The 44,703-nt window shown below is 40.3% G+C and carries 45 protein-coding genes and 3 pseudogenes; 37 read left to right on the top strand and 11 right to left on the bottom strand.

All coding sequences use genetic code 11. The features are described 5' to 3' along the window. Positions 1-292: 292 nt before the first annotated feature. From AAC855_RS18730 to AAC855_RS18770, 9 genes and pseudogenes are all read left to right on the top strand, one after another. A complete protein-coding gene (locus tag AAC855_RS18730) occupies positions 293-979 on the top strand; it encodes a DJ-1/PfpI family protein (protein WP_340611580.1) in 687 nt (228 codons plus the stop codon). A gap of 771 nt (positions 980-1,750) precedes the next feature. Beyond that, positions 1,751-2,086, top strand: a complete 336-nt coding sequence (locus tag AAC855_RS18735) for an NIPSNAP family protein (protein WP_340611581.1) — start codon at positions 1,751-1,753, stop codon at positions 2,084-2,086. A 480-nt stretch (positions 2,087-2,566) separates the two neighbouring features. Then, a pseudogene (locus AAC855_RS18740) lies at positions 2,567-2,813 on the top strand (tyrosine-type recombinase/integrase); the annotation flags it as partial. 10 nt (positions 2,814-2,823) lie between these two features. Then, positions 2,824-3,045 carry an antiterminator Q family protein gene (locus AAC855_RS18745; RefSeq protein WP_340611582.1) on the top strand — a complete coding sequence of 74 codons (222 nt, stop codon included), beginning with the start codon at positions 2,824-2,826 and terminating at the stop codon, positions 3,043-3,045. Between the two features lie 240 nt (positions 3,046-3,285). Next, positions 3,286-3,981, top strand: coding sequence for an aspartate/glutamate racemase family protein (locus tag AAC855_RS18750; RefSeq protein ID WP_340611583.1), 696 nt, complete (start codon positions 3,286-3,288; stop codon positions 3,979-3,981). A gap of 248 nt (positions 3,982-4,229) precedes the next feature. Then, positions 4,230-4,988 carry a Thoeris anti-defense Tad2 family protein gene (locus tag AAC855_RS18755; protein ID WP_340611584.1) on the top strand — a complete coding sequence of 253 codons (759 nt, stop codon included), beginning with the start codon at positions 4,230-4,232 and terminating at the stop codon, positions 4,986-4,988. Between the two features lie 220 nt (positions 4,989-5,208). Then, on the top strand, positions 5,209-5,517 hold the full coding sequence (locus AAC855_RS18760) for a phage holin family protein (RefSeq protein ID WP_340611585.1): 309 nt from the start codon (positions 5,209-5,211) through the stop codon (positions 5,515-5,517). Positions 5,518-5,741: 224 nt separating this feature from the next. Next, entirely contained in the window at positions 5,742-6,176 is a 435-nt protein-coding gene (locus tag AAC855_RS18765) for a lysozyme (protein WP_340611633.1), read from the top strand. 291 nt (positions 6,177-6,467) lie between these two features. Next, entirely contained in the window at positions 6,468-6,917 is a 450-nt protein-coding gene (locus tag AAC855_RS18770; protein WP_340611587.1) for a lysis protein, read from the top strand. A 377-nt stretch (positions 6,918-7,294) separates the two neighbouring features. On the opposite strand, the gene AAC855_RS18775 is transcribed toward AAC855_RS18770, so the two are convergent. From AAC855_RS18775 to AAC855_RS18780, 3 genes and pseudogenes are all read right to left on the bottom strand, one after another. After that, positions 7,295-7,939, bottom strand: coding sequence for an IS110 family RNA-guided transposase (locus AAC855_RS18775; protein WP_422824407.1), 645 nt, complete (start codon positions 7,937-7,939; stop codon positions 7,295-7,297). Positions 7,940-8,023: 84 nt separating this feature from the next. Then, positions 8,024-8,209 (bottom strand): hypothetical protein, encoded by a 186-nt coding sequence (locus tag AAC855_RS21695; protein WP_422824408.1) that lies wholly within the window; start codon positions 8,207-8,209, stop codon positions 8,024-8,026. Between the two features lie 82 nt (positions 8,210-8,291). Further along, positions 8,292-8,758 (bottom strand): annotated as a pseudogene (locus AAC855_RS18780) (hypothetical protein). 237 nt (positions 8,759-8,995) lie between these two features. Here AAC855_RS18780 and AAC855_RS18785 point away from each other — a divergent pair. Both AAC855_RS18785 and AAC855_RS18790 read left to right on the top strand, forming a co-directional pair. Continuing rightward, positions 8,996-9,460, top strand: coding sequence for a helix-turn-helix domain-containing protein (locus tag AAC855_RS18785; protein ID WP_340611588.1), 465 nt, complete (start codon positions 8,996-8,998; stop codon positions 9,458-9,460). A 165-nt stretch (positions 9,461-9,625) separates the two neighbouring features. Continuing rightward, complete coding sequence (locus AAC855_RS18790) at positions 9,626-10,387, top strand: hypothetical protein (RefSeq protein WP_340611590.1); 762 nt, start codon at positions 9,626-9,628, stop codon at positions 10,385-10,387. A gap of 857 nt (positions 10,388-11,244) precedes the next feature. Here the strand turns inward: AAC855_RS18790 and AAC855_RS18795 are convergent. Next, on the bottom strand, positions 11,245-11,616 hold the full coding sequence (locus AAC855_RS18795; RefSeq protein ID WP_340611592.1) for a hypothetical protein: 372 nt from the start codon (positions 11,614-11,616) through the stop codon (positions 11,245-11,247). A 706-nt stretch (positions 11,617-12,322) separates the two neighbouring features. On the opposite strand from AAC855_RS18795, the gene AAC855_RS18800 reads away from it, so the two are divergent. Further along, entirely contained in the window at positions 12,323-12,772 is a 450-nt protein-coding gene (locus tag AAC855_RS18800) for a GNAT family N-acetyltransferase (RefSeq protein ID WP_340611593.1), read from the top strand. Between the two features lie 10 nt (positions 12,773-12,782). On the opposite strand, the gene AAC855_RS18805 is transcribed toward AAC855_RS18800, so the two are convergent. Next, the gene (locus tag AAC855_RS18805) at positions 12,783-13,850 is read right to left on the bottom strand and encodes a PfkB family carbohydrate kinase (protein ID WP_340611595.1); all 1,068 of its coding nucleotides are present in this window, start codon (positions 13,848-13,850) and stop codon (positions 12,783-12,785) included. Between the two features lie 678 nt (positions 13,851-14,528). Here AAC855_RS18805 and AAC855_RS18810 point away from each other — a divergent pair. Both AAC855_RS18810 and AAC855_RS18815 read left to right on the top strand, forming a co-directional pair. Next, entirely contained in the window at positions 14,529-16,199 is a 1,671-nt protein-coding gene (locus AAC855_RS18810) for a ShlB/FhaC/HecB family hemolysin secretion/activation protein (protein ID WP_340611596.1), read from the top strand. Between the two features lie 74 nt (positions 16,200-16,273). Next, positions 16,274-20,653, top strand: a complete 4,380-nt coding sequence (locus tag AAC855_RS18815) for a hemagglutinin repeat-containing protein (RefSeq protein WP_340611598.1) — start codon at positions 16,274-16,276, stop codon at positions 20,651-20,653. Between the two features lie 65 nt (positions 20,654-20,718). Here the strand turns inward: AAC855_RS18815 and AAC855_RS18820 are convergent. Together AAC855_RS18820 and AAC855_RS18825 are read right to left on the bottom strand one after the other, a co-directional pair. Then, a pseudogene (locus AAC855_RS18820) lies at positions 20,719-21,119 on the bottom strand (VOC family protein). A 17-nt stretch (positions 21,120-21,136) separates the two neighbouring features. Then, positions 21,137-21,490 (bottom strand): tRNA-binding protein, encoded by a 354-nt coding sequence (locus AAC855_RS18825; RefSeq protein WP_340611600.1) that lies wholly within the window; start codon positions 21,488-21,490, stop codon positions 21,137-21,139. Positions 21,491-21,677: 187 nt separating this feature from the next. Between AAC855_RS18825 and AAC855_RS18830 the strand changes: the two genes are divergently transcribed. The 4 genes from AAC855_RS18830 (at position 21,678) to cobT (ending at position 25,736) form a co-directional block, all read left to right on the top strand. Continuing rightward, positions 21,678-23,237 (top strand): cobyric acid synthase, encoded by a 1,560-nt coding sequence (locus AAC855_RS18830; RefSeq protein ID WP_340611602.1) that lies wholly within the window; start codon positions 21,678-21,680, stop codon positions 23,235-23,237. After that, positions 23,234-23,779, top strand: coding sequence for a bifunctional adenosylcobinamide kinase/adenosylcobinamide-phosphate guanylyltransferase (cobU, locus tag AAC855_RS18835; RefSeq protein WP_340611604.1), 546 nt, complete (start codon positions 23,234-23,236; stop codon positions 23,777-23,779). Before AAC855_RS18830 ends, cobU begins: the two co-directional genes overlap by 4 nt. Then, entirely contained in the window at positions 23,776-24,540 is a 765-nt protein-coding gene (cobS, locus tag AAC855_RS18840; protein ID WP_340611606.1) for an adenosylcobinamide-GDP ribazoletransferase, read from the top strand. Before cobU ends, cobS begins: the two co-directional genes overlap by 4 nt. 122 nt (positions 24,541-24,662) lie before the next feature. Further along, on the top strand, positions 24,663-25,736 hold the full coding sequence (gene cobT / locus AAC855_RS18845) for a nicotinate-nucleotide--dimethylbenzimidazole phosphoribosyltransferase (protein ID WP_340611607.1): 1,074 nt from the start codon (positions 24,663-24,665) through the stop codon (positions 25,734-25,736). Here cobT and AAC855_RS18850 read toward each other — a convergent pair. Together AAC855_RS18850 and AAC855_RS18855 are read right to left on the bottom strand one after the other, a co-directional pair. Continuing rightward, entirely contained in the window at positions 25,702-26,148 is a 447-nt protein-coding gene (locus AAC855_RS18850) for a hypothetical protein (RefSeq protein ID WP_340611608.1), read from the bottom strand. The two genes, cobT and AAC855_RS18850, sit on opposite strands and share 35 nt — an antisense overlap. Positions 26,149-26,176: 28 nt before the next feature. Further along, positions 26,177-27,781, bottom strand: a complete 1,605-nt coding sequence (locus AAC855_RS18855; RefSeq protein ID WP_340611610.1) for an AMP-binding protein — start codon at positions 27,779-27,781, stop codon at positions 26,177-26,179. 307 nt (positions 27,782-28,088) lie between these two features. Here AAC855_RS18855 and AAC855_RS18860 point away from each other — a divergent pair, with 307 nt between their 5' ends. From AAC855_RS18860 to AAC855_RS18870, 3 genes are all read left to right on the top strand, one after another. After that, complete coding sequence (locus AAC855_RS18860) at positions 28,089-28,838, top strand: SDR family NAD(P)-dependent oxidoreductase (protein WP_340611612.1); 750 nt, start codon at positions 28,089-28,091, stop codon at positions 28,836-28,838. Between the two features lie 140 nt (positions 28,839-28,978). Further along, entirely contained in the window at positions 28,979-29,656 is a 678-nt protein-coding gene (locus AAC855_RS18865) for an epoxyqueuosine reductase QueH (RefSeq protein ID WP_340611614.1), read from the top strand. A 184-nt stretch (positions 29,657-29,840) separates the two neighbouring features. Beyond that, the gene (locus AAC855_RS18870; RefSeq protein WP_340611616.1) at positions 29,841-30,833 is read left to right on the top strand and encodes an alpha/beta hydrolase family protein; all 993 of its coding nucleotides are present in this window, start codon (positions 29,841-29,843) and stop codon (positions 30,831-30,833) included. 158 nt (positions 30,834-30,991) lie between these two features. Here the strand turns inward: AAC855_RS18870 and AAC855_RS18875 are convergent, their stop codons facing one another. Beyond that, entirely contained in the window at positions 30,992-31,807 is an 816-nt protein-coding gene (locus AAC855_RS18875; protein WP_340611617.1) for a helix-turn-helix transcriptional regulator, read from the bottom strand. A 968-nt stretch (positions 31,808-32,775) separates the two neighbouring features. Here AAC855_RS18875 and AAC855_RS18880 point away from each other — a divergent pair. The 3 genes from AAC855_RS18880 to AAC855_RS18890 all read left to right on the top strand — a co-directional run bounded on the left by AAC855_RS18880 (position 32,776) and on the right by AAC855_RS18890 (position 35,037). Then, entirely contained in the window at positions 32,776-33,276 is a 501-nt protein-coding gene (locus tag AAC855_RS18880) for a bactofilin family protein (RefSeq protein ID WP_340611618.1), read from the top strand. Between the two features lie 244 nt (positions 33,277-33,520). After that, complete coding sequence (locus AAC855_RS18885; RefSeq protein WP_340611620.1) at positions 33,521-34,090, top strand: GNAT family N-acetyltransferase; 570 nt, start codon at positions 33,521-33,523, stop codon at positions 34,088-34,090. Between the two features lie 587 nt (positions 34,091-34,677). Further along, the gene (locus AAC855_RS18890) at positions 34,678-35,037 is read left to right on the top strand and encodes a hypothetical protein (RefSeq protein WP_340611621.1); all 360 of its coding nucleotides are present in this window, start codon (positions 34,678-34,680) and stop codon (positions 35,035-35,037) included. Between the two features lie 640 nt (positions 35,038-35,677). Here AAC855_RS18890 and AAC855_RS18895 read toward each other — a convergent pair. After that, on the bottom strand, positions 35,678-36,298 hold the full coding sequence (locus AAC855_RS18895) for a phage repressor protein CI (RefSeq protein ID WP_099123504.1): 621 nt from the start codon (positions 36,296-36,298) through the stop codon (positions 35,678-35,680). A gap of 202 nt (positions 36,299-36,500) precedes the next feature. On the opposite strand from AAC855_RS18895, the gene AAC855_RS18900 reads away from it, so the two are divergent. The 13 genes from AAC855_RS18900 to AAC855_RS18960 all read left to right on the top strand — a co-directional run. Beyond that, positions 36,501-36,839, top strand: coding sequence for a DUF5347 family protein (locus AAC855_RS18900; RefSeq protein ID WP_340611622.1), 339 nt, complete (start codon positions 36,501-36,503; stop codon positions 36,837-36,839). Between the two features lie 86 nt (positions 36,840-36,925). After that, positions 36,926-38,911, top strand: a complete 1,986-nt coding sequence (locus AAC855_RS18905; RefSeq protein WP_340611624.1) for a replication endonuclease — start codon at positions 36,926-36,928, stop codon at positions 38,909-38,911. Positions 38,912-39,078: 167 nt separating this feature from the next. Continuing rightward, positions 39,079-39,261, top strand: a complete 183-nt coding sequence (locus tag AAC855_RS18910) for a hypothetical protein (protein ID WP_340611626.1) — start codon at positions 39,079-39,081, stop codon at positions 39,259-39,261. 47 nt (positions 39,262-39,308) lie between these two features. Next, a complete protein-coding gene (locus AAC855_RS18915; RefSeq protein ID WP_340611627.1) occupies positions 39,309-39,548 on the top strand; it encodes a DinI-like family protein in 240 nt (79 codons plus the stop codon). 236 nt (positions 39,549-39,784) lie between these two features. Further along, positions 39,785-39,988 (top strand): tail protein X, encoded by a 204-nt coding sequence (locus tag AAC855_RS18920; RefSeq protein ID WP_099111664.1) that lies wholly within the window; start codon positions 39,785-39,787, stop codon positions 39,986-39,988. A gap of 9 nt (positions 39,989-39,997) precedes the next feature. Further along, complete coding sequence (locus AAC855_RS18925) at positions 39,998-40,261, top strand: hypothetical protein (protein WP_099111665.1); 264 nt, start codon at positions 39,998-40,000, stop codon at positions 40,259-40,261. Position 40,262: 1 nt separating this feature from the next. Then, on the top strand, positions 40,263-40,802 hold the full coding sequence (locus AAC855_RS18930) for a lysozyme (RefSeq protein WP_340611628.1): 540 nt from the start codon (positions 40,263-40,265) through the stop codon (positions 40,800-40,802). After that, positions 40,799-41,299 carry a lysis system i-spanin subunit Rz gene (locus AAC855_RS18935; RefSeq protein WP_241538021.1) on the top strand — a complete coding sequence of 167 codons (501 nt, stop codon included), beginning with the start codon at positions 40,799-40,801 and terminating at the stop codon, positions 41,297-41,299. The genes AAC855_RS18930 and AAC855_RS18935 overlap by 4 nt, the downstream gene beginning before the upstream one ends. 173 nt (positions 41,300-41,472) lie before the next feature. Further along, the gene (locus tag AAC855_RS18940; RefSeq protein WP_340611630.1) at positions 41,473-42,108 is read left to right on the top strand and encodes a phage baseplate assembly protein V; all 636 of its coding nucleotides are present in this window, start codon (positions 41,473-41,475) and stop codon (positions 42,106-42,108) included. Continuing rightward, positions 42,105-42,446, top strand: a complete 342-nt coding sequence (locus tag AAC855_RS18945) for a GPW/gp25 family protein (RefSeq protein ID WP_099123496.1) — start codon at positions 42,105-42,107, stop codon at positions 42,444-42,446. Before AAC855_RS18940 ends, AAC855_RS18945 begins: the two co-directional genes overlap by 4 nt. A gap of 3 nt (positions 42,447-42,449) precedes the next feature. Beyond that, entirely contained in the window at positions 42,450-43,358 is a 909-nt protein-coding gene (locus AAC855_RS18950; protein WP_099111670.1) for a baseplate assembly protein, read from the top strand. Continuing rightward, positions 43,351-44,046, top strand: coding sequence for a phage tail protein I (locus AAC855_RS18955; protein WP_340611631.1), 696 nt, complete (start codon positions 43,351-43,353; stop codon positions 44,044-44,046). Before AAC855_RS18950 ends, AAC855_RS18955 begins: the two co-directional genes overlap by 8 nt. Then, positions 44,043-44,703 (top strand): phage tail protein (locus AAC855_RS18960; protein WP_340611632.1); only part of this gene is annotated, 661 nt, incomplete at its 3' end. The genes AAC855_RS18955 and AAC855_RS18960, both read left to right, overlap by 4 nt.

Genomic DNA, 44,703 nt, shown 5'->3' on the forward strand with positions numbered 1-44,703 from the left:
CAAATGATCACTTCAGGCTGGATAATTGACGCATCGTTTAGCCGATGCGTATCCGGACTTTCAGTCCGTTAATCACTAACCCACCGACTTTAGTCGGTGGTTGTTGAGTTTATTTGGATTATCAACATCTACTTTTTTAAAAATACGTTTTATCTAATATGGAACGGAACAAAAAAGACCGCTTTGTCTAATATGCTGGATCTCTTTGATATGGCGTAAAATAGAACCAAAGTAATATTTATGCCAAGATAATTTTACATTAAACCTTTTCATAGCCTATTTGGAAAATGATATGAAAATTGCCTTTTTGTTATATCCTGCCGTGACTTTACTTGATTTTGCTGGCCCTGCACAAATTTTAGCTCGTCTAAAAGGCGCTTCTTTGCATTTTGTTGCCAAAACAAAAGCGCCTGTTGCTACTGATGCTGGATTTTCAGTCTTGCCAACAGATTGCTTTAATGACATTCAATCCGCTGATATCCTGTGTGTTCCCGGTGGTTTGGGCAGTGCTGAGGCAATGGAAGACGAGGAAATAGTAAGCTGGGTTGCTAAAATTGGCACAGAATGCCAATGGGTCACAAGTGTTTGCTCAGGCTCTATGGTTTTGGCTGTCGCCGGTCTTTTAAAAGGATATCGTGCAACATCACACTGGATGTTGCGGGATGATCTAGCGCTATTCGGCGCAATTCCAACCAAAGAACGTGTTGTTTTTGATCGTAACCGTGTAACAGGTGGTGGAGTTACTGCTGGTATTGATTTTGGTTTTGCGCTTTCTGCTGCTATTCAGGGGGATGATCATGCCAAGCTAGTACAGCTTGAATATGAATATGACCCGGGAATGCCTTTAAGTGGCGGTACTCCTGAAACTGCCGAGGTGCATATTCTAGCTCAAGCCAAAAGCAATTTAGAATATATTTTCCCGAATCACCACGAGCGAAGTATTAAAGTCGCGAAACACCTTGCTTTTGGTGCTAGGTGATAACTTATTGAATTTATAATTAAGGTGTTAATTCACACCTTGCTCACAATTTAACTGACCCGCTAATGGGAGGTCAGTTGCCTCGTTGCATGTTTACTAACTACACCTCTTTAAGAGGTTCAGTTTAAGCACCGAAAATATCGGTATGCAAAATCCAATGTCCGATAATCGGACTTTGAGCGTAACTGATAGTTACTCACAAATGACTCTGTGCATAAATAATATTTACTCACAATTTGAGCGTCAGTCTGGCTGACTCACAGAATTTGTACACCTCTTTAAGAGGTGCGCAAAAGGTGAGATAGGGGAAATGTATTGAATATCCCTACGGGGTCAAACTGACCACCTCGAAAAAATCAATGGGTTATCCAACTATGGTGAAGATCACCACGGTTGCTACTTTTCCTCAAAGTGAGGATGAATGAGAATATCAATGAGTTATAAATAACTCAGGTGGGCTTGAGTTTAAGCCGTCTAGCACAAGGTTACTTATTGTAACTCAGTGACTCCGCACGTATTACGTTCTCATTGATTTAACTTGTTGATTTTTATCATGGTTGAAAAACCAGTTCATCTATAGGCGGTGGAACATGGCTCGGAGACAGAAGAATGCACCCTCGATAGTCGCCATGGTCACAGGGAAAGGTTTCTTACTGGCAGGGATATCAGTTGCTTGCTTCCTCAATCGCTTAATGGCTATACGGCTGCCATATTTTCGGTATTATTCGTTATGCTCACATCATTCAGAATAACAATACGTAAGGCGAATACATGGACAACAAGATCATCGAAATACTCCAGTACGAATTAAAGAAAGGAACCGGCAGTCAGTTTCATGAAATTATGGTAAACGTCAGCGTTCCGTTACATCGCTCACAGGGAATTGATGTGGTGAGTTTCGGTAACTCTCAGCATGATCCAGATTGTTATTATCTTATCCGGGCATTTGAAAATATGGACGAACTGTCGGCTGTACAGGCCAGATTTTATAAAAGTGATGCATGGATAAACGGCCCCAGAACGGGAATTATTGAGAGAATTGATAAGAGTGTTAAAACGGTTATCGAAATGCCTACATCGGCTATCAATGCCTTACGAATTGAGTAGCACCAGAATAAAGCTGATGCTTTACCCTTTTAAAAAGCAGAGTTCAGCCAACCCAAAATTATTGGGTAGCCTCTCCACATAGATAGACTGAACCATATCTCCATAGCTTCCGACGAAATTCGGCGGAACCTCTTCACAAGGTTGGTACGTTTAACGTACTGACCTCTCACTACCGACGATATTCGTCGTTAGTTATTAGCTCAGGGTGCTCGGTTTATTGACTTTTTTTGACTGTAAAAGCATCAGAATACTACATAGAGTAACAAAATAATTTGGGGGTATAATTGGGGGTATTATGTAAGTTTAGTTATAATTAATTTTTATATATTAATAAATTAAACTATTTGTTCTATGCCCTTCACTCCCCCAGTCAATCAAAGTCTACTAAGTCCAGTAAAATCAAAGAATAGTTAAAAATAATACTCTATTATCGTCTACTGTTATCTATTGAAATGTACCCCAGCTAGGGGGGGGATATATAGGGGAGCGACTGAGAAACTAAAAAAGGTACATCAGTGTTGTGGTGAAGTTTGGCGATACGCAATAGTCACAGGGAGAGCTGAATATAGCCCAGCACCTGATTTAGTCTCAGCTTTTGTTCCACATATAAAAGAACATTATCCATTTTTACTTGTTGATGAATTGCCACTTCTACAAAGTATTAAATACTTATACAGGTAGTTTCATTGTAAAGATGGGAATGCGATTACAAATTATCACAGGTGTTTGTTCTGCGATTGAAGAAGCATAACCCGTATTCCTACCAGCTCATCGTATTGCACTACATCAAGGCGCTGCCACTCAGACAGATGGGAATTAAGTTAGGTATTTCTCATAACGAAGTCGCCCAACGATTACAGGCCGCCGAGGGATTTATTGAGGGTGTACTGGCTGTTTCAGATGTGGTTTTGGAGCTGGATAAATGTGCACAAAAAGAAATCATTGATAAGGTTGCGTAATTACAAAAGTCAGTATATTGTGATAAGAGTGATAGCAATGTCACACAGCTTGTTAATTTCAGACCTCGCACTCGCGGGGTTTTTTGTTTTCTGATATCCGCTAATAGCTGAATTAAGGGCTATATAATAAATATTGTTTGTATTAAAAACCCTCAATGATAATGTCATTATCTAATTTCTCTTTTATTAAGATTAATTACAAATTGCGGCAAGATCATTTAAAAACATTGAGGATAATGAATGAAAACAATCGGTATGCTAGGGGGAATGAGCTGGGAATCGACGGTTAGCTATTACCAAGCAATTAATCGGGGGATCAAGGAGGAATTAAAAGGCCTTCATTCTGCCAAAATATGTTTGTTTAGTGTGGATTTCGATGAAATTGAAAAATTACAACGTTCTTCCCGCTGGAATGAAGCAGCTACGTTATTGAGTGCTGCGGCTAAATCTGTTGAAGCTGGTGGCGCTGATTTTTTGGTGATATGCACCAATACAATGCATAAGATTGCTGATGATATAGAAAAATCCATTTCTATTCCCGTACTTCATATCGCGGATGCAACCGCAGAAGTATTGATTGGTGATGGTATCAAGAAAGTGGGTTTATTAGGAACGCGATTTACAATGGAAGAAGACTTCTATAAAACAAGATTAACTAATAAATTTGATATTGAAGTCATTGTGCCAGACGACGAGCAGAGGGATTTAGTTCATCGTGTAATTTATGATGAATTATGTGTTGGTGAAATTCGATCAAATTCACGGCAGAGTTATTTGAATATCATCCAAGATCTCTATTCCAAAGGTGCTGAAGCCATTATTTTAGGATGTACTGAAATTGGCTTGCTTGTGAATCAACTTGATACAAATATTCCATTGTATGACACGGCAGCTATACATGCTGAGAAAGCAGTGAAGATGGCATTGGAAAACTAAGTATTATCGATATCTTTAAAGGCCACAATTATGGCCTTTTAACAATCAGCACCAAACTTCAAATATACACCTCACTGAATCACGCACTCGACTAACAGATAAACTTTATCATGCGCCACCTTATTTTAAGGCGTATTGATTCTGTTACAGGCTATTCAATTGAGATAACAACTTGACCTCAGTAATATTAACTGGCTAGTTAGCAGTAGGATGAAATGACCTTTAACGAATAATAAAGTGAGGGATTTATGTCTGATGTTAATAAGCTGGATAAGACACAATGTCCGTTTGATCCTGAGCAATATAATGTTGGCGACAACAACATAACTGTGCCGGCCGGCACTTCTGCGTGGGCGCTAAGTTTAGTGTACCTAGGAAAACAGGTATATCGTAGTGGTTGGAATGCCCCTATAGAGCACATGCGCCTAGCTCATAAGTCAGAGGTTGGTAATACAGATGACGGAGTTGCTTATATTGAGAAGAGTGATAAAAACGGTTATTGGTCTCACTGGATGCCGACACAAGAAGATTTGATGGCTTGCGATTGGGTATTAGTGAAGCCAGAAATAAAACCAGAGACAGATGATTGCATATTATCTTTTGATCTTAATATAGGGACTAGTCAATATTTTAGTAGCTTTGGTCAAGAATGGGGATATTTGCCCGATGATCGTGATTTAAATGTAGGTGAATCGACTTTTGGTACTTTGACTAATTTTAAGTCCACTTTAGGAGCCATAAGTATTTCTTCGTTCACCTTAAAGGAAGCCCCCATAGGTACTTTTCAAGATGTAGAATTGCTACTTGATAACGCAATTAAACCGGAATTAAGGTTAAATAGTAAGAATTTTGAAGTAACGATTAATGGCTCAACTTATAATCTTGGCTCTAGCTTTGGTACTGCTTACAATGAGTTTATCTATGCTTCCGATGGCGCAAAACAACTAGGCGACTTCCTGAAACAAAACGTAGGCAAAACTCTGTCTTTCTGCTTCAACTGGAAATAAATCTACATATTTAATCCAAGGCTGCTTAATGCGGCCTGTTCTATTTATGCCACCGCAATCACTCCTATACCTCAGTATCTCCTATTGCGGCTGGCAACCTAACTAATTGAAAGATATCCGATACCGGAATTCCGGTAACGGCCTCCCATTAACTATTCACTCACAGGGGCGACCATAAGACTCACCCCACGGACGCCCATTGTTCTGATGGGGTGGAAATATGCGTATGCCAAATAAAGACCCAAGCAGCTTTGAGTTATCTCAATGGCTGATACTTTTGCTGCTTTCTGCGTGGGGAGGAATAGTCCGCTACGTCATTGATATAAAAACCAGCAACGCCCGCTGGAGTTGGTTTGGGGCATTTGCTCAAGTCATAGTTTCAGGATTTACCGGACTGATAGGGGGATTTATCAGTTTGGAAGCGGGGTTGAGTTTATACATGACATTCGCCAGTGCAGGCATGTATGGGGCAATAGGCAGTATCGCCCTCACGTATTTCTGGAACCGACTGACAGGTGCTCACAGATGATTAAGGAAATATACGGTGTGAAGATATTTCCGCTGGTTGTAATGTTTTATCAGGTTCGCCGTTGGTGGGCGCTGCGTAAATTGCGGAACAGGTGGCGAGCTGATATGCGTTTTCTGAAAGTTCTGCGTCAACATAAAAGGATTTGTGATCACCTTAATTTCTACAAACGTTATCGGCTTATCAGGCTACTGGCAGAAGGCGAACAACAGCGGGGTAAACTTCTGATGGAAATCAGCGAGAACGGATTGAGCTTCATCAAACAATATGAAGGCTTGAAACTGAAAGCCTATCCCGATCCGGCGACGGGTGGTATGCCGTGGACAATCGGCTACGGTCACACAAGAGACGTTAAGCCGGGACAAGTAATAACAGAGCAGCAGGCCGAAGCATTCCTGCATGATGATCTCAAGCCTATTTACATCACCCTTGAATCCGCTGTGAGGGTATCACTGACTCAGGGGCAGTTTAATGCCCTGTGCTCGTTCATCTTCAATTGTGGTGCGGGTAACTTCGCTCGTTCTACCTTACTGAAGAAACTCAATGCCGGTGACTATCAAGGTGCAGCCGATGAATTCCAGAGATGGAATAAGGCAGCAGGTAAAGTGATGAACGGTCTGACTAAGCGTAGGGCATCTGAGCAACAGATGTTTTTATCATGAGATTCACTCTCACCTACGGCGTATTCACACAGGCATTTGAGATGCTATGAGGTATTGAGCGATGATCATCATTCTGGTGTCAATGATTTACGTTATCGGTTTTATTGCAACATTCGTTAGCGTTACATTGAGTGCGAAGAAAGAAAGTAGACGCGCTCATAAAGAGGGATTTCCTGTGGTTTTATTGATGTCGTGGCTTTGGCCGATACTGGTTATTTTGATGCCGATTGTTTTTGGATTCTGTTTTTTAAACGAGAAATATAACCAATTCGTCGGAAGGCAGTGACTGAGATGAGACTCAACAGCCAGTACTTCACCCTGATTGTTCTGGTGATTGTCTCTGGCTTGTTCTGGTTCTACTACAGTGAGTATCAGAACAAGGCCGAAGCATACACCAGCTTAAAGTTCCAGTATGACGCACAGGTCATTGCCATAAATAAGCAGCAAGAGCGTATCCAACATCTTTCCGAACTAGACAAGATTCACACTCAGGAACTCACCAATGCCAAGACTGAAATTGACACTCTTCGGGCTGATGTTGCCGCTGGTCGTCGCAAGCTGCGTATCAAGGCCACCTGTCCTGTGCGTGAAGCCACTTCCTCCGGCAGTGTGGGCGATGCAACCACCGTCGAACTCAGTAGAGAAACTGGACAAGCTGTTCTCGATATCCGAGAAGGCATCATCAACGACCGGGCAAAACTGAGATATTTGCAGGATTACGTTAGGGAGCAGTGTGGGTGAGAGGACGGTGTGAGTACCGTCCTACTTAGCTTTATTCTTATGTCCAATTTGATTATTTTGATGGCGGAACAACAGGTATCATTGGCACTATACAGTATGCTGCTTCAGATGGGGGAGTACATTCTTGGTGAGGGTTCGATAATGCTCTTGTAGTACTAGTAGCATTAGCATAAGTTAGCACTGAAGCAAAAATAGTCGAACCTGCCACCAGACAAAGAAGAAGGTACTTTTTCATTTTATTCTCCATTTATTAAGCAATTATAAAAAAATTGATGAGACAAAAAATTTATCGCCACTGAATGATAAATGAACAACGCTTAATGGTCGGTTAATGCACAAAACTAAAACCCAAATTTCTTTACCCATTCCCTGAGTGGTTAAAGGAATACAGATAACCCATGCTGCCACTTCGTTCTCACCGCGTACCCTACGCATACGGACTGGTGGCATTTTTCCCGCAGAACACGCCAAATAATCCGGGTCAGTTTGTTGGCTAAAGCCACCGTGGCTTTCATGAACCCGCACCGGTCAATCAGTTTTCTCAGCCACTCTTCCAGATAATCATCCCGTTTTTGAACACAAAGCATCACGGCACGGGCACCGTGAATGATTAACGTTCGGAGATGACGATTGCCATTTTTGCTCAGGGAAGATGGGCGGCTTTTTCCTCCTGAACGGTGTTGCCGGGGAACCCGTCCACACCAGGCAGACAGTTGTCGGCCATTGGCAAATTGGGATGCACGGACGTCACTCACGAAGGCGGCTGCAATAAGAGGACCAACGCCGGGAATAGTGAGCAGATGCTCATAACCCGTTTGCTGACGGGAAAGTACCGCTATTTCGTTATCCATATCATGAATGCCGGTGTTCAAATTCTGCATCTCTTCCCATAAGGTATGCAATAAACGACGCAGTACACAAGACAGGTTATTGCTGTCATCTTCCAGAATATCAGGGAGATGCTGTTGAAGTTTTTGAATGCCGGCAGGCAGTTTCACAAATAGCCAGCGCATCATTGGCATCGTTTTTTTGATGATGGCTGAAGGCCTTGACGTGCTGAGTCGGGACTAACCTGACGGTATATCCCATCGCTTGTAGCGTTCGCCTCAGTAGTGAGACGTTACACAAGCTTCCATCGCAATGACAGTGCTGGGTGGAAAAGAGCGCACAGTATCAAGCAATTTTTGCCGTGAGATTTTTCGGTTCGAGGCGACAGAACCGTCCGCCATCCAGATATAGATTTGAAAAACGTTTTTGGCGAGGTCAATGCCAACGACTTTGATCGTATTCATGATAGGTTCTCTCCCGAAAAATTCAGTGCATCGGAAAGAAAGATGGCACTATTTGCTGCTGAAAAAGGGGCCGTCCATCACATTACAACACGTTGAATACACAAAAATATTGGAGCGGTGTTTGCATCCCAAGGTTATTAATCGCCTTAGCTTGTTGTCCGAACATTTGAATAGTTTGTTTGTTCTCGTCGTGCCAGAGGTGGGTGCTGAAAACCGGTTGCGCTTCGCTATCCATCCATACATGGCGAAACGTTGCTTTCTCATCCATTACCAGCTTGCACTTTTTAACGGGTTATGATGCGTTTTTGCATAACATTCTGGGTTGCTCATTGAGCACAAGGCATTTTGTTTTGTTGCCGGGTGTTCTGCGCTAACAGCGGAAAATACACTCACTCCCAGTACTAATGATAGTGTTCCCAGAATTCCCCATGAGATTGCTCGCAGGCTGCTGATCTCTCGTTTTGATGTAACGTGAGCGACTATGCTGTAATTGGCCCAGCTAAGAACGGCCCCCGCTGCCATAGGTAATAAAAAGTCTGATCCCGCCATGATTCCCTCATTTGCCAAACAACATCACGTCTTGTAGTGAGTGCTGGAGACACACAGCCAGTGATGACTATCATACGGTTTTGATTTAATTTATCGCTATTGGTGTTCATTTTAAATCTCATTGGTTGTAGTTATACAGGCTTCTTGTGAGGGGGGTGTGCTCAAATAGGGTTGTTAGATTAAAAATGTCTCATTTGGAGCGTGGCCTTACAGTGGTCAAAATTGCACATTCAGTGTATGAAAAAGACCTTGAGAATACAGTTTGGCGAGCGGGTAAAAGAACTGCGCATTGCCACCGGAATGAGCCAAGAAGCTTTTGCTGATCGGTGTGGGTTTGCACGTAGCTATATGAGCCGCATTGAACGTGGTGGTTCTAACGCGTCTCTGGATGCGATTGAGGTGCTGGCTAACGCTCTCTGCGTTGAACCGGGGCAGTTGTTAATATCTGACTCATCCGAAGATAATGACCCGGAACTGCTGGTTCCCTATGCGGCAGATGGCACGTGTTTTCATCCTGGTTTGGCTAGTTCACGAGACGGTTCATTTGCAGTGGGAGAAAAAGCCGCTCAGAAGCGTTTTGGCACGTTTATCGAAGCTCTTGAGTTTCTTCGCAAAATGGAGACCGCAAAGTGGCGTAGGCCCAATGCCAGTGGAAATTGGGGCATTGTGTCAGCGGTGCGTTGGGATAAACTGAGAAAGTAGCACAAGTGTAAGTTTATAAATTCTGGCGGCTGTATGAATGAACAGTTTATATAGACGATTTACTATCCCCAGTTGAACATATTTCATGCTTATAGAGGGCAAAAAACATCGAAATACAGGTGCGTTACATAGGCGTTTCGTATCATTTTAAGCTAAAGAGTGCCAATGACACAGCCAACTTTTAGAAGAGTCCAAAAAAGGAATCCTTATCAATTAGTCGTTGATCAACATATCCATGCGGCACATTGCATAAAAAAGTTTGCCAACGAAAAAAACACGATTTCTGTTTTTGATAAATCAGATTCTCAATGGGTGCAGCGTAAGCCAGATGCTGCGATTTTTTGTGCAAAGAGAGTTTGGGATCAACGTGCTGAAAAAGGTTATATGAATAGTATCGAAACCGCTTTTTTTCAGGTTATCGATAGTATTAATACCCCCATCATAAATAGAAATCACGATGCGATAACTCGTTATTTCCATTTATGGCGGCTTAGAGGAGAGGCGAGAGATAACAAAAGGAAAAATGTTTACTCCAACGGCGTTTCAGGAAGTTCGTTAACTCTCGATGAGCAAGAAATTTTAGAAAGTAAGCATGCGATTTTCATAACTGAAGAGGATGGTATGCCATCTCACTTAGCTAAAGGCATGGAGATACAGGTGATGTTGGATAAAATTTGCCATTTTATGGGGCCTATAACTTGGGGGCTAGTAACAGCTAGTAGGGGAGAGTTCTTGGTGGCTGACTACTACCCTATAGATAATGATGGTTTACAGCCTTTTATCCCTGTGTCTCCTCAGCATGCATTTTTCGCTAACGTCACTGACATGCATATTAGTGTCCAACAAGTGCGTGCTTTTAATCGTGCTTCTGTTGCATCTTCAAAGAACTATTACTTTTGCCGGAGCCTCGAAAACTGTCCACTTTAAGAGGAGCAGGCATTCTAAGGTAGTTGTAGTTCCTCCTACAAAACCCTCCTACAATGCGTCAAGTTTTTGTTAATAAATCTATGGGATTACGAGATCTTTGGAGTGGGGGTGGATTTCCCTTCACCGCACCATAACCTTTCTTAAAGTCTACTAACTTACTGAGTCCTAATGGATATGGTTTAAAGCCTTCCGATAGTTTTAATCACTGTAACCAACATGATGACTAACTTTGTAGAAAAGACAGGGCTATGCCGTGGATACTTATTTGCTGAGCAATGGAGTTTAATGAAACCTTAGAGCAAATCATGCTGGGGTTGCAGGAGTAGTTAGGACGTAATGTGGATGAGAGGACGGTGGGCGTGCTACCGTCCTGTTTGATGTCATTATCATACACAAGCTACATCACCGTTAGGCCCTCGCTTACAATCAATGACCCAGAGCGACCGTGCAATCTACCCATTGCGGGCTATTGGTAGGGAATCTCTGACACTCGGGAGGGGACACGATGGCACAAACCTGCATTGAAGCGAAAAGAGTTGCGCCAGCTACTAGGCAAAGAAGATATTTTTTCATACTTATTTTCCACCTCGTTATTATCACAAAAACTGGTAAATCTAATAAACCTATTATACAGTAACAACAAGCAAATAATTCTTAACAATTGGTTAACGCTTAAAACTAAACCCAATATTTTTTTACCATTCTCTGAGTGGTTAAGGGAATCCCTAAGCCATTACATCTGTAGTGGATACTTATTTGCTGAATAATGGAATGTAATGAAACTTTAAAAACAAATAATTCTGGGGTTGCAGGAGTATGTTAGAACGCAATATGGGGAAGAACGTAGTGTTCAATGATTACCGATAGAGAGCTATATAAGCATTTATCTCTTCATGAACATTTTGCCTACTTCGTTCTATATCTTGCACTGCATCAGTAAAGGTATTATATCTGCCTAAGGATAAGGGTGTTAGTATCCTTTGTATATAGAATAATCTGGTTATAGGTATGGTGTGTGGCTCCAAGGATAAAGTATCAGGAGTATATAAGTGAAAACCTAATTCATTAATCACCTGCCCAATATCTTCAATATGAAGGCGAGTAGAGATCTCCCTTATATTTATTCTTGAGAAATTTGGTATTTTTAATGAAGTAACCATATTAGTTTGCTGGTACTGAATGATTGCATTATTTAAGAAATTAAAGCAATCGCGATGATACTGAGCCATAATAAAAATCCTATACAGTCTATTTACATAGGATTTATAATCATATTTATCCAAAAAACAAGCGAATAATCCTTAACTATTAGTGGTTATCTCTTAGCATCTGACAGCAATATGCACGTAAAGTAGACTAAAATTTCAATAGGATTAATGAATAAAGGGTGCTTTGTGTATTCATGAAGTGCAGGTATTTGTATTATTGTTGCTGTTTATGGTGATCTACCTGATTACTCCTGTTATTTCAGGCTCGATTTACATAAGACATAAACGGTATGCTGGTATCTTTATGTCCTCGATAGACACTTCGTCTTTCCAGTTGCCTCTTTGTTGATTTGTTGGCTGCGCTGGCTCATTCCAGTCACTGTCTTTATAAAGATACGGTTATCTATGCTCCCGGGGGATGAACTCCCTTGCCGCCGCGATGTTCTTGAAATCCATTGTGTATAGTTGGTTTAATATTATTTTTTCTTATATCCTGTTGGTTATGCTCTATGTTACGCATAATATAAATTTGAATACTGCAGTGAAAGGATGGCGGGAGTGCTATCGTCCTACTTGATGATATTATTTATCACAACATAGTTCACCATGCTGCTCTCGCTAACAATGACCCGAAGTTATCATGCAAGCCTGCCATTCTGGGCTATTGTAGTCATAATTCAATTTGATATTGTAAAGCAAACATTCAAAGAAATAATAGAGCAAAAATATGAAACAAAATCTATTTTGGAAAAAAGAAAATTATCAAGTGTCAACAGATAAATCTCTGTTAGATGTTACAGCAATCCACCAGTTTCTTACCCGATCCCATTGGGCGAAAGGAATCGATATTGAAACGGTTCAGTGCTCAATTGAAAATAGTCTGACATTCGGATTGTATGACGAGGAAAATCAAATAGGGTTTGCTAGATTCGTGACAGATTTTTCAACTTTTGGGTATTTATGTGATGTTTATATCTTGGAAGAATATCAAAAACGGCATCTGGGAAGCTGGTTAATGGAATGTTGCCAATCTCACCCTGTTATTCAAAAACTTCGACGAATTATGTTGGTAACTTCATCTGCACATTGGTTATATGAAAAGTTGGGTTATTCACCTGTTAATCGTGAGAATTTTGTCTGGCAGATATTTCGTTCGGATATTTATCTAAAGGATTAGTACCATTTTTTTAGCGAAGATTGAATTTATTGGGGAATATATCAATGTTTTCTGATGATAAAGTAAAAGCAGAACATTGCTGAGAAAAGTGAATGCTGTCTTCAAGAGTCATTCCTGCCAGCCAGCAATGAGCAAGCCCTGCCATCATAACATCCCCAGCACCATTGGCATTAACAACGTTATTTGTTAATGCAGGAGAATAACCTGATTTATTATCTAGTTCGCTGTAATAGACACCTTCTGAATCCATACTCAAAATGACCCGCTGAACACCTTGCTGGTGAAACCAAGAAGCAGCGAGGGCTGCATCTTCCAGTGTTTCAATTTTGATACCGCTTAACATCTTAGCTTCAGAACGATTAGGCTTCAGTGTGTGAATATAAGGTAGCCAATGACGGATATTAGATGCTTTGAATGTAGAAACTGTATCAACAAAAATCGGGACATTATTGGAATGAAGAAATATCCACTCTAATGACTCTTGAGATAAGTTACAATCAATAACCAGTACACTGGCACTTTGAATCAATTTTTTAGATTGAGAGAGTAATGCTGGACTAAGTTTATCCAGAATGCTCATATCATTTATCGAAATAATGCATTTTCCGTTTTCATCAATAAATGAATTACAAACTGATGTTTTTCCATCATCCAGTTTATGTAGGTATTTGGTATTAACACCAGATAATTTTGTTTTTTCTGATAGTATTTTACCCTGTTGGTCATTACCAACAACAGAAATTAAATAGCTTTCGTTCTTTAATGCAGCAATGTTTTGTGCGATATTTCTACTGACCCCGCCGGGGGTGGAAATGATTTTCCCTGGGTTGGAATCATTATATACTACTTTATCAAAAACATAACTGGTTATATCTATATTGGCTGCTCCAATTGTCACAGCATAAACATCATTGGCAAGAATATAACCTTTCCCTTTTATATAGCCTTTTTTACTTAGGTTCATAATATGCCCTGCAACACAGGAACGACTGATACCAAGAATATCTGCAATTTCTTGTTGTTGTATAAAAGGATCCCTCTTTAATATTTGCAGTATCTGATTTTCCCTGTTTGACATATTGTGGCCTTAGCTATTTTTTGTGTCTATATTTCTATTGTATATCTGTCAAACAGTAAAGGATGATCTTATGATTTATTCTATTTTTGAGAAAGTGATCGTAAGTTTAATAAATCTTCTTTATGACTAATAATGTGATCTATATCTAAAATATTATTCTGATAAAGCTTTAGTGTTTAGAATAATGAAAAGGTTTATACTGTAAACTATATTTTATCTTGTATTAATCATATTAATATCAATTAGTTATGCGATCGTCAGGGCTTTGCAAACAAGTGTTTGTTTTTTATATTTTAATGTAATAATTATATGTAACTTAAGAGATTATATTATCAATGCTAAATTACAAGTTGCATATTTTGATCTGTTTAAATACAGCAGGAAAGCTATTTTTCACTGTTTTTTATGAAAAGTATCGATTTATCAGTTCGGATATATGACTAAAAATAGTTAATTTTTTATTTTTATATTTTACATGAAGATGATTAAAAGTCTTGTGAGTGTGATTTTATTAAATGATTTGGTGTTGTTTGTTTTTTGCCCGCGTTTATGAAGTGTTTGTATTCCTACTGTGGGGATATGGCAATATGTGAGTGATAAATTTGATATTAATTAATCTCACTAAAAAATTTGTAAGACTAATTAGTATATTAATGAAGATTTTATGATTGGTGCTTTATGGTTATAAAAAATATAGGAATATTATTAATATTATATGTTCCTCTAGCAATAGCATCTCCGGCAAATTTTAATGAAAAATTGCCTCCATATGCTATGAAGGATGTAATTAATAATTTACAGAATAGCGAAAGAGAGATAAACAGATTGATTGAAGAAAGGCGGCATCAGGAGATGATTAATCGTTCAAGGAGATACTCGACAAAAGAATCACGAGCAAGTCTGAAAGGTGATAAGAAGTGTTTGCCAATTAGTGGTATTTATCTTCAAGGGATATCATTATTGTCATCATCGGATTTAAAAACATTAAGTCCGATTTCTAATAACTGTATTACAAGTAATAATATCAATAGATTAACTTCTGAAATTACGAACCTTTATGTTCAAAAAGGGTATGTTACAGCCAGAGTAAAATTGGTTCCTCCTGACTATGAGAAAAAATTAGGGATTCATGTTATAGAAGGGTTTATTGAAGATATTAGGGGAGGAAGTCGCTGGGTTAATAGTCAGACTCTTTTTCCTGGCCTAAAGAATATGCCATTGAATATACATCAACTTGATCAGGGGCTCGATCAGGCAAATCGTTTACAATCAAACAAAACAACGCTGGATATTTTGCCTGGTATAGTTAACGGAGGGTCTATTATCCTTCTGAATAATAAACATAGTTCTCCGTGGAAACTGTCTTTAACAACCGATAATTATGGGCAAAAAAATACAGGAAAATGGGTAGAAAGAATAAACACAAGTTTTGATAGTCCGCTGGGGTTATCTGATTTTGTGAGCCTTAGTGGAAGTTCTACGCTTAAAAAAGGCCCAAATAAATATAATCGTTCTTATATTTTCCTTTATTCACTGCCATATGGACAGTCAACATTTAGTGCATTTTATGTTGGTTCCAAATATCGTCAAAAACAAAAATTACAGCATAGTATTGCAAATATGTATGGTGATGCTCAACAAACAGGCGCTCGTGCTGATTGGGCATTTCGCCGTAATCAGAAACAAATAGATACACTGAGAACACAATTTATATATAAACAGGGAAATAACTATCTAAATGGTGAGAAAACTAAGGTAAATAGCGAATCATTAACCCTTATTGCTCTTAATTTAAATCATTTTCAAATTATTCCAAACGGATTTTTTTCTATTGATATAGGGATTAATAAAGGTGTGAGATTATTTAATGAACAGACTGTTATGGATAAGACATTCATTAAAGGGTTGATGTCAATAAATTTGCAAAGGAAATTTAGATTATTTTATTCATCTTATTTATTTAATAGTCAGTTTAGTATGCAGTATAGTCGTGACCAATTGCCCGCTATGGAGTGTTTCAGTCTTACTGATAAAAATAGTATCAGAGGATTTAACGAGAGTTTTTTATGCTCTGAAAGTGGATGGTATTTAAGAAATACATTATCTTATCCACTTCCTATAACTATTCCTCAAGGGTATTTAGCTTTAAATATAGGTGGTGATTTAGGGCAAGCTAACGTTAATAAATATGAATGGATAAATGCTGCTGGGATGAGTGCCGGTCTTTCATTGAATTATAAGAAATTGTTTGCAGATATTCAAGTAGGCAGAGGGAAAGTTTTTTCTCGGCAGTACAAGAGATTTAATAATTCCATACAGATATTAGCGCATATCTCTTATGGTTTTTAATTTTAGATCTACCACTATTTAAATTTTGTCATATTTTTACACACAGTAATAACTAGATGTATAGGAGTAATTAAATGAAAGAAAAAAGGTTTAAATTATCGTCATCTGGTCGGCTTGCTGTATCAGTGGCAATTGTTATGCTTTTTAGTTCGAGTGGTTTTTCCAGTGGAATTGTATCAGGAGGTGATGCCTCACATCAGCCAAATGTCAGACGAGCTAAATCTGGTGCGGATGTCGTTAATATTGTTGCACCTTCTGAATCTGGATTATCACATAATCAGTATGAGGATTTTAATGTTTCAGAAAAGGGCGCAGTTTTTAATAACTCGACAAATGGCGGTGAGTCTCAATTAGCTGGAAAGTTATCTGGTAATAGTAATCTGCATGGTAATTCGGCAACGATTATTTTAAATGAGGTAGTCAGCCGTAATCCATCTTTACTATTGGGCAAGCAGGAAGTTTTTGGCATGGCCGCAGATTATATATTGGCAAATCCTAACGGTATTACTTGTGATGGATGTGGGTTCATTAATACGAATCAGTTATCGCTGGTTGTCGGAAATCCATTAGTTGAAAAAGGTACTTTACAGGGATTTAATACCATGAATAATAAAAATGCCCTGAAAATTGGTGAAGGAGGATTGACTAATAACTCCATCATAAACCTTTTCTCACCTAAAATTGATAAACGTGGAAAAATTAGTACTAGTGAAGATATTAATATTATTACAGGACTGAATAAAATATCTTCTGATGGTCGAGTACTGGCTTCAAAAAAAGCAGCAGTAGGTTTGCTTGATAGCTACTATTTAGGCGGTATGCAGGCTGGTCGCATCCGGTTATTAAGTACAGATAAGGGCAGTGGTGTTAATTTGCAGGATGATATTATTGCTGACGATAATATTAATATTAAATCTGAAGGTGATTTAAAACTGGAAGGTGCCAGAGTAAAAGGAGGTGATCTTGAATTAAAAGGTGAAAATATTACCTCTCAGGGGAGGGTGGATGAAGTATCCTCTAAAAATGAAAAGTCAGAAGGTGGTTTTTTTAGCGGAAATAGTGTTGGCAGTGGGCAGAAGTCACAAACTCTTCGCCGAACCCGATTAGAAGGTAGAAATATTACATTAAATGCCAACAAAAATAATGAAATTAAAGGAACAGATATTTATGGTGAAAATATTGATGTAACTGGTAGTAAGCTTGATTTAGACGGACAGGAAGTTAATCAACATTCTGAGAATTATCAAAAACAATGGAAGTTCTTATGGAAGAGGGATAATAAAAATACTAATGACAAAACTCAACAGGAAGGAAATAATATAAGGGCAGGTAATAATATAAAATTCACTTCGACTGGAGGGGATATAAATATACATGGGAGCAAGATTAATGCAGGTAATAATTTATTGTTATCATCTAAACATGATGTCATAGTAGATGGTTTGATAGAAACCGAAAAAATGAATAACCAGCAATATCATAGACTAGAGTCTGGCTCACTTAGTACAGGGTTACAAGAAAAAGGGAGTTTTACTAAAAAACAAATTAGAAGTGAACTAAACGCAGATAATGATCTTGGTATAAAAGCAAATAGTAATATTGAAATTTCAGGTTCTAAGGTACATGCCGGAAACAATATGACTATTAAAGCAGATAAAAAATCCCAGATACTATCCCAAACTTATGGTGATAAAGTTTGGGATGATGATAATAGCACTTATTGGGGAGGAATTGCCGGAGGGAAAAATAAAAATAATTATATTGAAAATAAAAAAAATCAATCATCTGATATTACAGCAGATGGACATATATTCCTTACAGGAAATGATGGAGTTAAAGTTACTGGCAGTAACGTTGAAGCTGCACAAGGTGGATACTTTCAGTCGAAAAATGGTGATCTACTCATTGATAATGCAGTTGATTATCATCAAAATGTTACTAATGAGCGTCATGGAACCGTTTTTAATATTACTAAGGATTCTAATACGGAGAAAGAAAGAAAAGAAGATTCAGTACATAGTCAGGTTAGATCTAATACAAATTTAAAATTCTCTAGTGGAAAAAATGTCGAAGTAGTTGATAGTATCGTAGAAAACCCTGGTGATTTGAATATTCATGCAGGTGGTAATGTAAATATTTCTTCTTATGGAGAGAAATATAATAAACAGAAAGAGACTTCATTGCTTGAGGCAGGGAATATCGCTAAATCTCATAATAAGAATGATAAAAAACCTGTTAATAAAGTATTTGGTATCAGATATAGTAGTGACGGGAATGAAGAAGAAAATATAACACAAAAACGATCTGAAGTGAATGTAGGGAATCTAAAAATTGATGCGGGTAAAGATGTTACAGTTGTGGGTTCAGATGTAACGACGAGAAATGGAGATGCTGATATATCGGCTAACAATATCTCTTTCCTTGCTTCAAATGACTTGTCATCCCAAAAACAATATCATTCTTCGATAGGTGCTGGTGTATATTTATCTAAAGAAAATGGTAGGTTGGGAGTTGGTGGTGTTGCTAGTTATAATAGCAAGAATCAATCTCATGAGAAGAAAACAGCAGTCGTTTCAAGAACGAATATAGCGGGAGATCTAAAATTAAACGCACGAAATAAAATGGAGCAGCAGGGCGCTCAACATAATATTGCCGGTAATTATGATGTGAATGCTAATAGCGTCGAGAATAGAGCAGCGGAAAGTAGTGATAGCACTTCTTCAGGTAATTTCAATATTGGAGGAGGCGTTTCTCTCTCTTTGGGTATAGAGAATAATTCACCTAATGCTGGTGCTTCTGTTTCTGCCAAAGGCAGTAATCACACAGAAAATAACACTCAATCAAAGGCCAGTGTCACTTTAATTAACGCCAATAATAACATTAATATAAATGCCAAAGAGGATGTATATGATCAGGGAACGCAGTATCAGGCAGCTAATGGAGGTATAGAATTAAAAACTAATAACCATATTAACGAAGCAGCATTTAATAAAACTGAAAAAAATACTTTTGATTCATCAGGCAATGCCGGAATATATGCTAAATTAGCGCTTTTCTCCCAGGATCTTACTGTTAACGCTAAAGGGGAAGGAAAAGAACTGCGGAGTCATGAATCTAATTCAGATGCTATTGTCAGTAATTTCAATGCACGTAAAGATATTAATGTTCAGGCTCGCCATGATATTAAATATGAGGGAGTATCGTTTAATTCAGAGGATGGAGAAACAACCGTACATGCAGGAAATGATGTCAATGTTCATCAGGCAAATAATACCAATCAGAAAACTAATACTACATATGGGGTTCATCTTGGTGCTGGTGTAGGTGTCAATTTGCCGACAGGAATTGTTAATATGGGTGCAGTAACTGCAGAAGCGGGATATGCTGTAAGTGATGACACCGTCGTAAAAGCAAAAAGTAGTAATATTAACGGAAAACAGGGTGTTGACATAGTGGCTGGAAATAACTTGTCTTTGCAGGGGACAAATACCTTAGGCAAGCATGTGCATCTTAAAGCAGAACGTGGTGATATCCTAGTTACCTCTGCCCAGGACAGTATAAATAAAAGTAATTTCCTAATTGGAGGCAAATTAGTATTGGGAGCAGCAATGAATAGCTCTCAATTAGCTCAAATTAAGGCACAGGCTGATGGACAATTTGCTAATGACCATGAAAGAGATGTTATCAATCACAATAGTCAGATTAAGGGTGAAGACGTAATATTAACAAGTAAAAAAAATACAACAATGAAAGGAGCTAATATTGTATCAGATAAGATAGAGGGTAAAATAGGAGGAAACCTTAATATTGAAACGGCTCAAAATACAGCTAATGGGACGAAGATAGCTCTAGAAGCTGGAGGTGGATTTAATAGTGATACACCCCTTAATGATAATCAATCCTCCGGTTTTATGGGAGTGATTAATACCATTAAAGGGGTCGTGTCGGGTATAAAAACTAAATTTAATTTTAATTACGAAACACATGATGATACAGGTTTAGCTAACCAATCAGGAATTTCTGCGAGAGATGGCGGTAATTTAGATGTATCAGGTAAAACCAATTTGATCGGAGCGAAAATTGAAAGTACTGATCAGCCAGTTATATTGAATACTAAAGAGTTGGTAAATCATGAAATAATTACTCATAGTAAAGGAGAAAAATTATCTGTGAGATTACCAGAGTCTCCTCTTGGATTTTTATTCAGTTTACCTGGCGCAATTTCTGATATTGCTCATGGGAAAATACCATATACAGAGAGACATTATTATAATAAGAAAAATGTAATACTTCCCAGTAAAGTTAAGACATACACTAAGAATATGTCGAATTGTAATGTAACGGTAAGGGATAAAACTATCGATACTATAGGTAGTAACATGCCTAAAAAAACAGTGACTGAGGTGATTGGATGTGGTCAACAGTTAGGTAACCAGAAGGATAATGGAGTATAAAAAATTGAACGTTATTTTATTATTAAATAGTAATCCACCTGTTTAACAGGTGGATTCTTTGTATTTTAAACAACCGCGTTTTGATATAAATCCCACCGATTGCCATAAATATCTTCAAATACAACAACCAAGCCATATTCTTCTTGTCGTGGCTCTTCACAAAAATGAACGCCATTTTCTTTCATTTTGTGATAATCACGCCAGAAGTCGTCAGTTTGCAGGAACAAAAATACCCTTCCCCACACTGGTTGCCAATAAAGGCTTCCTGCTTTTCATTCGATGCTCTTGCCAGCAATAGGTTGCAGTCACTTTCAGGGTTAGGTGTCACAACAACCCATCTTTTACCCGGTTGTGGAGTGTCTTCGACCAGAGTAAACCCCAGTTTGTTGGTGTAGTAATCAATTGCTTTATCATAATCATCAATAACAATGGCAATATAACCCATACATCTTTTTTGTGTTCTCATAATATTCCTATTTTAAATTACAGCATCCGTGTCCCTAAGGTCACATTTTTATCTGGTCTGATGAGTACAGTGCCTTCATTATCACAAACAGCAGCAAGAACCAAAACTTCCGATTTAAATCCGGCTACTTTTCTCGGTGGAAAATTTATAACAGCCAGTATTTGTCTGCCGATTAATTGTTCTTCCGTATAGTTTTGACACAATTGTGCCGAACTCTGTTTTTCACCTATTTCGCTACCAAAGTCGATATACAGTTTATAAGCAGGTTTGATGGCCTTTTCATTTTTTTCAGCTTTGATAATTTTGCCAACGCGGATATCGAGAGCCATAAAAGTGGATATATCGGTGAGATAATTTTCTGAATTTTGCATAACTGTATATCTATTAATAATTAGGTTAATGATATTTACTGTTATTGTAACAGAGTGTGTATAAAAATATTTATTTGACTTTGTGAGCTGATTCACGTGGATACAAAACACTTATCCATATGAGTTCATCATGTAGTCATTTGGTGCGTTATTCTGTGGCGACAATAATAGAGAGGAGTAAAACACCATGAAATGGTCTCTTATGATCCAAGGAACAGCGTCTGATGTTGGAAAGAGTGCTTTGGTTGCTGGATTTTGCCGGATTTTTTTACAGGATGGTTATCACTGTACTCCTTTTAAATCACAAAATATGGCACTTAATTCTGGTATCACTGCTGATGGCAAAGAAATGGGACGTGCTCAGATATTTCAGGCTGAAGCCGCAGGGATTGCTCCCGATGTGCGGATGAATCCTGTTTTGCTGAAACCCTCCAGCGATTGCAAGGCTCAGGTGGTTTTTATGGGCAAAGTTATGTGCAATATGAACGCCATAGAATATCACGAGTATAAACCACAGCTTCAGAAGCAGATCCTGAGCGCTTATAACGGCCTTGCGGCTGCCACCGATATTATGGTACTGGAAGGAGCGGGTAGCCCGGCGGAAATTAATCTGCGGGATAGGGATATCGTCAATATGGGTATGGCTGAGTTGGTTGATACCCCCGTTATTCTGGTAGCAGATATTGATCGTGGAGGTGTTTTTGCTGCTATCTACGGTACACTCGCCTTACTCGCACCAGAAGAAAGGGCGCGGGTTAAAGGGGTCATTATTAATAAATTTCGTGGTGATATATCGTTGCTGCATTCAGGGATTGAGCAGATCGAAGAGTTGACACAAGTACCGATATTGGGAGTATTACCGTGGTTGGAACTCGATCTGGAAGAAGAAGATAGTGTTGCTTTACAGGTTGGTAAATATGTAAAGGATAAACACAAGACAGAAAGATGCCTGAATATTGCCGTTGTCCGGTTGCCGCATATTGCAAATTTCACCGATTTTAACGCGTTAGCACTCCAGCCTGATGTTTATCTTAATTATATTGCTGATCCTGTGGAACTTCAGAATGCCGATCTGATCATTTTACCCGGCAGTAAAAACACATTGGGTGATTTGGGGTGGTTAAAAACTCAGGGGCTAGATCAGGCAATGATTGCTGCTCATCAGTCAGGGGTTCCGATCATTGGGATCTGCGGTGGCTATCAGATGCTTGGAAAGCAGATCATTGATGAAGTCGAATCTGGTTTATACCAGATGGAAGGGTTAGGATTACTCGATACTGAAACCTTATTTGCCAATGATAAACAGACGGCTCAGGTCAGAGGCGTTGTGATGTCGGAATTATCTGGCCTGTTGAGCTTATGTGGTGATCAGCCCATTGTGGGTTATGAGATCCATATGGGAGTTACACGCCTGAGAGAGCAGGCAAAGCCGTTTGCCAAAATGTACTTGCGTAATGGTGAAGAAACGAGTTGGTTTGATGGCGCAACGAATCAGGAAGGGACGGTAATGGGAAGTTACCTGCATGGCCTGTTTGACCAGAATAATTTTACTCGTCCATTACTGAATCAGCTTCGCATGCTTAAGGGCATCAACCCGCTGGAAAATGCTGCTTTCAGCTATGCCAGCCATAAAGAGAAACAGTTTAATATCCTGGCGGAAAGTATGCGTGAGCATCTGGATATAGATCGTATCTATCAGTTAATGCAGGAACACACGCAGTCTACTTCTTCTGGAGTTACCAGATGATTTTAATTACTGGCGGAGCACGTAGTGGCAAAAGTGCTTATGCGGAGCGGTTCCTTTCAGATCAATGTGAACAAGTATTGTATATCGCGACAGCTCAAGGCACTGATGAAGAGATGTTGGCTCGAATTGAACGTCATAGGCAGGATCGTCCTTTGCATTGGCGAACCTGGGAAGGATATCAGGATTTGGGGGATGTTATCCGTAGGCATCGTAAAGCGGAAGAGGGGATTATACTTGAGTGTGTGACTACATTAATTACCAATCTTCTGTTTGACAAAGCAGAAGGCGCATCAACCGATGAAATGGATTTCGTTTCATTGGAAGTGTTTATCCACCAGCAGATAGACGACGTAATCGATGCTTGTCTGAATTGCCCGATGCCTGTTTGTCTGGTGACGAATGAACTGGGTATGGGAATTGTGCCTGAGAACCGGTTAGCCCGTCATTTTATTGATATTTCCGGGCGGGTTAACCAAAAACTGGCTCAGGCAGCAAAATCAGTCTGGATGGTAGTCTCTGGTCTTGGAGTAAAAATCAAATGAAGTTGAGACTCTTTTGGGCAACATTGCAGTTTATGACCCGGCTTCCTATCCCTGCAAAATGGGCCGAAGGTATTGATTTTAGGCAAATAGGGCATGGTGTGCCGATTTTCCCTTTAGTCGGCCTTATTGTTGGTGCGATTGCAGCTTGTGTTGCACTGGTAATAAGTCAATCCGGTGGAGGAGTATATATTGGTGCAATAGGTTATGCGCTGGCTCTGGTATTTCTGACAGGAGGGTTGCATTTAGATGGTCTGGCAGATACATGTGACGGTATTTTTTCTTCCCGCAACAGGGAACGAATACTGGAAATTATGCAGGATAGCCGTCTTGGCACGTATGGCGGATTGGGGTTAATCTTCTGCATTTTGCTTAAGGTACTTGCGGTTGTTGAAATTGCCTATCATCCTCCTTTGCATTTGCTCGCTTTATTATCCTGTGCACCGATTGTCGGACGCACTGCTGTTGTGCTTTTGATGTTTGAACAGCGTTATGCCCGTGAAGTTGAAGGAATGGGAAGTAGCTATATCGGTCGCATTACTTCCCGTGAAACAGTCATTACATTATTGGTGGGAACAGTATTGGTGATGCTGCTGGGGGACTGGCAAGGGTTATCTGCAATGCTGGTAACGATGATCGCTATCTTTTTGCTTGCCCTCTATTTTAACTATCATCTGGGCGGGCAAACCGGAGATACACTGGGAGCGGCAATTGAAGTTGGTGAAGTGGTTTTTCTACTGGCTTTAATCCTTATCTGGAAGTAAGTTGCCGAGAGTTAATATTATTTGATTCTCGTTGCTTCTTTGGCACTACGATAGAATTAAAAATCTGTTGAGAGTATTTTATATTTGCGTACTCAAGTTGAAACTTGATCGGAAGGATCATCATGGAGTTTCAATCATTACCACTGTTACTGAAAAAGATTAAACCGCTGGATCGGCAAAAAATGGATCGGGCGGTGCAATATATTGATCAACTCGTCAAGCCGGTTGGTAGTCTGGGCCGTCTGGAAACACTGGCAGCTCAACTTGCCGCTATGCCCGGTATTGGAAAGCTGCGGGATCTCAAAAAAGAGATTATCGTTATGTGTGCTGATCATGGCGTTTATAACGAAGGTGTGGCGATATCTCCGAAAAATGTTACAGCCATACAGGCCCGGAACATGTTGCTGGGGCTGACAGGGGTTTGTGCATTAGCGAAAAGTAGCGGTACTCATGTGTTACCTGTTGATATTGGTATTGATTGTGAGCCGATAGATAATTTATTGTCCCTCAAATTAGCTCGTGGCTGTGGCAACATTGCACAAGGCCCAGCGATGCCTTATGAATATGCAGAAACATTATTGTTGGCAAGTGCGCAATTAGTTCAGCAACGCTTTGCCGCCGGGATCTCGGTATTCGGTGTGGGAGAGCTGGGGATCGCGAATACCACACCGGCAGCGGCAGTCATCAGTGTACTTACCGGAAGTGATCCCGGTGATGTTGTGGGTTTGGGGACTAATTTGCCTGCTGGATTACTTAAATATAAAGAATCTGTTGTACGTCAGGCTATTGATGTGAATAAACCTGATGCTCAATCTCCCCTTGATGTACTGGCAAAAGTGGGGGGATTTGAGCTTGTGGGAATGACCGGAGTAATTTTGGGCGCTGCGGCGGCAGGTGTTCCGGTTGTGCTGGATGGTTTTATCTCTTATGCCTCGGCACTGGCGGCAGTTCAATTGGCCCCTTCTGTTCAGGATTACTGTATTCCATCTCATTTATCAGCTGAAAAAGGCGCGGGTCTGGCGTTACAGCATCTGGGGCTGAAACCTTATCTGCATTTAGATTTGCGTTTGGGTGAGGGCAGTGGGGCTGCAATCGCAATGTTTCTGATTGATGCAGCCTGTGCTATGTATTGTGATATGGGATTTCTGGCTGAAAGCGGGATTACTTTTCCTGAACTTTCTCTATTAACTCATTAAGCATAATTTGATTTTTTTGTAAGGAAAAATAGAATTGTGGAGCAGTGAAATTATATTTTTCCCGTAAGTAATCTAATGATACTTTTTGAGTTTCAATTACGCGCAAAATCGGAATGGCCAATCCGAAATCTTTTTCAATAAAATAATCGAAAACAGACGGACTATTTCCTGGGATTGCATTTTCTGCAATATCAGAAATTTCTTTGGCAGTTCCAGATATTGGTTCATCAAGAAGCATACCGCCGATTATGGCTTTGACAGGAACGGTAACATAAATAAAAGCAAACGTTCTTTTTCTTCTGAATCTTCGGCGGAATTCATATTTTTTAGCCCCCGATAATACTTTTTCCCATGCGGATTGATGTAAACTTAATACGATACAATCTTCGGGAGTAATATTATATTTCTGCATAAAATTCTGCATTTTTATATCTCTTATTTTATAAATTTTTAGCGAGTTTTCTTAATGTCTCTTTGAGTATTTTTCCGCTTGCGTTACGTGGTAAAACTGAAAAAGTATAACCTTTCGGGCGCTTATAGCGAGCAACCATTGTCCGGAGATAATCATCCAGTTCTTGCTCAGTTATTGAGGTATTGTCATCAATTTCAATGAAAGCATGAGGAACTTCACCCCAGTATTCATCAGGTTTTGCCACAATCGCCACAGCCAGAACACCGGGATAACTTGACAGCGCATTCTCCAGTTCAAGGCTGGAAATGTTCTCACCACCGGAAATAATAATATCTTTTTTCCGGTCGATAATTTTAATATAACCATCGTTGTCAATAACAGCCAAGTCCCCGGTAAAAAACCACTGGCTCGTCATATCGAATGTGACCCGATCGACAGGGCCGTAAGCGGCAACAATATTACCCCGAATAGCAATTTCACCAATGGATTGCCCATCAAAAGGCACTGCCAGCCCGTTATTTTCATTAATGACGCTGATTTCCCCCTGTAAATTGGAAACAATTCCCTGACGCATCTTCTTTAAAATTGTTTCTGATTTTGGCAGTGTGGCCCAATCGGGTTTATCTTCACAAACAACAACCGGCCCATAAGTTTCTGTCAGGCCATAAACGTGGGTAGCTCTGATACCGGCTGTATCAAGTAGGGAAAACATTTTCTCTGTTGGTGGAGCACCAGCAATCAAACCATAGACATTGTTGTTAAAAGAGATGCCGAGTCTTTGTGCTTCCCGCCCTAAGGAATAATGCACGATAGGTGCTCCACAATAGTGTGTTACCTGATACTTCAGCATCATCTGTATGGCTTCCTGTGCATCAAATTTGCGCATACAGATATGTGTGCCTGCCCGTGCCGCGATAGTCCAGGGGAAACACCAGCCATTGCAGTGAAACATGGGTAATGTCCATAAATAAGTCGGATATTTGGGCATATCCCAGTCCAGAATATTCGAAATGGCATTAAGGTATGCGCCACGGTGTGAGTACACCACTAACTTGGGTGTGCCACTGGTTCCGGAAGTCGAGTTAATGCTGATGGCTGCCTGTTCATCAATCGGGTAAAAATTCAGGTTTTCAGAAAGATACTCAGATATTAATGACTCATAGCTCATTAAATCCAACACTGATTCTGGTAGAGGCGTATTATTTTCAGTAACAACAACAATTTTGACCGGCTTTTTAAAAGAAACACCATCCAGTAATGAAAGGTAGTTTTTATCTATAATTAATATTGTCGGATTGATTTTTTCAAAGATAAAATTCAGGGTAGCTGCATCTGTTCTGATACTTAAGGCATTCAGTATTCCGCCAGACAGGGGAACAGCATAGTGAAGTTCCAGCAATTCATGAATATTGGGTAATAAAGCAGATACAACGCAGCCTTTTCCAACCCCCATTTGCTGAAGTGCAACGGCAACCCTTTCACAACGTTCACCATATTGTCGCCATGTCCAACATTGCTCTCCATCTATTACCGCAGGGTAATCACCATTACTTAATATGGCCCTTTTTAGAAATAAAACAGGTGATAATGCATTGCCGTCATATTCATTTAATAGCGAATTGTAGCGAGTCATATTCCCATCCTTTTTTATTTTCGATTTTTTTGCCTATCATTATTTTTTACTAATTATTAAAGGTAATAGTGGAGGTGGAAATATGCAATCTATGTCAAATGGTTATTAGTGTTTTTATTAGTAAGGGCCTTGTTATTTATAAAAAAATATCACGTGCTTTATTTGTGTGTTTGAGTGATATTTCATTGTTTTTTAATATGCTGATTATATTTATTGTTATTGATAGTGTGGCATGATGAAAATATATTTGGGAATTAATAGCGATGTAATATAAAAACTTAACCTACAGATATAAAAGGAAACGAAAATGTTTAATTTAACCGGAAAAGTTGCATTTATTTCTGGAGGAACGAAAGGTATTGGCAAGGGAATTGCACAGGTATTTAAACGGGCGGGTGCAATCACAATCATTTCAGGTACGAATAAAACGAAAGGAATGCCTGTCGCTGAAGAACTTGGCGTGGATTTTATCGCCCTTGATGTCACAGATCCCTCCGCATGTAAAAATGTGATTAATGAAATTGTCGAAAAATATGGCAGACTCGATATTCTTTGTTCAAATGCGGGTATTTTCCCACAACACAATATTAAAGAGATGACGGTTGAAGATTGGGATTTAGTCTATAGCGTTAACCTGAAAGGCACATTTTTATTGACTCAGGCTGCCCTGAATGTCATGGAAAAACAGCAGTATGGGCGTATTGTGATGACTTCATCTATCACCGGAGAAATTGTAGGAATGCCGGGTTATAGCCACTATGGTGCCAGTAAGGCTGGTCAGCTCGGATTTATGCGTAGTGCGGCATTAGAATATGCAAAACAGGGGATCACAATTAATTCCATTATGCCGGGCATGATTATGACTGAAGGCTTAATGGCATTTGGTGAGGATAATCTGAAACAGATCGAAAATGTAATTCCAATGGGTGCTTTGGGAACACCAGAAGATATTGGTTACACTGCTTGTTTTCTTGCTTCTGATGAAGCGAAAAATATCACAGGGCAGACAATTGTGGTTGATGGTGGGCAGGTATTACCGGAAGTGCAAGGATTCTGATTTAATATACTCTGATCTGGCTTTATTTGTTTTCCATTGCCGTAAAGCAAAAGAACAAGGTAAGATGAGCAACTAATAAACACAGGGAGGGATATGTTCTCTTCCTGGTTTTTTATTGTCTAAGTCAGGTAAAAAATATTATGTCACTGAACTATGAACGTAAGCAGATCCCACTCCCTAATGGCCACAGCAAAGTATTACTGCACTCGTGTTGTGCCCCATGCTCAGGGGAAGTGATGGAAGCCATGCTCGCTTCGGGGATTGATTTCACAATATTTTTCTATAACCCGAATATTCATCCACAAAAGGAATATGAACTGCGTAAAGAGGAAAATATTCGCTTTGCCGAGCAGATGGGTATTCCTTTTATCGATGCCGACTATGATCGTGACAACTGGTTCGAGCGCGCGAAAGGGATGGAAAATGAACCTGAGCGTGGTATCCGCTGTACGATGTGTTTTGACATGCGTTTCGAACGGACAGCTCTATATGCTCATGAACATGGTTTCCCTGTTATTACTAGCTCGCTGGGGATCTCGCGCTGGAAAAATATGCAGCAAATTAATGATTGTGGTGTCCGTGCGGCTTCCCGTTATCCGGGGTTAAGCTATTGGGAATATAACTGGCGTAAAGGTGGTGGTTCTGCCCGCATGATTGAAATCAGTAAGCGTGAAGAATTCTATCAGCAGGAGTACTGCGGCTGTGTTTATTCTCTGCGGGATACTAATCGTCATCGTCTGGCAACGGGACGAGAAAGAATTAAATTGGGAACAGTGTTTTATAGCGCAGATAGTAATAAAGAAAGTAGTAAAAATTGAGATATAGAAGATCACGAATTATTTTAATTGCCAGTTAAAGTGATTTATTTTATCTCTAATTAAAGGCCTGCCATCATTCTGATATGTAAGCAGGTCTGTTGTTTTAATTTCTGAATAATTGATATTTAAAAAATAAAATTGCCGTGGTAAAAAAGAGCACTAAATGGATATTAAGGTAATTTTTATGAAACAGTCTTATCAATGGCTCAAGGTTTTTCCGGTTATTTTTAGTTTCTTACTTATTGCATGTGATGAAGATAGTTACAGTTTTGAGTTACGTAAAGACGACTACGCGCAGATTCATCAAAAATTTAAAACGAATATTATAGATGAAAGTTTTATCGGTGATGGGGAGCCGGGTATTCCGCCTAAAGATATTTTCTCATTAGTCTATTATCCGGCAGAAAACGGGAATATGGCGGCTTACCTTACTCCTCAACCAGAAAATACGGATAAAAAATATCCTGCGGTGATTTGGTTAACAGGAGGGTATGGCGGAATTGGCAACGATGACTTCTTCTGGTCTGAACAACCTTATAACAATGATCAATCTGCATCTGCATTCAGGCATGATGATTTAGTTTTGATGATACCGAGTTTTCGGGGAGAAAATGTAAACCCCGGTAAATATGAAATGTTTTTCGGTGAGATACGCGATATTGAGTCAGCCAGACAGTATCTGATGAAATTGCCGTATGTTGATCCAAACCGAATCTATCTTGCGGGGCATAGTACCGGAGGAACGCGTGCATTATTAGCCAGCGAATACAGTAAAGGATTTAGAGCCGTATTTTCATTGGGAGGCATTCCTGATTTAAAATTACGCTTTGATCATGGGCCTGTGCCAGTCACAGTACCATTTGATCAGAACAATCAGGAAGAGCTTGCAGTGCGCTCTCCTCGTAATTTTTTAAATTCAATAAAATCACCAACATTTTATTTCGAAGGAGAGTACTCCTATTGGAATGAGTTTGATGAAATAAAGAAAATTGCAAAAGATAAAAATATCCCACTCTCTGTTTATTCTATTAAGAATGGTGATCATTTTAATATTATTTCACCTTTAACGTCCCTTATTGTAGACAAAATTTTGCATGACACCGAAGATAAAGTGAATATAAACTTCAGTGAACAGGATTTTATGAGGCTCCAGCATAATCTGCCTGAATCTGATTGATAAATGATGCCTCATCATAATAATGAAAATTTTGATGAGGCAAAAACCGACACTCGATATTTTTCAAGTTGCGTCGCAGTTGAAAGGGAATGGCAAATTTGTCGGGAACACATTCGCTCAGCTAACAAAGAGGCAGCTTGAAAGACAAAGAGTATATATTAATCTTTACCATATCTGGCCCGATTCGGGGTATAACCAAAACGTTTCCGATAACTTTGGGTAAAGTAGGACTGGCTGGAAAAACCGGATTCCAGTGTAATATCCGCGATACTCATTTCACTGTTTAATAATAATTGATGAGCATAAAGAATACGTTGTTCACTGATCCACGCTCGTGGAGATGTGCCATAAACACTACTGAAAAGTTCTTTGAACGAAGTTAACCCCATACCAAATTCGCGCGCAAAATCATTCAGCCGCCACTCTTTCAGATAGTGAGTTTCCATAAATGTCTGTAGCCGTTCGACTTGCCGATTACTCAGTTTACGCAGAACTGACATGAGTAATGCGCCTTGTTTGCCGAGTGAGAGCAGTAAAAGTAACTCCTCACTTCTTAATTGGATCAGGGCTGGTGGGCAGTCATGCGCAAGGAGTTTCGATAAACCATGTATACTTTCCGTTAATAAAGGAAATTTATTGAAAGGAATTAACCGATAATCAGGGAAATTACGGCGTTCAATATTCATTAATAATGCGCCAAAACGTTTCATAAAATGGCGGAAAAATTCCATATTCAATGGTAACCATAATATCTGACAATTTCTTGTCCTGGTTTTAGCCGCATATTTCCCGGGATGGATAAAAAGGATATCATTTGATTTAATATGATAAGTATTGTTGCTGTCTTTCCATACCATTTCACCATCAAGTAAAATATACAATCCTCCGTGTTGATGTTCGAGAATATCGAAGTTAGGCATGGTTAATTGTAGAGAAAAAATACTCTTCTGATTTAAGCCTGTCGTCCTTTTCATTTAATACTCCTAATCTTCCTTATCATGAGTAATTTGAAATGTATTGATGATATGTTCTGTTGTTCAGATAACTTCCGTGGGGGTTGGAAAGTAATCTGAAATCTATTGGATAGATAATGATAAATTGAGCGTAGAGTTAAAAATATTGGCTGATATCAAAATTGTATACGTAATATCCATTATATAACCTCAGTATTATATCTCTAAATTAATATTTATGTTAGTTTTAAATGTTAAAAATTTAGATTTAAATTTATTTATTCGTAGGATAACGGAACCGAAGAAAACATAGAACTTTCATTTATTCAACTGGTTAAAACCCCATACATTTGTATTGGATAAATTTAAATCGATAATTTCACTGTCAGATAAGCATTCAGATGGGGTCGCTGAAATACAATTTTCTAATTAAGATTACATATCCTGTAATGAAATATAAATAAACTGTATTGCGTATGATGTTATTTTGTTAATTATTGGTTTAGTTATGTTGCGTATTTATTAGTTTTTATGGTTCTTATATTTGAGATATAAAAATATTTCTATTAAAAAGAGCATCTTATGTTGGATTTTAAAGAAAAATTATCGATAATTCAGACCATTAAGCTTTGTTGGTAACGTTATCCATGTAATAACGGCATAAATACCTCTGTTATAGCTTCGTAGATTGTTTTTTATACTGGTACAATGCTAGGATGTATTTTCATCGCCTTTCTTCTATATCCACTAAGGCATAATAGAGGCATAGATATATTTGCTGATGAAAGATAAAAGATCACAAGAACGAGAAACATATGGAAAAGCATCGTTTTTCACATAACGCTTTTTTATACAGTTTATGGCTCTTTTGGGCTGTTACACTGGGGTTGTACGTATATGGCAACAAAATTGGTTGTACCATAACAGCAATTTTATCTTTTTTAGCCTTGGTATTTTACTTTACTAATATGAAACAGAGAATGAAAGCTATGTTTGGAAAAAAAACTGAGGCATCTGCTGCCAGTCCGGTCACACAAATCACTCCTCCTGTACAGACTGAAGAGAAAAAAATCTCTGGTACTGAAGCCCGTGCTAATACGATTGTCGCGAAGAATTCCGTATTCAAAGGTGATATCGAAATGGAAGGAGATATCCAGATTTGGGGAAAAATCATCGGGAATATTCGCGTAAAAGGCGGGGCTATTCGTGTTATGCACGCCGGTAAAGTGGAAGGTGAATTGATTGCACCTGAAATTCTTATTGATGGTCACGTAGAAGGGACTTGCTGTGCTGAAACACTGGATATCCTTGAGCACGGTGAATTACGGGGCATCAGCCGTTGCGGGAGTATGTCAATCCGACGTGGCGGATTATTTATCGGTCAGTCTGAACAGGTGGAAAAAGAAAATAAGAAGAAGCAGGAAGCAGAACGAATTGTTTCCATCAAGGATACTCCGGGAGATAAGGCGAAATCTAAAGCAACTGCCTGATATCTGCTGAGAAAATACTCTTCTATTTCCCATCCTCGGAAATCTATCGGGTATAAAATTTCGTATATTCCTGCCGGAACGTTGTATTTTCCGGCAGTTTTTGTTTTTATATCCCTTCTTCTTTTATGTTATCTATGTGCTAGTTACATTCATCAAATCAGACTATCAAGCTATATGAGCAGGAAGATCCTCACTTATCGCCTGATGCTATTTGAAATCCATATTTTTTAATCAATAAGGAGAAATGGTGATTACCGAACTGAAGACAGAAAGATTGTGGCTTCGTGCCTGGAAAGAGGAAGATAGGGAGCCTTTTTACCGCTTAAACAGTAATCCTGAAGTGATGGAGTTTTTCCCCAATACATTGACAAAAGAGCAAAGCAACACACTGATTGATAATTGTATTCGTAAATTTGAGATACAGGGCGGTTGGGGGTTATGGGCGGTAGAGGTGAAAGAAAGTGGTGAGTTTATTGGTTTTGTTGGGTTGAATACACCTATTCTTGAATTTCCATTTTCTAGCTGTAGCCATATAGTTGAAATAGGCTGGCGTCTCGATAAGCCATTTTGGGGCAAAGGCTATGCCTGCGAAGCAGCTCGTAAAGTGCTTGATTTTGGGTTTACGGAACTCAGGCTGGATGAGATTGTAGCCTTTACCACCCTGAAAAATGCTCGTTCAGAAAATGTAATGAAAAAGCTGGGAATGATCAGAGATAAAAAAACATTTATGCATCCAGCTCTTGAGGAGGGTAACCCGCTGCGGGAGCATATTTTGTATCGGATGAGAAGAGCAAACCCTGCCAGCACGATATAACTTGAAACCTGCTGAGTGTCATTGATTAAGGATTAGTTGAATGGCTTTAAAATAAAACAACTGTAAACAGGAGGATATAATAATCAGTATTTTTTAAGTTGGAAAAATAAATCAATCATTAAACTTATACAATAATAAACATCATATTCTCTTCTTATTTCAAATTTTCTTATTTTATTGGCTGATAAAACTCAACTCAGTCAAATAATTTTCTATAGCTATTGGAATTAAATTCTTTATTAGTCAAAAATACTATTTGAAGTTTTTTGGAGTGCATGTTTATACGTTGAAAGTTAACTTTAAATAAGGCTTGCATTCACATAATAAGGACAACACCGTTATAAATGAAGTGCTGAGTTAATATTCCTTTAAATAATTTGTATTAGCCTCGACTTGAACTTATGTGTCGCTGTCTGATTGTTGTCAGACCTCATGAAGATATTTGTTCCATAAGCCTGTTGAGAAGCACTTATCCTCAAGTAACTAGTCATTTTATAATTCAATTTATTAAGATGAGTATAAATACGTTACTTATTGATTTATTTATTAATGTTACAGGATCCTTAGATAATCAAGAAGGAGACCTTATGATCACAATGGCTCAAGCTAAAACCATAAATGACGTTGTGAGGGCACATTTTTATTGGGGGTACAAATCAGACAACAAAGTTTATTTACCGGACTATGGCAATGCTAGTGATTTTAAAAAAACGCATCGCAATGAGCAAGCTGTAGAAGCTAATGAATCCATTTGGATACAGAGAACGGCAGGTTTTACCTTTATTGATAAATTGAATATGCTTTCCTACGAGCGTGCTGGCAATTGCGGGGAATATTCCGAATTTGTTGTAAATCTTGCCATTGCTATGGATCCGAGCAGTGCTATTTGGACTTTCAGCTGTAATGTTCCAGAAATAGTAGATCATATATTTTGTGTTTTTAACTGACCTCAGGCTCCAAACAACATGAGGTCCCTAGAAAGCATATTTTCTGAAAACTTCTATTTTGATGTGATTGTTTGCGATGCATGGGCAAATATAGTGTGTCTTTACGCTGAATATCCAAAAAAACTAAGGAAGAAGATGGAGAAGTGGAATGGCCTAGGAAAAGTTATTAAGGTAGGGAGAGATTTAATACTTGCGACAGTGTGGGGAGATAGATGCTTGAGAGCACCAGCAGAACTTATTCGACAACATTAATTCTTGAATACAGTAGTTCAACTTTGAACTACTGTATTCAGATTACTGACAAAGTGCTGGTTTTTTATCCGACACTTTGATTTGATCAAATTCCGTTCACCCGACGGAGTTTGCCGCTATGTTAAGAATACTGATGTGGTTCATGATGTTGGTCACCGTTATAGAGGTGATATTCTCACTTCGACAATTAAACAGGTGACATTTTTCGTGAGTAGAACACCTCGCAGTGCAAAGAGTAAGAATTCCAGCTCGTTAGTGTGTTTTACTCATATGAAAAAATATTTAGATAATAATAGAAAGTAGACTGAAGCGTATAAGGAAAACGCCATCAAAGTTATTCTGGTCATCAGAGATAACTTTGATGGAAAACGTATTGTTACGTAATTGGTTATTGTCTGGAGATCACTAAAGCTACGCGTCCGATGAATTGGATATCGCTGATAGCACAATCGAACGTGACATCATTATCACTAACGCGAATTTTACTGACAGGGATTTTGGCTATCTTCTTGATGCTGTGCATTCCTTCGATATCGACCAGCCATAAACCGTCCTGAATAGTGTCTTCTTGTGCATCAAGTAAATACCAGGATATGCCATCATCAACAACCAGAGGTTCTCTGAGATCTTTGGAAATCAACTCACTATCCAGAATAACCGGATCAGCCTCATTCAGCTTACCTCCTGACAGTTTTACACGGGAGATTGACGGCGCAATGATATCTTCCAATCGTTCTGTCTTTTTGATCCCTTCGCCGTTTGGAAACATCTCTCCTTGCCCTGTACTCAGCCATAGCAGTGAAGCACCCGTTTCAAGATTACACTGAATAATCCAATCCGCCGGAAAGCTATCACGAAGATAGCGGTTTGCCATTGTGCTTTTGGACACGCCTAAATGATCACTCAGAGCCTGACGGGATTTAAATCCATACGCGCGTACAAGGCGCTCGATAGCTGGTCGCCCACCACTATCAGCCCCCATTTTGATCTCAATATTGGTATTTTTCATTGACAGTACAGATAAGAGATATTATTATCCCGCAAAAGATCTTGAAATGAGACCTTTGTTGGGCCCGAATTGGTTAAGCCGAAAACCATTAAGAGATATTGCATCATGAACATCCAAATTTCAATCCCTATACCTGATCTGAGCGGTGTTCGAGGGATTGCTCTGACAATAATCACTCTGAAGGTGAAAGGGTGAGGAAAATATGGCGAATACGGAAAAAGAAAAGTTTGCCCAAATTAACCTCGGTCAGCGGTTGGAAGGATTGAACCATCTGTCGAAGATCAGAGCAATATACTGGGGATATGATGAAAAAGAGTTAAAACGCTTTCTTGCGGACATGCGTGATAAAAGGGATTGTCATTATGAAGAGAACAAGCGGGCCTTATCCGCTATTTTCTATTTGGCAAATATTCCCCGTACTCGCCATGACAGCGAAATCAGCCAGTTTACTTCTGAGGAAAAACACTCTCTGATCAAGGCGATGAATCATATTAAGGTTGTAGTCAGTCAGTTTCCCAGAAATTTAACGTTACCCAGTTAACCACCTTTTAAAATATTTTCTAATTTTTTTGAACAGATGGCATGTGTACGCCAGACATTCACATTTCCTTAATTAAGGTGGCATTGATGAATAGTGGTCTTTTCGCTCACGCATATAAGCAGCCGGGTATGTTTCAGCCAAATATTCCGCAGAATGTTTCATCAGCAGAGCGTTTGTTATGGCAAGTCAACGCAGAAGATCATCAATGGCGCCATCAGTATATTGGCCAGATGCCGGATTTTCTGGCGAAACATTTTAGCCACCGCTATGCCGATATCTTTACGCAATCAGGTCGCAGAGATGCTAATGCTTACCTGAGAAAAACCGTCGGGCAGAACGTATTACCACGATTACAGTTAGTTAAGAGTCGGTATCAATTCAAACATTCTGTATCTGGCATTGCTCCTTTTCCATTTATTGAACAATTGAGCAATATTGCGACTTATGGACGTAAACCGCTTTTAAAGCTGTCTCATGAAATATCCGTGTTTATTACGGAGAATTATGAGCACTACTCTTCTATGTCTCCTATGAGCCACGCTGCTACGAACGGCGCTTCAACATACTTCTCTTCTGCCCGCGGATCTTCTAACCCTGTTGCTCAGCAGGAAGTACAACAAGTTCAGGTTGAACCAGCGATGGATGAATCAGCCCGTTTTTCTCATGTCACTGAGGTATATCAATTAATGGCAAGGCTGACTTTGCAATGTGGCATTCATCCCCCTTATTGGCAACAGTTCAATCATGGAAGAAAAACATTGTCTGTTGACCTGCTTTGCGCGGGTATGTTGCGCATGATGTCCACACGTTGGTGGTTTTTTCGCTTAAAACGCTTGCGAGATATCCAATCCGAGCATATGGCAATTGCAGTTGGACAGGTACAGAACGCGGCCTCGCCTTATGTTTCACTACTGGCTTTACGCGAATGGCTGGAACAAAAGCGACGCAATCGTGAGTTTTTCCAGCATTTTGATTTAGAAAATGAAGCAGGAGAGCGAATTTCATTAGCTGAGACTGTAGTTCACAGTAACGCTAATCCTGCTATTCGTCGTTGCGAGTTAATGGTCAGAATGCGCGGTTTCGAAGATATTGCGAATCAAATGGGATGTGTAGGCGAGTTCTATACCATCACTGCACCAGCAAAATACCATGCAGTCAGGCATAGAGGGGGATTTGTCCAAAAATGGGAAGGAGCAACCCCCCGCGATACTCAACGCTATTTATGCGGTATATGGGCAAAATCTCGCGCAGCTATTGCTCGTGCGGGTATTAGCCTGTTTGGTTTTCGGGTTGTTGAACCCCATCATGATGGGACACCACACTGGCATATTTTGCTGTTTATGTTGCCGGAACATGTGCCACAGGTCAGGAAGATCCTTGAGCACTACTCCTGTCAAGAAGAAGAGGAGGAGTTACTGGGTAATCATAATAAAAAATCTCGTTTTGATTACCGGGTGATAGATCCTAATCAAGGTAGTGCGACAGGTTATATCGCAAAGTACATTTCCAAAAATATTGATGGGTATGCGCTGGAAGATGAAATCGATCATGAAACGGGAGGATCACTGCGCGATATGGCTAAATCAGTAACAGCTTGGGCGAGTCGTTGGCGAATTCGACAATTTCAACAAATTGGCGGTGCTCCGGTTTCTGTTTGGCGAGAACTGCGTCGACTTAAAGAAGTTTGTTTGCCTGATAATAAAATGAATGACGTTTTACAGGCCGCAGATCAGGGAAACTGGGCGGCTTATACTCAGGCTCAGGGAGGGCCATGGGTTACCCGTCGTGATTTGGTTATCCGGCTCGCTTATAAGCATATCCCTTTTGGTAGTCCTTATGGTGAAGATATTCATTCCATTCAGGGAGTGACATCGTCGTTGCTCAGTCAGGAAAAATATATTTGTACACGAATCCATCAATGGACAGTTGTCCCGAAATCTGATGCGCCAGCCACATCAGAGCGGATTGTCTATAAACGACACAAAAAATGGCCCTCTTGGAGTTCTGTCAATAACTGTACGGATAGACAGGAAAGACGAGATTGTGATATAGATGTGAAATGGTTTTATTAAATGTTATGTTTTCGATAAAAGTTTCTACGAAAGAAATAAATAATAGTTATTAACTATCAATTTTTATCTTTAAGAAAGGAAAAAACTACTTTAAATTTTCACTAATTAGGTGTACTGTATATACATACAGTTATAGAGTGGAGGCGGACATATCAGTGGACTCTCTTATGGAATCATTGGTAGCACAACGTATTAATTTTATTGCCAGAATGGCAACAAGTTGTGAATGCAATCAGGCAGAAGACAAAGAACTGGCACTGGTCTGGATAGCAGAGTTATCTGCACCTTATGAAAAAAGTCTCAGTTGTTATAATAATTTGTTAAAAAACAATTCATTAGATAGTGAATGATTGGAAAATTTCAGGTTCGGTAAAAGAATAGGTTTTAGCGGGAGAAAATGATGCGAGTTGAAATACTTTTCGATAAGCGAGCTAATGTTTCTGAATCAGTCATGTCTGCACTTGAAAGCGAGTTAAAGAAGAAAATACTACCACAGTATCCTGATACTAATTTTAGAATTGCCCTCAGCAGCAACACGTCCGTAAAAGTAACAGGGAGTAAAAACAGTAGTGAACATGATCAAATCATGGAGCTGATCCAAAGTGTCTGGGAGGACGATAGTTGGTTATCGGATTAGGCCTGACGGGTTGAACTCTCCAATAAACGGATAATAAGCAATTTAAATAGTATAAGGGCAGGGATTATCCCCTGCCCTTATACTTTTCTGAACAGTAAAAATAAATCCCATCTGGCAAAATTGCCCTTCATTTGTACTATTTCCCCAACAATGCCGTTTCATTGAGGCATTTCGCTGATTATTCGATCATAACTCTCCGATTTACCGATTATTTTCTGCAAATAAAAGGAGAGTATATGCAAATTATTGCACAACAAAACGAAACGGTAGACGCTTTGTGCTGGCGTCATTATGGCCGGACTTTAGGTATGACTGAGCGTGTATTGCAGGCAAATCCTGGGCTGGCTGATTTTGGCGCGACATTGCCTCATGGAACAAAAGTTGAAATGCCGGATTTTGTGCCCGTTGCCAGTAAGCCTATGATTCAGCTTTGGGATTGAGGGGCATGAATGGATAAGTATAGCCATGCCACTTATGCCTGTGCCAGCACAACTGCCATTTTTTCCGGTCTTTCTTTATATGAGCTGAGTTTCTTGTTGGGGGTATTAGCCAGCATTTCTCTCGGTATTCTGACTTATCGTCTTAATCGACGTGAGCAGATGAAACGCACTTTGATCTTAAAAGATATTCTGGAAAATCTGGAGGTAGAGCCTGCATCTAAATCAGCCAGAATTGTCAGCGAGCTGATACATAACGCACCAAAAGAGTTGTGATATGCAGGATCTCAAAACCAAACTCAGCCGGTTGCTCATTGGCCTGATTATCGGTGGCGCCAGTTCTTCGGTCATTCTTTCCCAGTTTCTTGATGAGAAAGAGGGCAATCGGCTTGTCGCTTATCAGGATGCTGGTGGTATCTGGACGATATGCCGGGGTGTGACGCGTATTAATGGAAAGGCGGTATATAAAGGAATGCAGCTGACTTTTGAGCAGTGTGAAACGCTGAACCGGGTTGAAGCCGACAAAGCGATTGATTGGGTGAAAAAGAACGTTCATGTTCCGCTGACCGAGCCACAGATTGCAGGAATTGCCAGTTTTTGCCCGTATAACATCGGTCCTTCAAAATGTTTCTCCTCAACATTTTATCGCAAACTCAATGCCGGAGATAAAAAAGGCGCTTGTCAGGAGATTAAACGCTGGATTTACGATGGTGGGCGTGATTGCCGGGCAACCAAAGGGCAGCCGAATGGCTGTTATGGACAGGTCTTACGACGTGAACAAGAATCCGAGTTGGTTTGTTGGGGATTGGAGGAATGAAGAAAATATCGTTAATTGCCATTTTTGTCATTGGAGGATGCACAGGCTGGTGGGGGCATCGTTCACTGTTCCTTGGTGAGGTTGCGAACCTTAAACAACAGCATAGTGCTCAGGTTGTTGCCATTCATCAGAAAGCGAATCAGGAAACATTGTCAGCTATTCAAAAGATGAAAGATGCTCAGAGTAAAGCCGCCCAATTAGATGAATACTACTCCGGAAAACTAGCCCATGTTACTGAAGAAAACACCGCTTTGCGTGCTGATATTGCCGCTGGTCATCGCCGGGTGCAAATCGCCGCCGCCAACCTTGCTACCTGTCAGCTCACCCAAAAGCGAGATACCGGCCCCCGCAGCATGGGCGATGGAACCCAAATCGAACTCACTGCAAAAGCTGGACGCGATATTTACGATATCCGAGCAGGGATCATCAGTGACCAGTCCAAATTAGATTACCTACAACAATATGTCCGTGAAGTTGTCAGGCAATGTAAATCGTAGCCACTTTGAACAACCGAGCATGAGTTCTCACAGAACCTATAAAAGCCTTTTTATCTCAGGATTAAAAGGCTTTTATTGTATTGATTTGATTGAATTTTATCTGCCGTTTTGTATGTCTGTTCCTACAAGCCTGGTTTAATGTTCCCTCTGCTTTTTCATGGCATTCTTACTCCATGAACACACAACTCACTGAACTGATGCGCTTATTGCGCAACCTGATCCGAACAGGCGTGATTACCCAAGTGGATACCACAAAAGGTATGTGCCGGGTCGCGACAGGCAATCTCGAAACCGACTGGCTGCACTGGTTGACATCCAGAGCGGGAAATTCCCGCACATGGTGGGCGCCCAGTGTCGGTGAGCAGGTTTTATTACTGTCCATAGGCGGTGAACTGACCACCGCCTTTGTATTGCCAGCAATTTTTTCAGATGAGTTTCCGGCACCATCAACGTCCCCTGAAGCAACACATGTTCAGTTTCCGGATGGTGCAGTGATGGAGTATGAGCCGCAATCAGGTGCATTAACTGTGACTGGCATCAAAACCGCGACAGTGACTGCATCGGATTCCGTCCATATTACTGCACCGGAAATCACCTGTGTTGCCAGCACCCGGATTACGCTGGATACACCGGAAGTCATCTGTACGCAGCTGATGAGCACAGGAAATCTGATTGTGCGCAACGGCGGCAAAATGACGGGCAATATTGAACACACCGGCGGCACATTTAGTTCCAATGGCGTGATCGTGGATTCCCATAAACACATCGGCATCCAGTCAGGCCGTGACACATCAGGAGGCCCCGTATGATGTATCTGGGGATGAACCGGCAGACAGGCCGAGCGCTGAGCGATTTAGACCATGTCAGGCAATCCGTCAGCGATATTTTACTGACCCCGGTAGGCAGTCGGATTGCGCGTCGTACTTACGGGTCGTTACTGCCTGAACTGATTGACTGGCCGCAGAACCCGGCGATCAAACTTCAGGTTATGGCGGCCAGCTATACCGCAATCAGCCGTTGGGAGCCACGTGTGACGCTGACGTCAATCACGATGGAAACCCTACAGGACGGCAGAATGGTGGTGGATATTACCGGTACTTATCACCAGTCCGCCAAAGAATTTTCACTCTCAATTCCGGTGAGGTAAGCAATGCCAACAATCGATTTAAGCCAGTTACCACCACCGGATGTGGTTGAGCCACTGGATTACGAACAACTGTTAGAAGAGCGTAAAAGAGGCCTGATCTCGCTTTACCCTGAAGAGCAGCAGGATGCTATTGCACGAACACTGCAACTTGAATCCGAGCCTTTGGTGAAATTGCTGGAAGAGAATGTATATCGCGAACTACTTCTGCGCCAGCGCGTTAATGAAGCTGCCCGTGCGGTGATGGTGGCCTATTCAACCGGTAGCGATCTGGATCAGCTGGGAGCAAATAACAACGTATCGCGCATGGTTCTGCGTGCTGCGGATAACTCAACGGTTCCACCAACTCCGGCTGTGATGGAATCTGACAATGATTATCGTGTCCGTATTCCACAGGCTTTTGAAGGCCTGAGTGTTGCAGGCCCGGTGGGTGCTTATGAATTTCATGCCCGCAGTGCGGATGGCCGTGTTGCAGATGCTTCGGCAATCAGCCCGTCACCGGCTAACGTCACAGTCACGATTATGTCCCGTCAAGACAAAGGCGTTGCATCCAAAGAGCTGCTGGAAATTGTCGAAAAAGCCCTGAACGACGAAAACGTGCGTCCTGTGGCTGATCGTCTGAAAGTTCAGTCAGCCAAAATTGTGGAATACGAAATTGACGCAGTGCTGTACATCTTTCCGACACCAGAATCAGAACCTATCCGCAAAGCCGCGGAGCAGAAGTTGAAACATTATGTTGAGGCACAACATCGTCTGGGGCGTGACATTCGTTTATCCGCGATTTATGCCGCCTTACATGTGGAAGGTGTTCAACGCGTAGAACTGAAAGCGCCATTGAAAGACGTCGTGCTGGATAAAACACAAGCTTCTTACTGCACTAAAACCACGCTGACAATGGGAGGCTCTGATGAATGATCGCCTTCTGCCGATGGGGTCAACGCAGTTAGAACTGGCTGCGGCGAAAGCCTGTGCCGAGTTGCAGAAGATCAAAATTCCATTGCGTGAGCTGTGGAACCCGGACACATGTCCGGCATCATTGCTGCCTTATCTGGCATGGGCGTGGTCTGTGGATCGCTGGGACGAAAACTGGCCTGAGAACATCAAAAGAGAAGTGATCAAAGGTTCACTGTTCCTGCATAAACACAAAGGAACAATTGGGGCAATCCGAAGAGTGATTGAACCGTTGGGTTATCTCATCCGGGTTAAAGAGTGGTGGCAGACCAACGATGAACCGGGCACCTTCCGGCTGGATATTGGTGTTCTGGATAGCGGTATCACCCATGAAATGTTCGAAGAGCTGGAAAACCTGATTTTTGACGCTAAGCCAGTGAGCCGACATTTAATTGGGCTGGATATCAACCTTGATACCCGTGGTGGATATCACTACTCGGCAGCGACTTACAGCGGTGACGAACTAACCGTTTACCCCTATTTCCCGAAAGAAGTGACCGTATCCGGCTCAGAAATTGTGGGCGCGGGGGTACATATTATTGATGATGAGTTAATTGTTTATCCCTATTTCCTAGAAGAAGTAACTATAACTCGCTCAGGTTTTATGGGCACTGGTATACATATTATTGATGACATGAGGATTACACAATGAGTACCAAATATTTTGCGCTGCTGACACAATTAGGCGCAGATAAATTGGCAAATGCAGCGGCATTGGGCACAAAAATCGAAATTACCCACATGGCTGTTGGTGATGGCGGTGGTAGCCTACCGGTACCGGATACCAAACAAACTAAATTGATTAATGAACAGCGCCGTGCCGCGATTAATACGCTGAGTATCGATCCGAAAAATACTAACCAAATTATTGCGGAACAGGTTATTCCTGAAGCCGAGGGTGGCTGGTGGATCCGTGAAATCGGCCTGTATGACAAAGATGGTGTTTTGATTGCAGTAGGTAACTGCGCAGAAACCTACAAACCGCAATTGCAGGAAGGTTCCGGTCGTACTCAGACGATCCGTATGATTCTGATTGTTAGCAGTGCTAATGCCGTGACTTTGAAGGTTGACCCATCAGTGGTTTTGGCAACGCGTGAGTATGTTGATGATTTGGCTAATGCAGCGAATAATAATGCTAATACTCGTCTGGAGAAAAACAAAAATGGTGCGGATATTCCTGACAAAAAGGCATTTGTGGAAAACCTCGGTTTAGCGGAAGCCAAAACTAAAGCGGACAACGCATTGCCACGCAGTGGGGGCGAAGTTACTGGTGACATCACGATTTCTACTGACAGTGAGATAGCTTGGC

The organism is Xenorhabdus bharatensis (assembly GCF_037996705.1).
Classification (GTDB): domain Bacteria; phylum Pseudomonadota; class Gammaproteobacteria; order Enterobacterales; family Enterobacteriaceae; genus Xenorhabdus; species Xenorhabdus bharatensis.

What these genes read in the sequence shown, in the direction of transcription:
- AAC855_RS18730 (WP_340611580.1), top strand. Translation starts at nt 293, where the DNA reads ATGAAAATTGCCTTTTTGTTATATCCTGCCGTGACTTTACTTGATTTT.
- AAC855_RS18735 (WP_340611581.1), top strand. Translation starts at nt 1,751, where the DNA reads ATGGACAACAAGATCATCGAAATACTCCAGTACGAATTAAAGAAAGGA.
- AAC855_RS18750 (WP_340611583.1), top strand. Translation starts at nt 3,286, where the DNA reads ATGAAAACAATCGGTATGCTAGGGGGAATGAGCTGGGAATCGACGGTT.
- AAC855_RS18755 (WP_340611584.1), top strand. Translation starts at nt 4,230, where the DNA reads ATGTCTGATGTTAATAAGCTGGATAAGACACAATGTCCGTTTGATCCT.
- AAC855_RS18760 (WP_340611585.1), top strand. Translation starts at nt 5,209, where the DNA reads ATGCGTATGCCAAATAAAGACCCAAGCAGCTTTGAGTTATCTCAATGG.
- AAC855_RS18765 (WP_340611633.1), top strand. Translation starts at nt 5,742, where the DNA reads ATGGAAATCAGCGAGAACGGATTGAGCTTCATCAAACAATATGAAGGC.
- AAC855_RS18770 (WP_340611587.1), top strand. Translation starts at nt 6,468, where the DNA reads ATGAGACTCAACAGCCAGTACTTCACCCTGATTGTTCTGGTGATTGTC.
- AAC855_RS18775 (WP_422824407.1), bottom strand. Translation starts at nt 7,939, where the DNA reads ATGCCAATGATGCGCTGGCTATTTGTGAAACTGCCTGCCGGCATTCAA.
- AAC855_RS21695 (WP_422824408.1), bottom strand. Translation starts at nt 8,209, where the DNA reads ATGAATACGATCAAAGTCGTTGGCATTGACCTCGCCAAAAACGTTTTT.
- AAC855_RS18785 (WP_340611588.1), top strand. Translation starts at nt 8,996, where the DNA reads ATGAAAAAGACCTTGAGAATACAGTTTGGCGAGCGGGTAAAAGAACTG.
- AAC855_RS18790 (WP_340611590.1), top strand. Translation starts at nt 9,626, where the DNA reads ATGACACAGCCAACTTTTAGAAGAGTCCAAAAAAGGAATCCTTATCAA.
- AAC855_RS18795 (WP_340611592.1), bottom strand. Translation starts at nt 11,616, where the DNA reads ATGGCTCAGTATCATCGCGATTGCTTTAATTTCTTAAATAATGCAATC.
- AAC855_RS18800 (WP_340611593.1), top strand. Translation starts at nt 12,323, where the DNA reads ATGAAACAAAATCTATTTTGGAAAAAAGAAAATTATCAAGTGTCAACA.
- AAC855_RS18805 (WP_340611595.1), bottom strand. Translation starts at nt 13,850, where the DNA reads ATGTCAAACAGGGAAAATCAGATACTGCAAATATTAAAGAGGGATCCT.
- AAC855_RS18810 (WP_340611596.1), top strand. Translation starts at nt 14,529, where the DNA reads ATGGTTATAAAAAATATAGGAATATTATTAATATTATATGTTCCTCTA.
- AAC855_RS18815 (WP_340611598.1), top strand. Translation starts at nt 16,274, where the DNA reads ATGAAAGAAAAAAGGTTTAAATTATCGTCATCTGGTCGGCTTGCTGTA.
- AAC855_RS18825 (WP_340611600.1), bottom strand. Translation starts at nt 21,490, where the DNA reads ATGCAAAATTCAGAAAATTATCTCACCGATATATCCACTTTTATGGCT.
- AAC855_RS18830 (WP_340611602.1), top strand. Translation starts at nt 21,678, where the DNA reads ATGAAATGGTCTCTTATGATCCAAGGAACAGCGTCTGATGTTGGAAAG.
- cobU (WP_340611604.1), top strand. Translation starts at nt 23,234, where the DNA reads ATGATTTTAATTACTGGCGGAGCACGTAGTGGCAAAAGTGCTTATGCG.
- cobS (WP_340611606.1), top strand. Translation starts at nt 23,776, where the DNA reads ATGAAGTTGAGACTCTTTTGGGCAACATTGCAGTTTATGACCCGGCTT.
- cobT (WP_340611607.1), top strand. Translation starts at nt 24,663, where the DNA reads ATGGAGTTTCAATCATTACCACTGTTACTGAAAAAGATTAAACCGCTG.
- AAC855_RS18850 (WP_340611608.1), bottom strand. Translation starts at nt 26,148, where the DNA reads ATGCAGAAATATAATATTACTCCCGAAGATTGTATCGTATTAAGTTTA.
- AAC855_RS18855 (WP_340611610.1), bottom strand. Translation starts at nt 27,781, where the DNA reads ATGACTCGCTACAATTCGCTATTAAATGAATATGACGGCAATGCATTA.
- AAC855_RS18860 (WP_340611612.1), top strand. Translation starts at nt 28,089, where the DNA reads ATGTTTAATTTAACCGGAAAAGTTGCATTTATTTCTGGAGGAACGAAA.
- AAC855_RS18865 (WP_340611614.1), top strand. Translation starts at nt 28,979, where the DNA reads ATGTCACTGAACTATGAACGTAAGCAGATCCCACTCCCTAATGGCCAC.
- AAC855_RS18870 (WP_340611616.1), top strand. Translation starts at nt 29,841, where the DNA reads ATGAAACAGTCTTATCAATGGCTCAAGGTTTTTCCGGTTATTTTTAGT.
- AAC855_RS18875 (WP_340611617.1), bottom strand. Translation starts at nt 31,807, where the DNA reads ATGAAAAGGACGACAGGCTTAAATCAGAAGAGTATTTTTTCTCTACAA.
- AAC855_RS18880 (WP_340611618.1), top strand. Translation starts at nt 32,776, where the DNA reads ATGTTTGGAAAAAAAACTGAGGCATCTGCTGCCAGTCCGGTCACACAA.
- AAC855_RS18885 (WP_340611620.1), top strand. Translation starts at nt 33,521, where the DNA reads ATGGTGATTACCGAACTGAAGACAGAAAGATTGTGGCTTCGTGCCTGG.
- AAC855_RS18890 (WP_340611621.1), top strand. Translation starts at nt 34,678, where the DNA reads ATGATCACAATGGCTCAAGCTAAAACCATAAATGACGTTGTGAGGGCA.
- AAC855_RS18895 (WP_099123504.1), bottom strand. Translation starts at nt 36,298, where the DNA reads ATGAAAAATACCAATATTGAGATCAAAATGGGGGCTGATAGTGGTGGG.
- AAC855_RS18900 (WP_340611622.1), top strand. Translation starts at nt 36,501, where the DNA reads ATGGCGAATACGGAAAAAGAAAAGTTTGCCCAAATTAACCTCGGTCAG.
- AAC855_RS18905 (WP_340611624.1), top strand. Translation starts at nt 36,926, where the DNA reads ATGAATAGTGGTCTTTTCGCTCACGCATATAAGCAGCCGGGTATGTTT.
- AAC855_RS18910 (WP_340611626.1), top strand. Translation starts at nt 39,079, where the DNA reads ATGGAATCATTGGTAGCACAACGTATTAATTTTATTGCCAGAATGGCA.
- AAC855_RS18915 (WP_340611627.1), top strand. Translation starts at nt 39,309, where the DNA reads ATGATGCGAGTTGAAATACTTTTCGATAAGCGAGCTAATGTTTCTGAA.
- AAC855_RS18920 (WP_099111664.1), top strand. Translation starts at nt 39,785, where the DNA reads ATGCAAATTATTGCACAACAAAACGAAACGGTAGACGCTTTGTGCTGG.
- AAC855_RS18925 (WP_099111665.1), top strand. Translation starts at nt 39,998, where the DNA reads ATGGATAAGTATAGCCATGCCACTTATGCCTGTGCCAGCACAACTGCC.
- AAC855_RS18930 (WP_340611628.1), top strand. Translation starts at nt 40,263, where the DNA reads ATGCAGGATCTCAAAACCAAACTCAGCCGGTTGCTCATTGGCCTGATT.
- AAC855_RS18935 (WP_241538021.1), top strand. Translation starts at nt 40,799, where the DNA reads ATGAAGAAAATATCGTTAATTGCCATTTTTGTCATTGGAGGATGCACA.
- AAC855_RS18940 (WP_340611630.1), top strand. Translation starts at nt 41,473, where the DNA reads ATGAACACACAACTCACTGAACTGATGCGCTTATTGCGCAACCTGATC.
- AAC855_RS18945 (WP_099123496.1), top strand. Translation starts at nt 42,105, where the DNA reads ATGATGTATCTGGGGATGAACCGGCAGACAGGCCGAGCGCTGAGCGAT.
- AAC855_RS18950 (WP_099111670.1), top strand. Translation starts at nt 42,450, where the DNA reads ATGCCAACAATCGATTTAAGCCAGTTACCACCACCGGATGTGGTTGAG.
- AAC855_RS18955 (WP_340611631.1), top strand. Translation starts at nt 43,351, where the DNA reads ATGAATGATCGCCTTCTGCCGATGGGGTCAACGCAGTTAGAACTGGCT.